Origin of the sequence: Acidisoma sp. L85 (genome assembly GCF_009765865.1) — a bacterium.
In the GTDB taxonomy this organism is placed as follows: domain Bacteria; phylum Pseudomonadota; class Alphaproteobacteria; order Acetobacterales; family Acetobacteraceae; genus Acidisoma.
This window is the reverse complement of sequence record NZ_LMUQ01000052.1, coordinates 18095-75471: the sequence shown is the minus strand read 5'-3', so window position 1 is coordinate 75471 and position 57377 is coordinate 18095. Positions and strand designations below refer to the sequence as shown.

At 65.3% G+C, this 57377-nt stretch carries 47 protein-coding genes; 32 read left to right on the top strand and 15 right to left on the bottom strand.

The genetic code is table 11. The features are described 5' to 3' along the window. Nucleotides 1-162 precede the first annotated feature (162 nt). Genes GSQ83_RS16180 through cobJ form a run of 3 tightly spaced genes read left to right on the top strand, consistent with a single transcriptional unit; the run spans nucleotide 163 to nucleotide 2281 of the window. Entirely contained in the window at nucleotides 163-792 is a 630-nt protein-coding gene (locus GSQ83_RS16180) for a precorrin-8X methylmutase (protein WP_158803913.1), read from the top strand. Beyond that, nucleotides 789-1514, top strand: a complete 726-nt coding sequence (locus tag GSQ83_RS16175; RefSeq protein WP_174246671.1) for a precorrin-2 C(20)-methyltransferase — start codon at nucleotides 789-791, stop codon at nucleotides 1512-1514. The genes GSQ83_RS16180 and GSQ83_RS16175 overlap by 4 nt, the downstream gene beginning before the upstream one ends. Next, entirely contained in the window at nucleotides 1511-2281 is a 771-nt protein-coding gene (gene cobJ, locus GSQ83_RS16170; protein WP_158803912.1) for a precorrin-3B C(17)-methyltransferase, read from the top strand. Before GSQ83_RS16175 ends, cobJ begins: the two co-directional genes overlap by 4 nt. Here cobJ and GSQ83_RS16165 read toward each other — a convergent pair. Beyond that, the gene (locus GSQ83_RS16165; RefSeq protein ID WP_216850235.1) at nucleotides 2251-3024 is read right to left on the bottom strand and encodes a cobalt-precorrin-6A reductase; all 774 of its coding nucleotides are present in this window, start codon (nucleotides 3022-3024) and stop codon (nucleotides 2251-2253) included. The two genes, cobJ and GSQ83_RS16165, sit on opposite strands and share 31 nt — an antisense overlap. Here GSQ83_RS16165 and cbiE point away from each other — a divergent pair. Genes cbiE through cobM form a run of 3 tightly spaced genes read left to right on the top strand, consistent with a single transcriptional unit; the run spans nucleotide 3009 to nucleotide 5343 of the window. Next, on the top strand, nucleotides 3009-4214 hold the full coding sequence (gene cbiE, locus GSQ83_RS16160) for a precorrin-6y C5,15-methyltransferase (decarboxylating) subunit CbiE (RefSeq protein ID WP_254065729.1): 1206 nt from the start codon (nucleotides 3009-3011) through the stop codon (nucleotides 4212-4214). The genes GSQ83_RS16165 and cbiE overlap by 16 nt on opposite strands. Beyond that, nucleotides 4211-4588 (top strand): cobalamin biosynthesis protein, encoded by a 378-nt coding sequence (locus tag GSQ83_RS16155; RefSeq protein WP_158803909.1) that lies wholly within the window; start codon nucleotides 4211-4213, stop codon nucleotides 4586-4588. The genes cbiE and GSQ83_RS16155 overlap by 4 nt, the downstream gene beginning before the upstream one ends. Further along, a complete protein-coding gene (cobM, locus tag GSQ83_RS16150; RefSeq protein WP_158803908.1) occupies nucleotides 4585-5343 on the top strand; it encodes a precorrin-4 C(11)-methyltransferase in 759 nt (252 codons plus the stop codon). The genes GSQ83_RS16155 and cobM overlap by 4 nt, the downstream gene beginning before the upstream one ends. On the opposite strand, the gene GSQ83_RS16145 is transcribed toward cobM, so the two are convergent. Then, on the bottom strand, nucleotides 5313-6386 hold the full coding sequence (locus GSQ83_RS16145) for a cobalt-precorrin-5B (C(1))-methyltransferase (protein WP_158803907.1): 1074 nt from the start codon (nucleotides 6384-6386) through the stop codon (nucleotides 5313-5315). The genes cobM and GSQ83_RS16145 overlap by 31 nt on opposite strands. A gap of 41 nt (nucleotides 6387-6427) precedes the next feature. Between GSQ83_RS16145 and cobA the strand changes: the two genes are divergently transcribed. From cobA to GSQ83_RS16110, 7 genes are all read left to right on the top strand, one after another. Next, nucleotides 6428-7255 (top strand): uroporphyrinogen-III C-methyltransferase, encoded by an 828-nt coding sequence (gene cobA, locus GSQ83_RS16140; RefSeq protein ID WP_158803906.1) that lies wholly within the window; start codon nucleotides 6428-6430, stop codon nucleotides 7253-7255. Continuing rightward, a complete protein-coding gene (locus tag GSQ83_RS16135; protein ID WP_158803905.1) occupies nucleotides 7240-8553 on the top strand; it encodes a cobyrinate a,c-diamide synthase in 1314 nt (437 codons plus the stop codon). The genes cobA and GSQ83_RS16135 overlap by 16 nt, the downstream gene beginning before the upstream one ends. After that, nucleotides 8550-9563, top strand: a complete 1014-nt coding sequence (cobT, locus tag GSQ83_RS16130; protein WP_158803904.1) for a nicotinate-nucleotide--dimethylbenzimidazole phosphoribosyltransferase — start codon at nucleotides 8550-8552, stop codon at nucleotides 9561-9563. Before GSQ83_RS16135 ends, cobT begins: the two co-directional genes overlap by 4 nt. A 3-nt stretch (nucleotides 9564-9566) precedes the next feature. Next, nucleotides 9567-10355 (top strand): adenosylcobinamide-GDP ribazoletransferase, encoded by a 789-nt coding sequence (gene cobS / locus GSQ83_RS16125; protein WP_158803903.1) that lies wholly within the window; start codon nucleotides 9567-9569, stop codon nucleotides 10353-10355. A gap of 262 nt (nucleotides 10356-10617) precedes the next feature. Next, the gene (locus GSQ83_RS16120) at nucleotides 10618-11607 is read left to right on the top strand and encodes an ABC transporter permease (RefSeq protein ID WP_158803902.1); all 990 of its coding nucleotides are present in this window, start codon (nucleotides 10618-10620) and stop codon (nucleotides 11605-11607) included. 41 nt (nucleotides 11608-11648) lie between these two features. Next, a complete protein-coding gene (locus tag GSQ83_RS16115; protein ID WP_158803901.1) occupies nucleotides 11649-12608 on the top strand; it encodes a sugar-binding protein in 960 nt (319 codons plus the stop codon). A gap of 78 nt (nucleotides 12609-12686) precedes the next feature. Beyond that, the gene (locus GSQ83_RS16110) at nucleotides 12687-14246 is read left to right on the top strand and encodes a sugar ABC transporter ATP-binding protein (RefSeq protein ID WP_158803900.1); all 1560 of its coding nucleotides are present in this window, start codon (nucleotides 12687-12689) and stop codon (nucleotides 14244-14246) included. A gap of 211 nt (nucleotides 14247-14457) precedes the next feature. On the opposite strand, the gene GSQ83_RS16105 is transcribed toward GSQ83_RS16110, so the two are convergent. Further along, on the bottom strand, nucleotides 14458-15039 hold the full coding sequence (locus GSQ83_RS16105; RefSeq protein WP_158803899.1) for a histidine phosphatase family protein: 582 nt from the start codon (nucleotides 15037-15039) through the stop codon (nucleotides 14458-14460). Nucleotides 15040-15041: 2 nt separating this feature from the next. Then, nucleotides 15042-15941, bottom strand: coding sequence for a branched-chain amino acid aminotransferase (locus tag GSQ83_RS16100; protein ID WP_158803898.1), 900 nt, complete (start codon nucleotides 15939-15941; stop codon nucleotides 15042-15044). Between the two features lie 102 nt (nucleotides 15942-16043). Between GSQ83_RS16100 and GSQ83_RS16095 the strand changes: the two genes are divergently transcribed. The 7 genes from GSQ83_RS16095 to GSQ83_RS16065 all read left to right on the top strand — a co-directional run bounded on the left by GSQ83_RS16095 (nucleotide 16044) and on the right by GSQ83_RS16065 (nucleotide 22608). Further along, a complete protein-coding gene (locus tag GSQ83_RS16095; protein WP_158803897.1) occupies nucleotides 16044-16562 on the top strand; it encodes a MarR family winged helix-turn-helix transcriptional regulator in 519 nt (172 codons plus the stop codon). Further along, entirely contained in the window at nucleotides 16562-17284 is a 723-nt protein-coding gene (locus tag GSQ83_RS16090; RefSeq protein WP_158803896.1) for a response regulator transcription factor, read from the top strand. Before GSQ83_RS16095 ends, GSQ83_RS16090 begins: the two co-directional genes overlap by 1 nt. 64 nt (nucleotides 17285-17348) lie before the next feature. Continuing rightward, the gene (locus GSQ83_RS16085) at nucleotides 17349-18686 is read left to right on the top strand and encodes an ATP-binding protein (RefSeq protein WP_158803895.1); all 1338 of its coding nucleotides are present in this window, start codon (nucleotides 17349-17351) and stop codon (nucleotides 18684-18686) included. 134 nt (nucleotides 18687-18820) lie between these two features. Continuing rightward, entirely contained in the window at nucleotides 18821-19099 is a 279-nt protein-coding gene (locus tag GSQ83_RS16080; RefSeq protein WP_158803894.1) for an exodeoxyribonuclease VII small subunit, read from the top strand. A gap of 1 nt (nucleotide 19100) precedes the next feature. Further along, nucleotides 19101-20018 carry a polyprenyl synthetase family protein gene (locus GSQ83_RS16075; RefSeq protein ID WP_158803893.1) on the top strand — a complete coding sequence of 306 codons (918 nt, stop codon included), beginning with the start codon at nucleotides 19101-19103 and terminating at the stop codon, nucleotides 20016-20018. Between the two features lie 5 nt (nucleotides 20019-20023). Further along, a complete protein-coding gene (gene dxs, locus GSQ83_RS16070; RefSeq protein ID WP_158803892.1) occupies nucleotides 20024-21946 on the top strand; it encodes a 1-deoxy-D-xylulose-5-phosphate synthase in 1923 nt (640 codons plus the stop codon). Then, nucleotides 21946-22608 (top strand): flavin reductase family protein, encoded by a 663-nt coding sequence (locus tag GSQ83_RS16065; protein WP_158803891.1) that lies wholly within the window; start codon nucleotides 21946-21948, stop codon nucleotides 22606-22608. Before dxs ends, GSQ83_RS16065 begins: the two co-directional genes overlap by 1 nt. 219 nt (nucleotides 22609-22827) lie before the next feature. Here GSQ83_RS16065 and GSQ83_RS16060 read toward each other — a convergent pair whose 3' ends face one another. Continuing rightward, nucleotides 22828-24657 (bottom strand): hypothetical protein, encoded by a 1830-nt coding sequence (locus GSQ83_RS16060; RefSeq protein WP_158803890.1) that lies wholly within the window; start codon nucleotides 24655-24657, stop codon nucleotides 22828-22830. 135 nt (nucleotides 24658-24792) lie between these two features. On the opposite strand from GSQ83_RS16060, the gene GSQ83_RS16055 reads away from it, so the two are divergent. From GSQ83_RS16055 to GSQ83_RS16030, 6 genes are all read left to right on the top strand, one after another. Next, complete coding sequence (locus tag GSQ83_RS16055; protein ID WP_254065728.1) at nucleotides 24793-25224, top strand: YraN family protein; 432 nt, start codon at nucleotides 24793-24795, stop codon at nucleotides 25222-25224. 89 nt (nucleotides 25225-25313) lie between these two features. Beyond that, nucleotides 25314-26048, top strand: a complete 735-nt coding sequence (gene otsB / locus GSQ83_RS16050; RefSeq protein ID WP_158803889.1) for a trehalose-phosphatase — start codon at nucleotides 25314-25316, stop codon at nucleotides 26046-26048. A 99-nt stretch (nucleotides 26049-26147) separates the two neighbouring features. After that, a complete protein-coding gene (locus tag GSQ83_RS16045) occupies nucleotides 26148-27518 on the top strand; it encodes a trehalose-6-phosphate synthase (RefSeq protein ID WP_158803888.1) in 1371 nt (456 codons plus the stop codon). After that, on the top strand, nucleotides 27515-28009 hold the full coding sequence (locus GSQ83_RS16040; RefSeq protein ID WP_158803887.1) for a GNAT family N-acetyltransferase: 495 nt from the start codon (nucleotides 27515-27517) through the stop codon (nucleotides 28007-28009). The genes GSQ83_RS16045 and GSQ83_RS16040 overlap by 4 nt, the downstream gene beginning before the upstream one ends. 330 nt (nucleotides 28010-28339) lie before the next feature. Beyond that, complete coding sequence (locus GSQ83_RS16035) at nucleotides 28340-28489, top strand: DUF1127 domain-containing protein (protein WP_158803886.1); 150 nt, start codon at nucleotides 28340-28342, stop codon at nucleotides 28487-28489. Nucleotides 28490-28794: 305 nt separating this feature from the next. Then, the gene (locus GSQ83_RS16030) at nucleotides 28795-30558 is read left to right on the top strand and encodes a monovalent cation:proton antiporter-2 (CPA2) family protein (RefSeq protein ID WP_158803885.1); all 1764 of its coding nucleotides are present in this window, start codon (nucleotides 28795-28797) and stop codon (nucleotides 30556-30558) included. 216 nt (nucleotides 30559-30774) lie between these two features. Here the strand turns inward: GSQ83_RS16030 and GSQ83_RS16025 are convergent, their stop codons facing one another. Next, nucleotides 30775-31173: a tetratricopeptide repeat protein gene (locus tag GSQ83_RS16025; protein ID WP_158803884.1), complete on the bottom strand. Its 399-nt coding sequence runs from the start codon at nucleotides 31171-31173 to the stop codon at nucleotides 30775-30777. Between the two features lie 362 nt (nucleotides 31174-31535). On the opposite strand from GSQ83_RS16025, the gene GSQ83_RS16020 reads away from it, so the two are divergent. Continuing rightward, the gene (locus tag GSQ83_RS16020) at nucleotides 31536-31961 is read left to right on the top strand and encodes a DoxX family protein (RefSeq protein WP_158803883.1); all 426 of its coding nucleotides are present in this window, start codon (nucleotides 31536-31538) and stop codon (nucleotides 31959-31961) included. 260 nt (nucleotides 31962-32221) lie between these two features. Here GSQ83_RS16020 and GSQ83_RS16015 read toward each other — a convergent pair whose 3' ends face one another. Beyond that, nucleotides 32222-32857, bottom strand: a complete 636-nt coding sequence (locus GSQ83_RS16015) for a TetR/AcrR family transcriptional regulator (protein WP_158803882.1) — start codon at nucleotides 32855-32857, stop codon at nucleotides 32222-32224. A 171-nt stretch (nucleotides 32858-33028) separates the two neighbouring features. Here GSQ83_RS16015 and GSQ83_RS16010 point away from each other — a divergent pair, with 171 nt between their 5' ends. After that, nucleotides 33029-34654 carry an efflux transporter outer membrane subunit gene (locus GSQ83_RS16010; RefSeq protein ID WP_371418030.1) on the top strand — a complete coding sequence of 542 codons (1626 nt, stop codon included), beginning with the start codon at nucleotides 33029-33031 and terminating at the stop codon, nucleotides 34652-34654. Nucleotides 34655-35195: 541 nt separating this feature from the next. Here the strand turns inward: GSQ83_RS16010 and GSQ83_RS16005 are convergent. From GSQ83_RS16005 to GSQ83_RS15975, 7 genes are all read right to left on the bottom strand, one after another. Further along, nucleotides 35196-36452 carry a glycosyltransferase gene (locus tag GSQ83_RS16005; protein ID WP_158803880.1) on the bottom strand — a complete coding sequence of 419 codons (1257 nt, stop codon included), beginning with the start codon at nucleotides 36450-36452 and terminating at the stop codon, nucleotides 35196-35198. Nucleotides 36453-36479: 27 nt separating this feature from the next. Then, nucleotides 36480-37394 carry a hypothetical protein gene (locus GSQ83_RS16000; protein ID WP_158803879.1) on the bottom strand — a complete coding sequence of 305 codons (915 nt, stop codon included), beginning with the start codon at nucleotides 37392-37394 and terminating at the stop codon, nucleotides 36480-36482. Nucleotides 37395-37673: 279 nt separating this feature from the next. Then, on the bottom strand, nucleotides 37674-40679 hold the full coding sequence (locus tag GSQ83_RS15995) for a glycosyltransferase (protein ID WP_158803878.1): 3006 nt from the start codon (nucleotides 40677-40679) through the stop codon (nucleotides 37674-37676). Nucleotides 40680-40821: 142 nt separating this feature from the next. Next, nucleotides 40822-42636: a tetratricopeptide repeat protein gene (locus GSQ83_RS15990; protein ID WP_158803877.1), complete on the bottom strand. Its 1815-nt coding sequence runs from the start codon at nucleotides 42634-42636 to the stop codon at nucleotides 40822-40824. A 395-nt stretch (nucleotides 42637-43031) separates the two neighbouring features. After that, nucleotides 43032-44423: an HlyD family type I secretion periplasmic adaptor subunit gene (locus GSQ83_RS15985; protein WP_158803876.1), complete on the bottom strand. Its 1392-nt coding sequence runs from the start codon at nucleotides 44421-44423 to the stop codon at nucleotides 43032-43034. Further along, complete coding sequence (locus GSQ83_RS15980) at nucleotides 44386-46668, bottom strand: peptidase domain-containing ABC transporter (RefSeq protein ID WP_216850233.1); 2283 nt, start codon at nucleotides 46666-46668, stop codon at nucleotides 44386-44388. Before GSQ83_RS15980 ends, GSQ83_RS15985 begins: the two co-directional genes overlap by 38 nt. A 272-nt stretch (nucleotides 46669-46940) precedes the next feature. Continuing rightward, nucleotides 46941-47081 (bottom strand): hypothetical protein, encoded by a 141-nt coding sequence (locus tag GSQ83_RS15975; RefSeq protein WP_158803875.1) that lies wholly within the window; start codon nucleotides 47079-47081, stop codon nucleotides 46941-46943. 11 nt (nucleotides 47082-47092) lie between these two features. Here GSQ83_RS15975 and fusA point away from each other — a divergent pair, with 11 nt between their 5' ends. Together fusA and GSQ83_RS15965 are read left to right on the top strand one after the other, a co-directional pair. Beyond that, entirely contained in the window at nucleotides 47093-49189 is a 2097-nt protein-coding gene (fusA, locus tag GSQ83_RS15970; RefSeq protein WP_158803874.1) for an elongation factor G, read from the top strand. A gap of 123 nt (nucleotides 49190-49312) precedes the next feature. After that, entirely contained in the window at nucleotides 49313-50308 is a 996-nt protein-coding gene (locus GSQ83_RS15965) for a hypothetical protein (RefSeq protein WP_158803873.1), read from the top strand. A gap of 1 nt (nucleotide 50309) precedes the next feature. Here GSQ83_RS15965 and GSQ83_RS15960 read toward each other — a convergent pair whose 3' ends face one another. Then, nucleotides 50310-51245 carry a glycosyltransferase family 2 protein gene (locus GSQ83_RS15960; protein ID WP_158803872.1) on the bottom strand — a complete coding sequence of 312 codons (936 nt, stop codon included), beginning with the start codon at nucleotides 51243-51245 and terminating at the stop codon, nucleotides 50310-50312. A gap of 243 nt (nucleotides 51246-51488) precedes the next feature. Here GSQ83_RS15960 and GSQ83_RS15955 point away from each other — a divergent pair, with 243 nt between their 5' ends. Both GSQ83_RS15955 and treS read left to right on the top strand, forming a co-directional pair. Further along, nucleotides 51489-54707 carry an alpha-1,4-glucan--maltose-1-phosphate maltosyltransferase gene (locus GSQ83_RS15955; protein ID WP_158803871.1) on the top strand — a complete coding sequence of 1073 codons (3219 nt, stop codon included), beginning with the start codon at nucleotides 51489-51491 and terminating at the stop codon, nucleotides 54705-54707. Nucleotides 54708-54709: 2 nt separating this feature from the next. After that, the coding region (gene treS, locus GSQ83_RS15950) for a maltose alpha-D-glucosyltransferase (RefSeq protein WP_158803870.1) at nucleotides 54710-57377 on the top strand (2668 nt) is incomplete at its 3' end.

The following is a 57377-nucleotide window of genomic DNA, read 5'->3' as shown; positions in this document are numbered from 1 at the left end:
CTCCGGCTGCCCCAGGGGCTGCGCTCCCCCCGGCCCCGCCCCGCTGATGCTGGTCGGGCGCGCGGGCCGCCTCGATTTCCTTACGGACGGGCGCGCCGCGGACCCTCCGGCGTTGCGGGGCCTCAGTCTGATTGAAACACCAGCGGTGCTAGAGACCGCCGCATGACAAGATACGACTACATCCGCGAGGGCGCCGCGATTTACGAGCGGTCCTTCGCCATCATCCGGGCCGAGGCCGATCTCTCGCGTTTCACGCCCGAAGAGTCGCGCATCGCGGTTCGCATGATCCATGGTTGCGGCATGGTGGAGGTGGCTGAGGCCATCCGTTTCGGCGGCGGTTTCGCGAAGGCCGCCCGCGCGGCGCTGCTGGCCGGCGCGCCGATCCTCTGCGATTCCAAGATGGTCGCGAATGGCATCACCCGCGCGCGCCTGCCGGCCATGAACGAGATCCTCTGCACCCTGGATGCGTGCGAGGTGCCAGCAATCGCCGCCCGGATCGGCAATACCCGCTCGGCGGCGGCGCTGGAGCTTTGGGGCGAGCGGCTGGGTGGCGCCTTGGTCGCCATCGGCAATGCGCCGACGGCCTTGTTTCACCTGCTCGAATTGATCGATGCCGGGGCGCCTCCACCGGCGGCGGTGATCGGCCTGCCGGTAGGGTTCGTGGGCGCCGCCGAATCCAAGGCGGCGCTCGCGGCCTATGCCAAGCTTCCCTACGTCATCGTCGAGGGTCGGCGGGGTGGCAGCGCCATGGCGGTCTCGGCCGTCAATGCGGTGGCGAGCGAGCGAGAGTGAGCGGCACGCTCTTCACCCTCGGCATGGGACCCGGCGACCCGGAGCTGGTCACGCGCAAGGCGGCGCGCATCCTGGGGGCGGCGCCGGTCGTCGCCTATTTCGCCAAGGCCGGCCGCATCGGCCATGCGCGGGGCATCGCCGAGGGGATGATCGCGCCCCGGGCCGAGGAATTGCGTTTCGACTATCCGATGACGACCGAGATCTCGCCGCATGACGGGCGCTATGTCGATGCCATGGCCGCCTGCTACGCCGCCGCTGCCGAGACTTTGGCCGAGCGGCTGGCGACAGGGCTAGATGTCGCGCTGCTCTGCGAGGGCGATCCGTTCTTCTATGGCTCCTCGATGTATCTCTTCGACCGGCTGCGCGACCGTTTCGCGACCGAAATCGTGCCGGGGGTGTTGGGCATGAGCGGCTGCTGGGCCGAAGCGCGGCTGCCGATGACCCATGGCGACGATGTGCTGGCGGTGTTGCCCGGCACCATGACGGCCGAGGCGCTGGCCGGGCATCTCGCGGGGGCCGACGCGGCGGTGATCATGAAGCTTGGGCGCAACCTGCCCAAGGTGCGCGCGGCGCTGGAAACGGCGGGGCGGGCGAATCGCGCGGTCTATGTCGAGCGCGGCACCATGACCGGCTCGCGGATCCAGTTGCTGACGGAGAAATTGGACGACACGGCGCCGTATTTCTCGCTCATCCTGGTTCCCGGCCGCCAGAGGCCGCGGTGAGCTGCGCATCCGGCGCCCTTTATGTCATCGGCCTCGGGCCGGGCGATGACGCGCTGCTGACCGGCGAAGCGCGGGCCGCGCTGGACGCCTGCACCGACCTTTTCGGCTATTCCGCCTATGTGGACCGTGTGCCGCCGCGCGCCGGCCAGGTCCGCCATGGCTCGGACAATCGGGAGGAGCTTGCCCGCGCCCGTGCCGCCTTGGCGCTTGCCGCATCGGGCGGCCGGGTTGGCATCGTTTCGGGCGGCGACCCTGGCGTCTTCGCGATGGCGAGCGCGGTCTTCGAGGCGATCGAGGCGGGCGAACCGGTTTGGCGGAATCTGGAGGTGACGGTGGTGCCCGGCGTCTCCGCCATGTTCGCGGCGGCGGCGCGGCTGGGGGCGCCGCTGGGTCATGACTTCGCTGTCGTCTCGCTCTCGGACAATCTCAAGCCTTGGCCGCTGATATTGCGGCGGCTGGAGGCGGCGGCGAAAGCCGGCTTCGTGCTCGCGCTCTACAACCCGGTCTCCCGCGCGCGGCCGTGGCAGCTCGGCGCCTCGCTGGATTGCCTGCGCGCGGTGCTGCCGCCCGAGACGCCGGTGGTCTTCGCCACCGCCGTCAGCAGGCCGGACGAACGGCTGGAGATCGTCGCGCTGGCGCAAGCTGATTCGGCGGGCGCTGATATGCGCACCCTGGTGCTGGTGGGTTCGGCGGAGACGCGCCGTCTCGCGCGGGGCAAGGGGATGCGCGACTGGGTTTATACCCCGCGCGGGTCGGCCGCCGCGTGATGCGCCAGCAGCCAAGCCAGCGCGGCCGGGGCATCGGCGACGGTCTCGCCCGACGGCATGGGCGGGCGGTCCACGATGATGACGGGCAATCCGAGGGCTCGCGCCGCGCGCAGTTTGGCGTCATCTCCGCCGGAGTTCTTGGTGACTACGAGCTCGATCGCATGCCCGGCCATCAGCGCCCGCTCGGCCGCCTCGGAAAATGGCCCGCGTGCTGCGATGGCGGTGGCTCTGGGCGGCACCAGGGCCGGGTCAGGCGGATCGACGGAACGCAGCAGGTAAGAGTGTTGTGGCGCCGCTCGGAATGGCAGCAGGTCCTGCCGCCCGATCGTCAGGAAGACGCGGCGCGGATCGGCACCAAGTGTCTCGGCCGCCTCTGCCACAGTGTCGACGCGGCGCCAGTCGTCGCCCGGGATCGCCGTCCAGCCGGGGCGCCGCAACACCAACCGCGGAATGCCGGTAGCGCCAGCCGCCGCTTCGGCATTGGCAGAGATGCGGACAGCGAAGGGATGCGTCGCATCGACCAGCGCCGCCAAGCGCTCCGCCCGCAGATAGGCGGCGAGACCGGCCGCTCCCCCGAACCCGCCGAGGCGATGGGGGATCGGTGGCGGGACGGGTGCCAGGGTGCGGCCCGCGAAGGACAGGATGGGCGCGAAGCGCGCATCGCCCGCGAGCAGGCGGGCGAGGGCGGATGCTTCGGTCGTCCCGCCGAGAATGAGGGTTCGTAGTGGTGGCGGTTCTACCATGGCTGACCCTTGTCGGCATCGGCGAGGATGGTGTCGAGGGGCTCTCCGCCACCGCGCGCGCGGCGATCGGCGCGGCGGCGCTGGTGATGGGCGGGGGGCGGCACCTCGCATTGGCGAAAGCATTGATCCGGGGCGAGGCGCGTGCCTGGCCTAATCCGCTGGCCGAGGGCATTCCCGCGATCCTGGCGCGGCGCGGGCAGCCGGTGGTGGCGCTCGCCTCGGGCGATCCCTTTTGCTTTGGCGTGGGGAGTTTGCTGGCGGCGGAGGTGCCGATGGCGGAGATCCTGTGCCTGCCCGCGCCATCCGCCTTCACGCTTGCCAGTGCCCGGCTGGGCTGGGCGATGCAGAACACCGCGACCATTTCCTTATGCGGGCGCCCGGTGGCGGCGCTGCGTCCGCTGCTGCAACCCGGCGCCCGTATCCTCGCGCTGTCGGCGGATGGCACGACGCCGGGAATCGTGGCGGCGCATCTGCGCGCCTGGGGGTTCGGGGCGACACAGCTTACGGTGCTCGAAGCGATGGGCGGCCCGCTCGAGGGTCGGCGCGGCTTCGGAGCGGAGGAGACGGCGCCCGACGGGCTCGCTCCGCTCAATGTCATCGCATTGGAAGTCGCCGGCGGGCCAAGCCTGCCGCTGTCGCCTGGCCTCGAGGAGGATTGGTTCGAGACCGATGGACAGATCACCAAGCGCGAGGTGCGGGCGATAACACTCGCGGCGCTGGCCCCGCGACGTGGCGAGCGGTTGTGGGATATCGGCGCGGGCTCCGGTTCCATCGGCATTGAATGGATGCTGCGCCACCCCGCGATGCGCGCCATCGCCGTCGAGGCGCGGGCGGATCGCGCGGCGCGGATCAAGCGCAATGCCGGGACGTTGGGTGTGCCGGGACTGGTGGTGCGCGAGGGCACCGCGCCGGCTGCGCTGGAGAGGCTGCCGCCGCCGGATGCCGTCTTCATCGGCGGCGGCGCGGGCGATGCGGCTTTGCGCGTGGCGTGCTGGGATGTGCTGCCATCGGGCGGGCGGCTCGTGATCAACGCGGTCACGCTGGAAACCGAGCAGGCGGTCGCCGCCTGTCATGCGGCTTGGGGAGGGTGCCTTACCCGCATCGGCATCGAGCGTCTGGAGCCGATCGGCAGTCTGCAAGGCTTCGCCCCGGCGCGCGTCGTGACCCAGTATCGCGTGGTGAAGCCGTGATCGTCGTCGGCATCGGTTGCCGTCGGGAGGTAAGCGCCGCCGCCATCGTCGCGCTGGCGCAAGACGCTGCGGAACGGATCGCGGCAAGGTTAGATGTGCTGGCCGCTCCCGAGTTCCGCGGCAGGGAAGCCGGTATTGCCGAGGCCGCCACGACCTTGGGCCTGCCCATCCGCTGGATCGACCATGCGGCACTCAAGGGCGAGCAAGGCCGCTGCCTCACCCGCTCAGTCCGCGCGGAAGCCGAGGTCGGTCTCGCCTCGGTCGCCGAGGCCGCGGCGCTGGCGGCGGCGGGGCCGGATAGCCGGCTGATCCTGCCGCGCATCGCGCGTGATGGCGTGACGCTTGCGCTGGCCGAGGGGCCAGGCGCCGCATGACGGTCCATTTCATCGGCGCCGGTCCTGGCGCCGCCGATCTGCTGACGCTGCGGGGCGCGGCGCTGATCGCCGCATGCCCGGTGTGCCTCTATGCCGGTTCGATCATCCCGGCCGAGATGCTGGCGCATTGCCCGCCGGGCGCGCGCATCGTCGATACGGCATCGCTCGACCTCGATGCGATCGAGGCCGAATGCGTCGCTGCCGATGCCGCCGGGCAGGATGTGGCGCGGCTGCAATCCGGCGATCTTTCCCTGTACAGCGCGGTGGCAGAGCAGACCCGCAGGCTCGACCGGCGCGGCATCGCCTGGACCATGACGCCCGGCGTTCCCGCTTTCGCCGCCGCCGCCGCCGTGCTGGGGCGAGAGCTGACGGTGCCGGGGCTCGCGCAGAGCGTGGTGCTGACGCGGGTCGGCGGGCGTGCCTCCGCCATGCCGCCCGGCGAGGATCTGGCGGCCTTCGCGGCGACGGGCGCGACACTCGCGATCCATTTGGCGATCCACGCGCTCGACGCCGTGGTGGCGGCGTTGCTGCCGCATTACGGGGTCGATTGTCCCGCCGCCATCGTGGCCCGTGCCACCTGGCCGGAGGAGCGGGTCATCCGGGGAAAGCTTGGCCGGCTGGTGATGCTGCACGCGGCGGACCCGATCCCGCGCACGGCGCTCATCCTGGTCGGCGTGGCGCTGGATGCGGAAGGGTTTCGCGAAAGCGCCCTCTACGACGCCGGCTATGTCCGCCGCTTTAGGGGGTCGCCGTGAGAGGCGACCAGGTTGCCCTGGCGGTCGAACATCAGCACCTCAAGCACGATCGGCGCACCCGCCAGAACCTCCGCCGCCACGGCATGGGCGCGGGCGGCGATGCCTTGGGCCAGCGGGATCTCGGGCGCGACCTCGAAGGCGAGCGCGGTCGTATTCGCCGCCGCCACCGCCGCCGCCACCTCGGCGGTGGCGCCGAGTTCGGTCGCGAACGCGGCCAGCGCCAGGGAGTCCACGCCGCCGCGTTTGGAATGCAGGTCGAGCCGTCCCTGCGCGAGCTTGGTCATCTTGGCGAGGCCGCCGGCGAGGGTCAGCCGCTCCACCGGATGCCGCCGCAGGTATTTCAGCGTGCCGCCCACGAAGTCGCCCATGTCGATGAGGGCGAGGTCCGGCAACGCGTGATGCGCCTGGACCGCAAGCTCCGAGGTTCGGCCGGTGGCCGCCGCGACATGGGTGAGGCCGGTGGCGCGTGCCACGTCGATGCCGCGCTGAATGCTGTCGATCCAGGCGGCGCAGGAATACGGGATGACGATGCCCGTGGTGCCGAGGATCGAGAGCCCGCCGCGAATCCCCAGCCGCCCGTTCAGCGTGCGCTCGGCCAGAATCTCGCCGCCCGGGATGGCGATCTCCACCACCCAGTCGGCTCCGAACTCGGCCAGGGTGGTGCGGATCATTTGCCGGGGCACCGGGTTGATCGCGGGTTCGCCCGGCGGAACCGGCAGGCCCGGCAGGGTTACGGTGCCGACGCCCTCGCCCGCGTGGAAGAGGATTCCGGTGCCGGGTGCGCCGGGGGACAGCGTGACGCGGATCAGGGCGCCATGGGTCACGTCCGGATCGTCGCCGGCATCCTTGACGATGCCGACTATGGCGGTGCCCGCCGTCAGCCGCGCCTCAGCCAAGGCGAAGGCGGCGGTGCCGCCGCGTGGCAGGCTTATGGTAACGGGATCGGGGAACTGGCCGGTCAGCAGCCCTTCGGCGGCCGCGCGTGTGGCGGCGGTGGCGCAGGCGCCGGTGGTCCAGCCGCGACGGAGAGGGGGCGCATCCACAGCCCCGTAGTTAGAGACGCCGGCGACGGCGGGAAAGGACGATGACGGTCTCGGATGCCCTGCGCCGGCTGATGGGCGAGGTTCCCGAGTTTCGGCCCGGCCATGTCTGGCTCGCCGGCGCCGGTCCCGGCGATGTCGGCCACCTCACGCTGCACGCGATCGCCGGGCTCGCCCAGGCCGATGTCGTGCTGCATGACGCGCTGGTGAGCGACCGCGTGTTGGCTCTGGCGCGGCCAGATGCCGCCCGGATTCATGCCGGAAAGCGCTGCGGCCGTCCTTCCTCCGAGCAAACGAGCATCATCGAGGCTCTTGTGGCACTGGCGCAGGCCGATAAGCGCGTGCTGCGCCTGAAGGGCGGCGATCCCTTCGTGTTCGGGCGCGGCGGCGAGGAGGTTCTTGCGCTGGCCGAGGCCGGGATTCCGTTTCGGGTCATTCCGGGCATGACGGCGGGCGTCGCGGGGCTCGCCGCCGCGCTGATCCCGGCCACGATGCGCGGCATCAACCAGGCGGTGATCCTCGCCACCGGTCACGGCGCCGAGTCGCAGCACGCAAGCCTCAACTGGGAGGCGATGGCGGCGCTGGGCCAGCCCATCATCCTGTATATGGGCGCGCGCCGCATCGGCACCATCGCCCGTCGCCTCATGGCGGGCGGCATGGCGGCCGAGATGCCCGCCGCCATCATCCGCAATGCCACGGCGCCGACGCAGGAGGTCACCGTCACCGATCTCGGCCATGTCGCGGCGGCGGTGGGACCGGGTGACGAGGAAGCGCCGACCCTCATCGTGATCGGCGGCATCGTCTCTATGCGCGGGCGGATCGCCGATCTCGTCGCGGGCATCGCCGGGGAGCTGCCTTGGCCGCCGGGCTGATCCTGGCGGCGCCACGCTCGGGTTCCGGCAAGACGACGGTGACGCTGGCGCTGGCGACGGCATTCCGGCGCCATGGGCTCGCGGTCGCGGTGGCGAAATCCGGGCCGGATTACATCGACCCCGCCTTCCATGCGGCGGCGACCGGCCGCCCGGCGCTCAACCTCGATAGCTGGGCCATGCCGCCCGAGTTGCTGGACGCGCTGTTGGGCGAGGCGGCGGCGGGCGCCGATCTCGTCCTCATCGAGGCTTCGATGGGACTCTTCGATGGCGCGGGTCCCAAGGGCGCCGCCGGTCGCGCGGCGGATCTGGCGGCACGTTGGGGATTGCCGGTGGTGCTGGTGCTGGACGTCTCCGGCCAGTCCCAGACGGCGGCGGCGAATGCGCGGGGGTTTATGGGTTTTGAGGCGGGTGTCGATATCGCGGGCGTCATCCTCAACCGCCTCGGCAGCCCGAAGCATGAGGCGGGCATCCGGCCCGCGATGGCCGAGATTGGTCTGCCGGTTCTGGGCGCGCTGTTGCGCGACCCCTCGCTGGCTTTGCCGGAGCGCCATCTCGGGCTGGTGCAGGCGGGCGAATTCGCGGATCTCGACACCCGGCTCGCCCATCTTGGGGAGCTGGCGGAACGGCGGCTCGATCTCGACGCTATCCAGGCGCTGGCGGTGCCCATTGCGGCGGAGGTGGCGACCTTGCCCGCGCTCCCGTTCGGCCAGCGCATAGCGGTGGCGCGGGATGCAGCCTTCACTTTCCTCTATCCGCATCTGCTTGAAGGCTGGCGCAGGATGGGCGCCGAGATCCTGTTCTTCTCGCCGCTGGCCGACGAGCCTCCGCCTGCTTTCGCCGATTCCTGCTGGCTGCCCGGCGGCTATCCCGAATTGCACGCCCCGGCACTCGCCGCCGCCACGCGGTTCAAGACAGGGCTTGCGGCTTTCGCGGCCACCCGCCCCGTTCATGGAGAGTGCGGAGGCATGATGGTGCTCGGCCGCAGCCTTACCGATGCGAACGGCGAGGCGCATGCGATGGCGGGGCTGCTCGACCACGCCACCAGCTTCGCGCGGCGCAAGCTGCATCTCGGCTATCGCCGCGCGGTGTTGGAGGCGGTGGGGCCGCTGGGTGCCGCAGGGGCGGCGCTGCGGGGTCATGAGTTTCATTATGCAACGGTCTCGGAGCCCGGCACGGACGCGCCCTTCGCCAGGCTGAGCGACGCCGCCGGAACCGATCTCGGTCAGGCGGGCGGCAGGCGAGGCCGCGTTTCCGGCAGTTTCTTCCATCTCATCGCGCGCGAGGATGCTACGCCATGACCACCATTCTTCCCGACCGCCTCGCGGATCTCCTCAAGGGATTGCCGCAGGGCGACGAAGCCTCGGCCCGTGCGGTCGCCGCCCGGCAGGCGCGGCTGACGAAACCCGCCGGGAGCCTGGGCATGCTGGAGGAAGGCGTGGCCTGGCTCGCCCGCTGGCAGGGCCGCGCGGTGCCGCGCCTCGATCAGATGGAGGTCGTGATCTTCGCGGGCAATCACGGCGTCGTCGCCCAGGGCGTGTCGCCGTTTCCGGCGGCGGTCACGGCGCAAATGGTGGCGAATTTCGAGGCGGGCGGGGCCGCGATCAACCAGATTTCGGGCCAGGCGGGGGCGGCGCTGGCGGTTCATCCGCTGTCGCTTGACAAGCCGACCGCCGATTTCACCCTCGCCCCAGCGATGACCGAGGCCGAATTTCGCGACGCCCTCGCGGCGGGCTTCGCGGCGGTGACGCCGGGGCTCGATCTGCTGTGCCTGGGCGAAATGGGCATCGGCAATACGACGGTGGCGGCAGCTCTGTCGGCGGCGCTTTTCGGCGGCGGTGGCGCCGATTGGGCTGGACGCGGCACGGGCCTCGACCCGGCAGGCGTGAGCCGCAAAGCGATGGTGGTGGATAGGGCGCTGGCGCTGCATGCAGCCGCGCTGGGTGATCCCTGGGAGGTCGCGCGCCGTCTCGGCGGGCGCGAGACGGCGGCGATACTGGGTGCCGTGATCGCCGCCCGCCGCCGTGGCGTGCCGGTGCTGCTGGACGGTTTCGTCTGCTCCGCCGCGGCCGCGCCTTTGGCAAGGCTGCTGCCGGGGGGCTTGGATCACACCCTGATCGGCCATGTCTCGGCCGAGGCCGGCCACCGGCGGTTGCTGCGCGAACTGGGCCGACCGCATCTCCTCGATCTCGACATGCGGCTTGGCGAGGGGTCCGGAGCAGCGCTGGCCGTGACGATCCTCCGTGCGGCGCTCGCCTGCCATACGGGGATGGCGACTTTCGATCAGGCAGGGGTGACTGACCGGGACTGAGCGATGGCGGATATCCGGAGCCAGATCGACAGCCGCGTAGCGGAGCTGGTCGCCGCCTTCGGGCTGCTGACGCGACTGCCATTGCCGCGCGGTGTCGAAGGGGCGCCGTCCGGCCGCGCCGTTTGGGCCTGGCCGGTGGTGGGTGCTGTCGTTGGGACGATCGGCGCCGCGATGTTCCTGGTCGCCGCGCGGCTGGGGCTCGCACCTTGGCTCGCGGCGCTATTGGCGCTCGCCGCGACCACGCTCGTGACCGGCGGATTGCATGAGGACGGGCTGGCCGATTTCGCAGACGCCATGGGCGGCGCCACGCCTGAGCGGCGACTCGCCATCATGAAGGACAGCCGCATCGGCAGCTTCGGCGCGCTCGCGCTGATTTTCTCCGTTGCATTGCGAGGGGGCACTCTAGCCACCATCGCCATGGCGAATACGCCGGGCCTTGTGGCGGGTGCGCTGATTCTCTCCGGGGTGATCGGGCGAGCCGGGATGCTGGTGCCTTTCCTGCTCCTTCGCCCGGTGCGGCCGGGTGGTCTTGGCGCCAGTCTGGAGCGGCCGGAGCCGATTCGTATCGGCATCGCCGCCGCGATCGCCGTCGCTTTCGCGCTGCTGCTGCGGCCAGTCGCCATGGTCGAGCCGATGCTTGTCGCGGCGATCATCGCGGCGGGGCTCGTCACCTCGATTGCCTGGCGGCGCCTGGGCGGTCATACCGGGGACGTGCTGGGAGCTGTGGAACAGGTCGCGGAATGCACCACACTACTTGCACTTTCGGCAAGTTTCGGCGGTTTAACCCTTTGAATCGCTGAGAACGTTCCAATCCTCAGACATAACCGCGTTCCGCACTTGCCGCGATCTGTCGCGGCGATATACCGTCCGCCTCGGCAAGACGTGCTTCCGTGAAACGGCGAATGACTTCCGGCTAAGCCATGGCAACGACCGTGGTGCGAAAAGGCCGGTCCTGAACCGGCGCAACAAGAGTCGGGAGGACGGACGTGGGCCAACAGCCTCGTTGCAAGCATCGCGACGCCGCAGTCGCACCTGCCTCGGCAGGGCCACGCCAATGAGCGGCGCCACGGAAGATCAGGGCCGCCGGTCCTTCGTCAGCCGCGCGCTGCGTTCCCGCGAAACCGGCATTATCCTCGCGCTGATCATCATGGTCATCGGCTTGTCGGTGTTCGCGCCGGATTTCGCGACACCCGACAACTTCCTCAATGACTCACGCAACTTCTCCTTCGTCGGCATCGTCGTGCTGGGGCAGGCGATGGTCATGATCACCGGCGGCATCGATCTGTCGGTGGGCAGCGTCTGGGGTCTGTCCGCTGTCTCCTCCGCCGCCCTGATGAATGCCGGTATGGGCACCATTCCCGCCTGTGTTCTCGCGCTGCTGATCGCCGCCGCTTTTGGCCTCTTCAACGGGCTTTGTGTCACCAAGCTGCGCATGCCGCCCTTCGTGCCGACGCTCGCCACCATGAGCATCGCGCGCGCCCTTGCACTGGTGATTACCCGCGGCCATTCGATCGACGGCTTCCGGCCCGATGACAGCCCATTCTTTAACCTGGGCGGCGGCGCTATCTTTGGCCTGCCGAACCCCTTCATCATCTTCGTGGTGCTCTCGGTCATCGCGAGCCTTGTGCTCAGCCGCAGCGTCTATGGCCGCCAGCTTTATGCGGTCGGCGGCAATGAGCGGGCGGCGCGGCTGACTGGCTTGGAAGTCGATCGCCTCAAGATCAGCGTCTATGTGATTTCGGCGGTGCTCGCCGGTGTCGCCGGCATCATCGAGGTGAGCTACCTGTCCTCCGCCATCTCCAATCAGGGGCTCGGCAAAGAGCTCAGCGTGATCGCCGCCGCGGTGATCGGCGGCACCAACCTGACCGGCGGCGAGGGCACAATCCTCGGCGTCTTTATCGGTGCCGTGATCCTGGAAGTGCTGCGCAACGGGCTCGTGCTGCTTGGCACCGATGCTTATTGGCAGGGCGTCTTTGTCGGTTCCGTCATCGTGCTCGCGGTGTTCATCGACCAGGTCCGCAAGGGATTCTGGCGAACGCGGTAACGTGCCTATCCAAAAACCAAGTCCTATCGGGGAAGAACCTAATGAAGAACCTATTGTTGAGTGCCGCCGCCGTGATGACCGTGGGGCTGGGTCTGGCAGGCGCCGCCGGCCATGCGCAGGCCGCCGAGAAGAAGGTTTTCGCCCTAGTGCCCAAGGCGCTCGGCGTGCCCTTCTATGCCGATGCCGAGACGGGCTGCGAAGCCGAGGCCGCGAAGATCGGCGCTACTTGCCTGTTCACCGGCCCGGCGCAGCTCGATGACGCGGCGCAGATCAGCATCATACGTGACCTTATCACGCGCCATGTCGCCGGCATCTCGGTCGCGCCGAACAATCCGGACTCGATCAAGAACGTGATCGCCGCCGCGCTCAAGAAGGGCATTCCGGTCATCACCTTCGACTCGGATTCCCCGACCTCGAAGCGCATCGCTTTCGTCGGCACGAATAACGAGAGCGCGGGTGCCACGGCGGGCGAGGAATTCGCCAAGGCGCTGCCGAATGGCGGCACTTATGCCGTGCTGACCGGCGGCCTTTCGGCGCAGAACCTCAATGACCGCATCGCCGGGTTCAAGTCCAAGCTTGGGCCGAACTTCAAGGAAGTCACGGGTTCGCCTTATGCCTGCGACGATGATTCGAACAAGGGCGTGCAGGTGATCCAGGACATCCTGGCGAAGAACCCCAAGCTTGACGGCATCTTCTATTCCGGCGGCTGGCCGATGTTCGCGCCCGCGGCCTATGCGAAGGCGCTGAAGAACCGCGCCGCCGATCTGAAGGCGGGCAAGTTCGTCGTGGTGTCCTTCGATACGCTGACGCCGCAGCTCAAGCTGCTCAAGGAAGGCCTCGCGACCGTGCTGGTCGGCCAGCGGCCCTATGCCATGGGCACTGGGTCGATCGATGAGCTGAACACGCTCTCGAATGGCGGCACCGTGCCGAAGATCACCGACACCGGCACCGATGTCGTGACCTCGGCCAATGTCGACAGCTTCCTGGCAAAAGCGAAGTGATTCGCTGACGTCTTCGCCACGCCGGCGGTTTCGGGCCGGCGTGGCGAAGGGCCTTCCACTGCCGAAAGGCCGCCGAGCATGACCGTTCTCCTCTCCGTCCAATCGATCTCCAAGGGATTTCCCGGCGTGCAGGCGCTGCGCGACGTGACCTTCGAGGTCGAGACTGGGACGGTCCATGCCATCATGGGCGAGAACGGCGCCGGTAAATCGACGCTGATGCAGGTCATCGCCGGCGCGCTGAAACCGGATTCTGGACGCCTCATTTTCGATGGCGAGCCGCTCACCTTGTCCGGCACGCGGGATGCGGCGGCCAAGGGCATCTCCATCGTCTTTCAGGAGCTTATGCTCGCAGGCAATCTGAGTGTTGCCGAGAACGTCTTCCTCGGTGTCGAGCCGCGCGCGGCGGGTGTGCTGGTGGCGCGCGCTGAGATGCGGACGCGCACCAAGGCGGCGCTGGCTCGCATGGGCATCGCGATCGACCCCGACCAGCGGCTCGGCGAACTCACCATCGCCCAGCAGCAACTCATCGAGATTTGCAAATCCCTCGTCCATGACCCGCGGCTTTTGATTTTGGACGAGCCGACATCCAGCCTGTCGGAAGCCGATGCGCTGGTGCTGTTCCGTGTCGTGCACGACCTCAAGGCGAACGGCGTTACGATCCTCTATATCTCGCATCGCATGCGGGAGGTTTTCGAGAATTGCGATACCGTCACGGTGCTGCGTGACGGCCGCCATGTGCGCACGGTGCGACTGGCCGAGACGGATCAGGATGAGGTGGTGCGGCTGATGGTCGGCCGCGATCTTGCCGGCGTGCAGCGCGTGCGGCCGACGGGCGCGGAGCGGCCCATCGTTCTCTCGGTGCGCGATCTTGGTGACGACAAGCGCTACAACGGCATTTCCTTCGATTTGCGCGAGGGCGAGATTGTTGGGTTGGCGGGCCTGATCGGCGCCGGTCGGTCGGAGCTGGCGCTCGGCATTTTCGGTGCGCCGCCGCCGCGCCATGGCAGCATCACGCTGGACGGCAAAGCCATCACCATCGGCAAGCCGGGTGACGCGATGCGCATGGGGATCGGCATGGTGCCGGAGGACCGCAAGCAACAGGGACTCGTTCTGGGCCTCGGTGTCGGCACCAACCTGACGTTATCCGCAATGGGACTCGGCCATATTTCTAGCCTGGGTTTTGTGCGGCCGGGCGATGAAAGCCGCATGATCCGCGGCTATGTCGATCGTTTCCGCATCAAGACACCGTCGGTCGAGCAATTGGTGGGTCTGTTGTCGGGTGGCAACCAGCAGAAGGTGGTGCTGGCGAAGTGGCTGGCCACCAAGCCGCGCGTGCTGATCGTGGACGAGCCGACACGCGGCGTGGATGTCGGCACCAAGGCGGAAATCTACACGCTGATGCGCGAGTTGGCGCATGACGGGCTGGCCTTGCTGGTGATCTCCAGCGATCTGCCCGAGGTGCTGACAATCTCCGACCGCATCCTGGTGATGCGCGGCGGCGTGCTGGCGGGCGAGATTCCCTTCGACGAGGCGAGCGAGGAACGCATCATGGCACTCGCGGCACTCGAGCATGCGGAGCCGGGTGATCCCGGGGCGAAGCCGCCGATGACCTACGGAGAGGCGGAGGCGCGGAGCTGAGGGGGCTGCACGCGGCTGAACGGCGAAGTCTTAGGCGTCATATCTTTAGTTGGCACCGCAATCCAAACACTCGTCACGGCACGCGAAGGCGTGCGGGGCACCCCGTGCCATCCACGGCTTATTTTCGTCACGCAAGCAAGGCGTGGATGCTCGGCCTTCGCCGAGCAAGACGTGGTCAAGTGGGCAAGGTTCAAACCAAAGACATTCCGCCCTACACAACGACTTTAAGCGGTCCGCCGTGGCTCACCACGACTTGGTTTCCCGCACAGCTTTCGATGATTCCCCAAACTTCCGTCACACGCTCCACCAACGCAACACCACTTTCCCCACCCGGCGGCGCGAAACCCACGACATCCGCAGCCCAGGCGTCGAGTTCGTTGCGCGGCACCTCATCCCACCGCATTCCCTCCCACTCGCCGAAACTCATCTCCATCAACCGCGCGTCTACCCGCACCGCCGCACCACCCCAAGCGAGAGCCAAAGCCTCCGCGACTAACCGGCAACGAGACAGCGGGCTGGTCCAGATCGTGGCGCCGCGCATTGGTTCTAGCCGGGCCACGAGGTCGGGGATGTCCATGTCGGGATTGGCGAGGGGCAGATCCAACCGTCCGTAGCAGAGACCGTTGCCGCCAAGCAGCGGCGGGTGCCGGACCAAGGCGATGCGGCGACCGCCGACCATGCGGGTGACAATGCCGCCCATTGGCATCGTCGGACGGGCGAGAATCGCCGGATCGAAGCCCATAGCTGAAAAGGGCGCGGCACCTATGGCACCGCGCCCTTCATCCTCAGCCAAACTTACGCCGCGCGTGCGGCGACTTCGTCTGGGTGTAGCTGCACCAGCGCCTCGTAATCGCGCAGCAGCCGTTCGGTGATCGGACCCGGCGTGAAGTGATGCGTGTCGATCTGGCGCACCGGGGTGACCTCGGCCGCCGTGCCCGCGAGGAAGACCTCGGTCGCGCTGGGGATTTCGAAGGGCTCGATCGCGCGCTCCACCACCTTGATCTGGTGCTTGCGCGCCAGGCCCATCACCGTCCGGCGGGTGATGCCGTCGAGGAAGCAGTCGGGCGTCGGGGTATGCAGCGCGCCGTCCATGACGAAGAAGATATTGGCGCCCGTCGCTTCGGCCACGCGGCCGCGCCAGTCGACCATCAATGCATCGTCGAAACCCGCATCCTCGGCCTGATGCTTGGACATGGTGCCGATCATATAGAGGCCGGCGGCCTTCGAGGCGGTCGGCGCGGTCTCGGGATGCGGGCGCTTCCAGGTCGCATTGCCCAGGCGCACGCCCTTCATGCGGTCATTGCCGAACAGGTTCGGCCAGGCCCAGACCGCCACCGCGAGGTTGATCGTGGTGAGCTTGGCGGAAACCGCGAGCTGCTCCGAGCCGCGCCAGGCGATCGGCCGCACATAGGCGTCCGTCAGGTGGTTGGCGACGAGCGTCTGTTGGCAGGCGGCGTCGATTTCCTCTAGCGTATAGGGGATCTCGTAGCCGAGAATTTCGGCGGAACGCTTCAGCCGCTCGCTATGTTCGCGGAGCTTGAAGATATTGCCGCCATAGGCGCGCTCACCTTCGAAGACGGCACTGCCGTAATGCAGGCCGTGGGTGAGGACATGCAACTTGCCTTCTCGCCACGGGCGCAGCGCGCCGTTCCACCAGATCATGCCGTCTCGGTCGTCGAAAGGAACTAGCGCCATAACCCTGTTCTTCCGCAATATTGTTGCTTGGGATGGACAAAACCTAATGGCGAATCGCTTGTTAAGTCAACGAAGCTGTCGTAAAATGACCGTATGCCAGCCATGCCCCAGCCCGCTCATCCTGCCGCAGGTGCCGGCCTGCTGTTCCTGCGGGAGGAGGAACTTCGCCTCGCCCAGGATCTTCTCTTCTTCGCCTACCGGGACTTTACTCGCGCGGCGGATGAGGTGCTGGAAGGCTCCGAACTCGGCCGCGCCCATCACCGCGCCTTGCATTTCATCGGCCGCACGCCGGGTATCACGGTCAGCGACCTCCTCGCCATCCTCGGCATTACCAAGCAGAGCCTTTCGCGTGTTCTAACGACGCTGGTCGAGGAAGGCTATGTCGTTCAGGCACCGGGGCGGGTGGATCGCCGCCAGCGCTTGCTCAGCCTCACCGCCGAGGGCCAGGCGCTGGAGCGCCGGTTGTTCGAGCGTCAGAGGGACGTGCTGATGCGCGCCTATCGCGAAGCCGGCGGCCCGGCGGTGGAAGGCTTCCGCCGCGTATTGCGCGCACTGACCGGGGAATCCGGACCAGCCTTGGTCGAAACCCCGGCGCGGGAGCCGCGCGCGCGGAGCGCGTGATGGTCGCGGCCGAGGAAGCGACGCTTCCCGTCCATCTCCTTGTCGTCGATGACGATGCGCGGCTGAGGCGGCTCCTGGTGCGGTATCTTTCCGATCACGGGTTTCGCGTAACCGCCGCCGCCGATGCGGCTGAGGCGCGCGATCACCTGCGCTCGCTGCGCCCGGATCTGATGATCCTCGACGTCACGATGCCGGGTGAATCGGGTCTCGCTCTGGTGGATGATCTGCGGCGGCGGGGCGATGCCGAGCTACCGGTGCTGCTGCTGACGGCGCGCGGCGCGCCCGAGGATCGTATCGCCGGCTTCGAATCGGGCGCCGACGACTATCTAGGCAAGCCCTTCGATCCGTACGAGCTGGTATTGCGCGCCCGAGCGCTTTTGCGGCGGGCCGGTGGGCTGGGCGCCGTTGCCGGAACCGACGCCGCAGCGGTGCGGCTCGGCGACAAGGAGTTCGATCCCAAGCGGGGCGAGCTGCGGGGTCCGCAGGGTCCCATTCGGCTGACCGGCGGCGAGGTGGCGTTGCTGACAGCGCTCGCCGCCAAGCCGAACGAGATCCTGTCGCGGGAGGAAATCGCCGCCGCGCTGGAAATGGATGAGCCGGGGGAACGGGCGATCGACGTGCAGGTGACCCGCCTTCGCCGCAAGATCGAGGTCGACACCCGCGAGCCCCGCTTCCTGCACACGGTACGCGGCCGCGGCTATGTGCTGAAGCCGGGCGTCTAGGATGATGGCTTCGGCACGCCCGCCATCCTCCGCGAAGGCCGCGCCCTCTTCAGCTCGACCAGCCATGAAAACCCCCGAGCATGTGCTGCGGAAATTTCTGCCGCGCAGCCTCTTCGGCCGCAGCCTGCTCATCATCGTGCTGCCGGTGCTGTTGCTCGAGGCCGTCACGCTGCAGCTTTTCTACGGCGGCCATCTCGGCCTGATCTCCCGCCGCTTCGCCTTCAGCATCGCGAGCGAGATCGCCTTCAGCCTGGACATGATCGCCCATGCCCAGGACACGCGCGCTCAGCAGCGCATCATCGCCGAGGCGCAGCATCAGCTCGATCTTCGGATGAGCTTCGAGCCCGGCAAGAAGCTCGTCATGCGGCACCAGATCAATATCCTGGGGCCGATGGATGACGACCTGGCGGCAGCGCTGCACCAGCATGTCAGCCGCCCCTTCGACATGGATTGGACCTCGGACCCGCAATCGGTTCTGGTGCGGATCGGCCTGCCGGTCGGTGTGGTGAACGTCACGGTTCCGCGCAAACGGCTGGATGCCGGGTCGATCTATGTCTTCGTGCTGTGGATCTTCGGCACCTCGATCCTGCTCCTGCTGATCGCCGGGCTCTTCATGCGCAATCAGGTGCGCGGCATCCGCCGCCTTGCCCGCGCGGCCGAGACCTTCGGCATGGGGCGGGACCGGGGGCCGATCCGGCCAGAAGGCGCGCGGGAGGTGCGGCAGGCCGCCGCCGCCTTCAACCGCATGCAGGACCGCATTCTCCGCTTCCTCTCGCAGCGCACCGACATGCTGGCCGGGGTCAGCCACGACCTGCGCACGCCGCTCACCCGTCTGCGGCTTGCTCTGGCAATGCTGCCCAAAACCGAGGAACTGGCGCCGGAAGTCGCGGATATGACGGCGGATGTGGAGGAGATGGAACGGATGATCGCAGGCTACCTCGCCTTCGCCCGTGGCGAGGGGGAGGAGCGGGCGGAACCCGCCAATCTCTCGGCGATGCTGGAGGAGGTAGTGGCGGCCGCACGGCGGGCCGATGGACGCGTGACCTTCCACGGCACGCCCGACCTCACCCTGCCGCTACGGGCCGATGCCATGCGCCGCGCCGTCAATAATCTGGTGGATAACGCGAGGCGGCACGCGCGTCACGTGGTGGTGGGTGTCGCCCAGCATGGTGCCAGGGCGGCACAGATAACGGTCGATGATGACGGGCCGGGGATCCCACCGGAGCGCCGCGAAAGCGTCTTTCGCCCATTCGAGAGCGGCGCGTCCCCGGGCAGCCCCGGTGGCGGCACGGGCCTTGGCCTCGCGATTGCGCGGGACATCGTACGGGCACATGGCGGGGAAATTTTGCTCGGAGACAGCCCTCTGGGGGGTCTTCGCGCCACGATCCGGTTGCCGCTTTGAAAGCTTACGGCTAGCAGACCCGTGATAGGGCGAGTCTCGTCTAACTCTTCCAGGGGTTGGCGAGAATCTGTCAAAAGGATTACGACAATGTTCATGTTTCTCTTAATGCCGGACTCGCGGCGGGAAGGCCGCTGATGTCCGCCTCCGCCGCACCCCCAGCCGTGACCGGGGCCGCCCCTGGCGTGTTGGCCGATGTTGCCGCCTTGTCCTTCGAGGAGGCCCTGGCCGAACTCGAGCGTATCGTGCGCGGACTCGAGAGCGGCCAGCAGAAATTGGAGGAGGCGATCATCGCGTTCGAGCGTGGTAGCGCGCTCCGCCGTCACTGCGAATCGAAGCTCGCCGATGCGGAGCTGCGCATCCAGGCGATCGTCGAACGGGCCGACGGCACCCTCACCACGCGGCCAGTGGCCTGAGATGAGCACAACTCACGTCGCCAATGACGAAGGGTCCCGTCTGCAGCAGGTCCTCGGCGGCCGGGCGGAGGAGGTCGAGCGTGCACTCGACGTGCTGCTGCCGTTGCCGGACGGGCAGGAGCAGCGGCTCATCGAGGCTATGCGCTATGCCGTGCTCGGCGGCGGCAAGCGGCTGCGGGCCTTCCTGGTGATGGAGGTGGCGAGCCTGTTCTCCGTCTCGCAGGCCTGCGCGACCCGCGTTGCCGCTTCGGTCGAGATGCTGCACGCCTATTCCCTCGTGCATGACGACCTGCCGGCGATGGATGACGACGACCTGCGGCGGGGCCGGCCGAGCTGCCACAAGGCTTTCGACGAGGCGACCGCAATTCTGGCGGGCGACGCGCTGCTGACGCGGGCTTTCGAGCTTCTGGCCGATGAGGACACCCATTCCGACCCCTCGGCTCGGATCGAGCTGGTGGCGGCTTTGGGCGCCGCGGCAGGTAGCCGAGGCATGGTTGGTGGCCAGATGATCGACATGCTTTCCGAGGGCCGCGCGCTGACGGCCCCCGAGGTCACGCGTTTGCAGGCGCTCAAGACTGGGCGGCTGATACAATACAGCGCCGAGGCTGGCGCTATCCTTGGGCGGGCGCAGCAGATGCAGCGCCACCAGATCACCGCTTATGGGCGCGATCTCGGGGCCGCCTTTCAGATCGCCGATGACATCCTGGACGCCGAAGGCGACGAGGCGGTCATCGGCAAGACGGCCGGCAAGGATGCTGCCGTCGGCAAGGCTACCATGGTCTCCATCATGGGGATCGAGCAGGCCCGCACTCATGCCGAGATGCTGGCCAAACAAGCGGCCGGCCATCTGGCCGGCTTCGGCGACCGCGCTATCCATCTGATCGCCTTGGCTGATTTCGTGGTCTCGAGACGGAGTTGACGCCCATGCCCCCGCATACACCGCTGCTGGATCGCGTTTCAGTTCCTTCCGACATGCGAAACTTCTCAGGTGAGCAACTCGCTCAGTTGGCGGAGGAATTACGCGCCGAAACTGTCGATACCGTCTCCGTGACCGGGGGCCATCTCGGCGCCGCTTTGGGCGTGATCGAGCTGACCGTCGCGATCCACGCGGTCTTCGACACGCCGAGCGACCGGCTGATCTGGGATGTCGGCCATCAGGCCTATCCGCATAAGATCCTGACGGGCCGGCGTGATCGTATCCGCACCCTGCGCCAGCCGGGTGGCCTCTCGGGCTTCACCCGCCGCAGCGAGAGCGAATACGACCCCTTCGGCGCTGCCCATTCCTCGACTTCGATTTCCGCCGGCCTCGGCATGGCGGTGGCCCGCGATCTCAAGGGCGAGAATCGCGAGCAGCAGGTCATCTGCGTGATCGGCGACGGCGCGATGAGCGCGGGCATGGCCTACGAGGCGATGAACAATGCCGGCTCGATGAAGAGTCGGCTTGTCGTCATCCTCAACGACAATGACATGTCGATCGCCCCGCCGGTCGGCGCGATGAGCGCCTATCTGTCGCGGCTGATCTCCTCGCAATCCTTCCTCAACCTGCGCGACCTCGCGGCCCGCATGGCCAAGCGCTTCCCGCGCTCGATCGAGCGGACGGCGAAGCGGGCCGAGGAATATGCCCGCGGCATCCTGACCGGCGGAACGCTGTTCGAGGAGATGGGTTTCTACTACGTCGGTCCGATCGACGGGCATAACCTCGATCACCTCCTGCCGGTGCTGCGCAACCTGCGCGATGCTGATGAGGGCGGCCCGGTGCTGCTCCATGTCGTGACGCAGAAGGGCAAGGGCTATGCGCCTGCCGAGGCCTCGGCCGACAAATACCACGGCGTCACCCGCTTCAATGTCATCACCGGGGAACTCGCCAAGGCGCCGCCGGGACCGCCGAGCTATACCAAGGTCTTCGCCAACGCGTTGATCGCCGAGGCCGAGGCGGATTCCACGATCGTCGCGGTGACCGCCGCCATGCCGAGCGGCACCGGGCTCGACAGCTTCGGCAAAAAGTTTCCGGACCGGACCTTCGACGTCGGTATCGCCGAGCAGCATGCCGTGACCTTCGCCGCTGGTATGGCGACCGAGGGGATGAAGCCCTTCGTCGCGATCTACTCGACCTTCCTGCAGCGCGCCTATGACCAGGTAGTGCATGACGTCGCGATCCAGTCGCTGCCCGTCCGCTTTGCCATGGATCGCGCCGGTATGGTCGGCGCCGATGGCCATACGCACGCCGGCGTTTACGACCTGTGTTTCCTTGGCTGCCTGCCGCGCTTCGTTATCATGGCGCCGTCGGATGAAGTCGAGCTGATGCACATGGTCGCGACCTCGGCTTTGATCGACGACCGGCCGAGCGGAATCCGCTATCCGCGCGGCGAGGGCCTGGGGCTCACGCTGCCCAAGCGCGGGACGCCTTTGGAGATCGGTCGCGGCCGCATCATCCGCGAGGGTTCCAAGATCGCCATCCTGGCACTTGGCCCGCGCCTGCATGACGCGCTGAAGGCGGCCGAGGAATTGGCGGCGCGGGGTCTCAGCACCACGGTCGCCGATGCGCGTTTCGCCAAGCCGCTCGACACCGCGCTGGTCGCCCAGCTTGCCCGCCACCACGAGGTTCTCATCACCATCGAGGACAATGTGGCCGGCGGCTTTGGGTCGGCAGTGTTGTATCTGTTGGCGACCACAGGGCTGCTCGACAGCGGCATCAAGGTGCGGCCGATGTGCATCCCCGACAAGCTGATCGACCACAACACCCCTGCCGGCCAGCTCGCCGAGGCTGGGCTCACGCCCAAGGATATCGTGGCGACGGCGCTCTCTGCGCTGGGGGTCTCCGCTGCAAGTGCCGCCGTGAGGGCTTGATGGCCGAGGCTCTCCCAGTTCAGGTACAGGACCGCGCGCGAGAATTCCGCAACGCGCTCGGTGCTTTCGCGACCGGTGTCACCGTCATCACGACGCGTGATGTCGGCGGCGCGGATGTCGGCATGACGGCGAACAGCTTCAACTCCGTCTCGCTCGATCCGCCGATGATCCTGTGGAGCATTGGCAAGAACTCGACCAACCTCGACTCCTTCATGCAGGCTGAGCGTTTCGCCGTGCATGTGCTGGCGATGGATCAGGAGAAACTGTCGGGCAAATTCGCGCGCCAAGGCACCGACAAATTCGCGGGCGTGGCGATCGAGCGCGGGATTTCCGAAGTGCCGCTGCTGGTGGGCGCAGCCGCGCGCTTCCAGTGCCGCACCGCCTTTCGCCACGAAGCAGGCGACCACTACATCATCGTCGGCGAGGTCGAGGAATTCGACCATGACGGCCACGCGCCGCTCGCCTTCCATAGCGGCGGTTACGGCATGTTCGTCCGGAACGAGCCCGCTGTCGGCGGGGCGGTTCCCGAGGATGCGTCCCTGGGCGAGCTTTTAGCCCGCGTTCAGCGCAAGGCGGAGGCGGAGATACTGGCGGGTCTTACGGACCACGAGGCCAACCTTTTGCGGCGGTTGCTACGCCGGGCAGCGGAAGCGAGCCTTTAGGGCGAATACGCAAGGGCCCGAACGCGCGGGCCAATCTCAAGGCCAAATCTCGAACATCTCTCCACCCGCTACCGTCATGCTCGGCGAAGGCCGAGCGTCCACGCCTTGCTTGCGTGATACAGGCAAGGCGTGGATGGCACGTCTTCGCGTGCCATGACGAGATGGCGCGTGGGCCGTAAACGGAGGCGCCCGAGGAAACCAACCGCTACCAAAGCGTCTCTAATCCCCCGCGATATGCAGGTGCAGCGCCCGTTGGGCGATGAGCGAATCCGGGCCGTCCAGTTTGGACAGCACGACCGGTCCGGCTGGGTCCGCCGTGATCGTCAGGGTCTTCGGCTGGTCGATGAAGGCGGCGATCTGCTCCGCCGCGTCCTTCTGCTCCGATAGGAATGTCCCGGCGAGAACCGAGGCGGCCAGATTGGCCTCGTCCTTCACCTCGGGCACCGTCTTGCTCTGCTGCTTCGCCACCATGGTGAGGACGCGCTGGATCAGCGTGTCATTGGTGAAACGGATCATCATCTTGGTGGTCGCGATCTGTTCGATCTGCGCGAAAGCCTCCTCGACTGAGGTGGTGCCGATCGGCAGATTCGTGAAATGGCCGGTGACCTCAAGGGTTGCGAGACCCCGGGCCGCAACGCGGCCCTGCTCGATAGTGGCCTCCCGCTTGGCGAGGTCGGTTACCCAGACTTCATCTGCATCCAGCACGAGCGGATCGATGCCGAGCGCCACGAGCGGGTTGTCCGGGCCCGGCGCGATGCCCGCGGGTAGGCTGAGACCGCGCATCGTCATCTGCACCCTGAGCGGGGTGCCATTGTCCACCGTCTCCTCAAGAGAGGTGAGGGAGGAGGTCACGCCGGGCGCGGTGGTGGTGGCGAGACCCGCCAGTTCGAGCCCGGCGACCCTCACGGCGCCCGAACCCGCGCGCATCATGAGGTCGAAATTCGAGATATCCGGGGATTCCTTGAGCAGGGCGGCGGCATTGATGCCGCGCAGGGCGAAACGGTCGATCGTCACAGTCCGGTTGAGGGTTCCTTTAACGGAGAGACCCTCGAAGCCGATGCGGTCCAACACCGCGTCGCCGTAGCCGGAGAGCGCGAAGCGCTGCAGGTTGAACGCCATCTCCTGCTTTGGCGCCGTCAGGGATATGCCGTGCAGCGTAAGACCCTTGAGCGCGATGGCCTGAGCGTCGTCCATCGCCGCCTTCATGGTCTTGGCCTCGGCCGAGCCGGGCGCCGCCGCGAAGGGCCGGCCGGAGAGGCCATCGAGGCCAATATCGGCAATACTCGCTGATCCCTTCTCCATATCAGCGATCGAGACGCCCTTGATCGCCAGGTGGCCGATGAGCGGGCGGCGCTCCGGCCAGCTTGGCGCACCTGCGGCATACCGCTGCGCGTCAAAGACTCGGTCGAGCCCATCGAGGTCGAGCTGATCCACCGCGATCGAGGCCACGCGATCGCCGCGGGCATCCGCGAAGGCGGTCAGCGAGCCGGCGCGAAGATGGCCAGCGCGGTAATCCGCGACCGCCAGTTTTACGATGCTGCTGCCGGTGTCGTCGTGGATGCCGCTGGCGGTGATGCGCCTTGCGGCGAGGAGCGTGCCGCCCTCCGGCAGGCTGGGCCAGGTCGCGAGGCCGAGGGGAGGGGAGACGCCGGCGCCCAGGGCCGAGACATCCTCGGCGGTCAGGGTGTCGATGGTGAGGTGGTGACCATTTTGGGTCGTCGTGATGTCGGCGATGTTGGCGGAGCCGACCCTGAAGGGATCGTCGGTCGTGCCAGCGCCCGAGGCTTCCAGCAGGGTTACGCGGCCGGCGGAGAATACCGTCTGGCCTTCCCGCGTGATGACGAGGCCGACGAGGTGGAGGCGCTGGTTGAACAGGTTGTAGTGCAGCTGGTCGTAGTGACCAGTTTCGCCCTGCGGCAGATTGGCAATGGTGGCGTCCACCCGCTGCTTCGCCGTCCGTTGCGCCCAAAGCTGAGCCGCTCCCGCTGCCGCGGCGACGAGAATCACCAGCGTCGCGGCCGCGAGGCCCAGCTTGCGTCTTGTCTTCATTTGCGAATCTACCCCCTGTCGCCCTCGTCTTCTCCGTTGCCCCCGCACCCAGCGCAAGGGGTGGCAGCATGCCGTTGCCTCGGCACCCGAAGCTACGTCTTGCTTTACGTTGTAATATCGTAATGAATATGAGCCATGAGCACCACGCGGATTCGGAAAGCCACTCGCATGGCGGCGACCCCCTCGCCGGTGCTCGGGCCGCGTGTGGCGCGTGGCCGCACCGCGCAACGGAATGGCGTGGCCGCCGAAAATCTCGTCGTGGAGACGCTGTTCGCCGCTGGCTGGGTCATTCTCGGCCGCCGGCTGCGGACGGAAGCGGGTGAAATCGACATCGCGGCCGAGAAGGACGGGATACTCAGCATTATCGAGGTCAAGTCGCGGATGGCGCTTGATGTCGCCGCCTACGCTCTGGGGCCATCGCAGCGCGCGAGGCTGATTGGTGCCGCCGAAATCCTGCTCGGCGCCCATCCGGGCTGGGGCCGCGCCGGCGTCCGTTTCGATCTGTGGCTGGTCGGTGCGGGCGGCGCCTTGCGACAGGTGGCCGATGCCTTTCGCGCAGGCGATTGAGGTGTCGCCGGTGCCTCCGCGCCTCTCTCACCCTGGCGCTCCCTCGCCACTGCTCTATTTAAGGGTGGGTTTCTAGCTGCGGACGAAGAATGACACCGACCGATCTGGCGCCCGATACCGCTTTATTCCTCGATCTGGATGGCACTCTCATCGACATCGCGCCCCGGCACGATCTCGTGGTGATACCGCCTGAATTGCCGGGGCTGGTGGATCGCCTGCGGGTTCTCTGCGGTGGCGCGCTCGCCGTGGTAAGCGGGCGGCCCGCGCGGGACATCGAGGCGTTTCTCCCCCTGCCGGGACTGGTCTACGCGGCCGAGCATGGCGCCCGCATCCGCCTGCCGGATGGAACGCTTGAAGAGGCCGCCGGGCGGCTGCCGAAGCGCGAGGCCTGGCTCGCCTCCCTGCGGGCCGAGCTGCCGCGCTGGCCGGGTGCTCATATCGAGGAAAAGAGTGTCGGCTTCGTGGTGCATTACCGCCAGGCGCCCGAGGCGGGACCGGAGGTCCTGGCAAGCCTGACCCGGCTGGTCGCGAGTTCCCCGGGCGAGGTCGAGATCCTCACGGCGCTCATGGCCTATGAGGTGCGGCCGGCGGGCGTCGGCAAAGGGCCGGCGGTGCAGCGGCTGATGCGCATCGCGCCTTTCGCCGGCCGCGTTCCGGTTTTCATCGGTGATGATGTGACCGACGAGGAAGGAATGGCGGCGGCCGCCGAGCTCGGCGGCTATGGGTTGCATGTGGCGCGGGACTTTGACGGCGGTCCCGCCCAGGTGCGGCAATGGCTGGGCGAGATGACGGCGGCGCTGGCCCGTGGCATGACGCGTGGCTGATTGCGACAACGTGCCGATCGGCTACGCCCCGCGGACCTGTCTCCGGGTCGGGCTAATCCGCTGCGTGACGGGCTCGTCGCGAAGCAGGAAGGAAATGCTATGGCTCGCCTCGTAATCGTTTCAAACCGCGTTCAGATCCCGCACGAGAAAAATCCTCGCGCGGGTGGTTTGGCGGTGGCGCTGGGCAGCGGCCTCGTCCCCGGCACCATGTGGTTCGGCTGGAGCGGCAAGCGCGGCCATGTTGAGGAGGGCGCCAAGCCCGCGCTCCATGAGGCTCAGGGCGTTACTTACGCGACGATCGACCTCACCGAGCGCGAGTACGATGATTTTTACGTCGGATTCTCGAACGGCGCGCTATGGCCTCTGCTGCATTTCCGCATGGGATTGTTCGAGTTCAAGCGCGAGGAGGAGGAGGGTTATGCGGCGGTCAACAACCGCTTCGCCGAGTCGCTCCTGCCGCTGCTGAAGGATGACGATCTGGTTTGGGTGCATGACTATCACCTGTTTCCGCTCGGCGCCGCGTTGCGGGCGCATGGCGCGGGACATCGCATCGGATTCTTCCTGCATATTCCTTTCGTGCCGCCGGCCATGCTCGCCATCATGCCGCGCGCGCGGGAGTTCATTGCCGGCATCTGCGCCTATGACGTGGTCGGATTTCACACCGAGGACCACAAGAAGGCTTTCCTCGAATGCGTCCATGTCTTCCTCGGCGTTAGCGCTGATAAGGACGGCAATTTTGTCTTCGAGGGGCGGCGCGTGCAGGTGGTCGTGGATCCCATCGGGATCGACGCTGAGGAATTCGCGGCAGCCGCCGCGCGATCGGTGCGCGGCACCAAAGTGAAGCGGATGCGCGAGAGTCTGTTCGAGCGCAAGCTGGTGATCGGTGCCGACCGCCTGGATTATTCCAAGGGCTTGCCTCAACGTTTTCGGGCCTTCGCGCGACTGCTCGATCGTTTCCCCGCCCATCGCCGCCACGTCCTGATGATGCAGGTCGCCGCGACTTCGCGCGAGGATGTCGACCAATATAAGCAACTCCGCCGCGACCTTGACCGGCTTGTGGGCGACATCAACGGCCGCTTCTCGGAGTTCGACTGGACCCCTATCCGCTACATGACCCGCGCGATGAACCGCACCACCTTGGCGGGGTTTTACCGGATGGCGCAGATCGGGCTGGTGACGCCGCTGCGCGACGGCATGAATCTGGTCGCCAAGGAGTTCGTCGCGGCGCAGTCGAGCGCCGATCCCGGCGTGCTGATCCTGTCGCAATTCGCCGGCGCGGCGCATGAGCTGGGCGAGGCCCTGCTGGTCAATCCCTTCGATGCCGATGGCGTCGCGGAAGCCATCGATCAGGCGCTCAACATGGAACTTGGCGAGCGCAAGGAGCGATGGCATGCTTTGCGCGACAAAGTATGGGCTGGAACTCCGGAGCGCTTCACCGAGACCTTCCTGGCGGCCCTCCGCCCCGCGTGACGACTGGTCCGGCTGTCCGCATCGTCACCTTGGCGGAACGGCCTGATCTGGCGACGGTGGTCGCGGCTTGGCAGACCCTCGCATTCCCGGACGAGGAGACTGCGGCCGCGGCGCTGGCGCGTGTCTCCTCCCAGGTAGCAGCCGTAGGGCCTGAGCAGGTCTTCGTGCTGCTGGTGGGTAAGGAGCCCGCAGGCACGGCGAGCCTCGTGCACAAGGATTTGCCCGCGCGTCCGGACCTGACCCCATGGCTCGCGAGCGTTTATGTGGCGCCCCCTCATCGCGGCCGTGGCTACGCGGCCTCGCTGGTGGCGGCGGTCGAGGCAGCGGCCAGAACAGCCGCCATCCCAACCCTCTGGCTCTTCACCGCATCAGAGAAGCGCCTCTACGCGCGACTCGGCTGGATCGAAGCGGGGCGGGAAGTCGATGCGGGGGTATGCGTCACCCTGATGCGCCGAGATCTCGGCAATGCGGAGCCGCTTCGGAGCGCGTAGCCCGGCGCGTGCGGCCTCGACGCGCGCGGTCCCGGTCCTGGAGGGCCGGGTGGTGATGGGTTTGCCCAGCCCCCGAAGCTGATGCTTCCGAACCAGATCACATCGCTCGGTCACTCGCAGGAAGCAGAGCAGGCTCGCGACATCGTTATAGCGACTTGAGTTCGCTTTAAAGTAGACAAGCGGCCTCCGGAGGGTTATGCTGCATTGCAACATCAACCGGAGTACCCTGATATGCAGACCTTTGAAAGCTTAGTCCGCGTAGCGCCTAAATCGCCCATCGCGGTCGATTTTCTTGGCTTCGCCTCTATGAGCCGTAGCGTTAGAGCCGCCATGACGAACATTGTCACGCGCCGCGAGGAGTTGCGCGAGTTCCGGCAGCAGGCTCGCGAACTGGCCAGTTTCACGGACCGTGAGCTCGCCGAACTGGGCTTCAGCCGTGGCGACCTGCCTTCGATCGCCGCCGGCACCTATCGCCGGTAAATTCCACGCCCGATCGATCTTGGAGTTCATCCGCTTCGATGGGTTTCCAAAACCTCTCAGGAGATCATGATGACGAATAACAAGAGCACCACACTTAGTTCTGTCGCGCGCCAAGCACGCCGGGGCGGACTGCGCTTTTGGCGGCTGCTCGCTGAGCCGATTGCCGAGTTCTTCCGCCTGCCTGCCCATAGAGGCTGAAGCTTTGACGACTGACGGCTGCTATTGTTGCGCCTTACAAGGCTGAGCGCTCGGCCGGTATAGGCATCGCGCTTTAGCAGCCCGCCTCGTGGGCATGAGGAGGCGAGATGCTCGGAACGCTGGTGGCACTTTTGGCGGCGACGGCCATCGCGGTTCCCATCACCCGCAAGCTCGGTCTCGGCAGTATTCTTGGCTACCTGATCGCCGGAATCATCATCGGCCCGGCTGGACTCCAGCTCGTGACCAATGTGGGCCAGATCGGCACCGTCGCCGAACTCGGCGTGGTTATGCTGCTGTTCCTGATCGGCCTCGAACTACGACCGCATCGGCTCTGGATCCTCCGCAAGGCCGTTCTCGGTCTCGGGCTGGGTCAGATGATTCCGACCACCTTGCTGCTGGCGGGTTTGGTCCATTGGGCCGGGGTGCCTTGGACAGGCGCCATTGTGCTTGCGGCAGGATTGGCTTTGTCCTCGACCGCCATCGTCCTGCCGATGCTGGGGGAGCGGAAGCTGCTCTCCTCCACTGCCGGGCGCGACAGCTTCGCGGTTCTGTTGTTCCAGGACATGGTTTTCATTCCTCTGGTCGCGCTGGTTCCGTTGCTAGCCGGCGGCAATGTCCCTGCCCATGTCTCGTGGCTGGAAGTAGGCCGCGCGGTTGCGGTCATCGCCATCATCCTGGTCGGCGGCAGTTTCCTCGTCCGTCCGGTCTTCCGGTTCATGGGCGGCGCCAAGACACCCGAGGTTTTTACCGCGACAGCACTGTTGCTCGTCGCCGGAACGGCGGCCTTGGCGAATTGGGCCGGGCTTTCGATGTCGCTGGGCGCGTTTATGGCCGGCGTATTGCTGTCGGACTCCGAATACCGGCACGAACTTCAGGCCAATATCGAACCCTTCGAGGGCCTGCTGCTCGGCTTCTTTTTCATCTCGGTCGGCATGTCCGCCAATCTTCATCTGGCGATCGAGCATCCCGGGATGGTCGCCGCCGCCCTGGCCGTGATGGTGGCGGTCAAGATCGCGGTCACCTTCCTGCTCGGGCTTGTGAAACGTGGCAGCCTTAAGAGTTCCCTGCGTTTCAGCCTGGCTCTGCCCGAGGGGAGCGAATTCAGCTTCGTGCTGTTCGGCGCGGCTGTGGCCGCCGGATCGCTGTCACGCGATCAGGCTGATCTGGCAACGCTCGTTGTCGCGCTTTCGATGGTAGTCACGCCGATTCTTTTCGCGGCTTCGGAGCGGCTGGCGATGCCACGCTTCGATCGGCGCCCAGAGCCAGTCTATGACCGGATCGACGCATCCTCAGCGCCGGTGATCATCTGCGGATTTGGCCGCGTCGGGCAGGTAGTCGGCCGGGTGCTCCGCATGCAAAACATCGCCTTCACCGCGCTAGACAAGGATGCGGCGCAGGTTAGTGTCGTGCGGCGATTCGGCACCAAAGTCTATTTTGGCGATCCCACGCGCGAGGAAGTCTTACGCGCCGCGGGTGCGGAGACGGCCAGCGTATTGGTAGTCGCCCTCGATGATATGGAGGAAACGCTGCGTGTCGTCGAAATCGCCAAGCGCCATTTTGATCACTTGGCGATTTTCGCCCGCGCCCGCAATCGACGCCACGCCTATCGATTGATGGAGATGGGCATTGCCGGCATCATCCGCGAAACGTTTTTCTCCAGCCTGCGCCTCAGCGAGATGGTTCTGGAGGCGCTCGATATTCCGCCGCAAGCCGCCCAGCGCGCGGTGGAGTTCTTCCGCGAACACGACGAGCGCAGCATGTTCGAGACGCAGGCTATTGCTGGCGACGAAAAGCAACTGATCCAGAGCACACAGCAGGCAGCGCAAGAGCTGTCGGAACTTTTTGAAGCGGATCGCGAGGCACGAGCCTGAACGATCGACTGACAGGCAGGGCGATCGCTAGGAGCGTGAGTTTCCGACATCCAGACCGGGATGTCTTGGGTAGAAACCTAGTCATTCCGCCACGTCATGCTCGGCGAAGGCCGGGCATCCGCGTCTTTGCTTGCTTCACTAAGGCAAGACGTGGATGGCACGCCTTCGCGTGCCATGACGGATCTCTGGGGCGCCGTTCTATTAGATCATCACGCCCTAATTCTGAGGAATGGACGGATCGAGCTGGCGCGCCTTCGCCAGATCCGCATCGGCATCGGCCGTTTCGCCGAGAGCGCGATATGTTAGGCTTCGGTTATAATAAGTCTGCGCGTGGGTCGGATCGATCCGTATCGCCTCGTCGAAATTCTTGATCGCGTGGTCGTACTTTCCCTTTTTCAGGTAGTATTTCCCCTCGCAGTCAAGGGCCATGCGTTGGCTGAGAGTGGGTTGATCCGCCCCCGAATAGGGGCAGCCAGATGCGAGCTGATTGGCGGGAGGCGCCGCGCAACTGCTGAGGCCGGCCATTGTGGCCAGCGCAATTAACAGCATCCACTTGTCGCGCATTCCTCGGTTTCCCCGCAATTTATGTTGGCCGTCCAGAAGCGAATCGCTCAAGTACCAGTCGTCGCACGAAAAGCCGGGCTAGGCGAGGGACAAATTCCTTGCAGGAACTTCACTCGAAACCTGTCTCTGGAGTGCAGGAAGATCAGAAGCCGGCCGTTTCGCCCGGACAGACAGACCGACAGGCCGGCTTTACGGGCGAACGAGAAAGACTGGCAGCCGTTGGCATTGGAGGCTAGATTTGCCGCCCAACAACTGGCGAGTCGGGCCAGGCGGATTCGCTTGAATGGCCGATAGAAAGATACAGACGATCATTCTCGTCGACGTTGGTGCTCCCAGCTTCGCGCGGAGGAATGTCGTCATGCATACCAACGCGTTCGGCGCGAAGGATTTCAAATGATGAGGGTATCAACGTGATGAATGATTTTGGCGCGAGTAAAGTTCGAAACGAAGTTCTTCTCGTGGGGCGGATTCTTTTGATGGCACTCTTTCTCATCTTCGGATGGGGAAAGTTGATGAATTTCAGCGGAACCGAGGGCTATTTCGCGCATATCGGCACGCCGATGCCCGTTCTCGCCACGGCAATTGCGGTCATCATGGAGGTCTTCGTCGCGTTAGCGATCATCATCGGCTTTCTGACGCGACCCTTGGCGCTTCTAATGGCGCTCTACACACTCGGCACAGCACTCATCGGTCACCACTACTGGTCGGTGACGGGACCGGAGCATATCGAGAGCATGATCAATTTCTACAAAAACGTCAGCATCATAGGCGGCCTTTTCGTGCTGTATGTCAGCGGCGCCGGTAGATACTCCGTCGATGCGGCTCTCAGACTAGCCTGAGGCGGCGGACGACCTTTTGAAGTTCGGTGGCTCGGGCGAGGATGTCTTCGATTCGAACCGTGCTTACTCCACCACGTCATGCTCGGCGAAGGCGGGCGCCCGCGGCCGAGCATCCACGCCTTTGCTTGCGAGACGAAGAAGGCGTGGATGGCACGCCTTCGCGCGCCATGACGGAGCTTTAGACCACAGTTCAGTATTAGATCATCACGCCCAGCGCTCGAAGATTGCAGGCCCTCAAAGACTGCCGCGTGTCCGGCGGATCAGCGCCCCGGTGGGGCGTAGGATTTCAGGAACAGGCTAATGGCGCCTTCGACGACACGGTCGACCTCCGCCGGGTCGGCCGTCTCGATCAGCCTCAGCCGCGCGCGCATGACGATCTTGGTCTGACACAGCGCGAAGAACTGCTCGGCGGCAAAGGCCGGATCCGGCACCACCAGCCGCCCGCGCGCATCCTCCTGCGCCAGCCATTGCGATAGGTAGCTCAGGGCGCGCTGCGGCCCGGCCTCGAAGAAGGCACGGGCGAGTTCGGGGAATTTGCCGGCCTCGGACACCACCATGCGGTGGATCGCCTGCCGGAAGGGCGACAGCAGCATCTCCATGATTACCATGCCGAGCCGGCGGAGGATCTCATCCGGCGCCTCGATCTCGGATGGGGTCTCGAAGATGGGCTTTACCCGCTCGTCGCAGCCATCGGCGACGAAGCTGCTGAACAGGGCCGCCTTCCCTGGGAAGTAATTATACAGCGTCCCCTTGGAGACTCCGACCTCCCGCGCGATCTGGGCCATGCTGGCACCTTCATAGCCATCCCGCGCGAAAATCCGGCCCGCGCCATCCAGGATCGCCCGCCGCCGCTCAGGCGAGAGGCTGTCGGAAATGCTGTCGTCTAACCCGCTCATTGTGATCCATCCGCGCCCGGCGCCGTTTGACAATGACGGGGACGTTCCTATCATACAAGACGATAACCGAACGGTTCGGTCATCGGTCCTAACCCTGGCTCCAGGATGCGTCTCCAGGCCGCGCCGCAGGGAAGCACTGCGCTGCCCTAAGGGTGCGCGGCGAGGTATTGAATGTCGCGTGACGGAGCTGGGGAGCAAATGCTGGTGGTGGCTACAGCGGGCAAAGGGCACAGAGGCTCCTTCCGTCGGGCAATTGCTCGGACAGGTATTTCGTTAGTTGCTTTGACGGCTGCCAGTTGCACGGTTGGGCCAGACTACCATCGTCCCGTATCGCCCCTTAACCCTCTCGGCTGGTTCTCAAATCGGCCACCGCTCACTGCTGCCAGTCAACCTGTCGCGAAGCCCGCCGACATCGCCTGGTGGGAGAGTTTTCGCGATCCGGAGCTCAATTCGCTGGAGCAGCGGGCAGCCTCACAGAATCTTGACGTGCAGACCGCGACCATCCGGGTGGCGGAGGCGCGCTACAGCGTGGGCGTTACCGCGGCGGGGTTCTTCCCCACGGCCTCCGGCAGCGCGGTGGGCGCCTATGTCAAGCCGAGCGATAACGGGCTTTCCCTCGGTGGCGGCGCGCCGTCCGCCAGCTCGACGGGCCAATCCTCCGGCAGCAGCGACATCAACCCGCTCTCGATCTACCAGTACGGCTTCGACGCCATGTGGTCGGTCGATCTCTGGGGCAAGGTGCGACGCCAGGTTGAGGCTGGAAACGCCCAGCTCGAAGCGACCGAGGAGGAGCGACGTGGCGTTCTCATCCAGACCATCGCCGAGGTGGCGCGCGACTATATCCAGCTCCGCAACGCCCAGGCGCAGCTCATCATCGCGCAGAACAACGTGAAGACGGCGCAGAATCTTCTCAGCCTCACGCAGCAGCGCGCAACCGCCGGCCTGACCAACGAACTCGACGTGGCGCGGGAGCAGGCACAGCTCGACACGACTCTGGCGACGCTGCCGCTGGCGGAGCAGCAGGTGGCCGCGCAGATCAATGCCTTGAGCCTATTGCTCGGCGAAGGTCCGAACGCATTGCGGTCGGAATTGCAGCAGACCGAGGTCGTGCCGCCGACGCCACCGAAGATTCCCATCGGTCTGCCATCCGAGCTGTTGCGGCGGCGGCCCGATATCGTTGCGGCGGAGGCCAATCTTCATGCGGCGACGGCCAATATCGGCGTCGCGGTCGCGGCCTTCTTCCCGAGTTTCAATCTTCTGGGCTCGTTCGGCTTCCAGGCTGACAATACCGAGAATCTCTTCAACCTCGCGGCGCGGACCTACATCCTGGGCGGCGCTGTATCCGTGCCGATCTTCGAGGGCGGCAAGCTTGTCGATACCCTGCATCTGCGCCGCCAGCAGCAGCGCGAGATGATGATCGCCTATGACAAGACAGTGCTGCAGGCTTTCTCCGATGTCGACAATGCGCTGACCGCCTATGACAAGGAGCAGCAGCGGCGGCGCGTGTTGCGCAAGGCGGTTCAGGCCAATGAGCAGGCGCTCGGCCTGGCGCAGCAGCGCTACACCGAGGGCATCGCGACTTACCTCGATGTGCTCAATGCGCAGCAGGCCGTGTTGACGACTCAGCGCGATTACCAGGACAGCACGGCAAAGGTCGCGACTAACTTGGTCGCGTTGTATCTCGCGCTAGGCGGCGGCTGGGAAGATGTCTTCCCAACCCCGGGCATCGAGGCTCCGCCGAATGCGTCCGTCGGTCAAACGTTGAAGACGGCGATTACACGAGGCAATGCGAGCTGAGGCGCGGTAGCCGCTGACAGGAGGTTTCATGACTCCTCGTCGCAGCGAGCGGCGCCGTAGTCGTCACAGCGCCGCTCAATATGCGGTTACTCCGATACTTGCCTGACGTTTTGAGGTTTAAGGGCTATCGGCAACGTCTTTCCAGCTTTGATCCAGGCATCGCGCAGTTTCTGCATTGCGGTGATATCAAGCCAAAACATGAGCTCCAGCCCGGCGCTCTTCGGACGAAATCGATGTGGGCGAATTTCTGCTAGCTGACAATCCTGATGCCGAAGTCTGCGTCTCGCTATTTGGTTGCAGGCGTGGACCGTACCAGACAACACTTTCCAAACGGTTTCGCTGGCAACAAATTTGCGGTGAGGTCGATTAGCTACCACCCACATCGGCGCAGAAACTGGCGGTACGGCGCGCGTCTCTTAATGCTCGCAAAGCGTGCTTGTTGGGAGCTGAGTACCAAGTGCTAACAAATACGTCTCGAGCAGACATGTAGTCTTGCCCCTCTGAGGATGACGTCCGCAGCCTTGGCCGGCGCCGGTTTTCACTAGTTCTTCTTCTCTCTCGCGCTCCGCGCCAAGGTCTTGCCAGTCAGTCGTTCGATGAGATCGCCGTAGTGGCGAAGGTAATCGCGCAGATCGAGTTCGCGCTCGGCAAAGGCGCGCGCGCGAAGCCGCAAGTCGCGGTTGAGTTTGCGGTCCTGCAATAGGCGCAAAACCGAAGCGGCCAATGCCTCCGGGTCGTGGAACGGGGTGAGGAGACCCGTCTCCTCATGCGTGATGAATTCATGCACCGGCGTGGTGTCGCTCGCGACGATGGCGCAGCCGATTGCCATCGCCTCGCGAAGGGACCAAGAGGCGACGAAGGGATAGGTCAAATACACATGCGCGTCCGAGCGGCGAAGTAGCTCGACATGCGTTTCGAACTGCACTTGGCCCAGGAAATGAATGCGAGACAGATCGAGCTTGCCCGCGAGTTCAGCTTCCATATGCACGCGCCAAGTGGTGCCGTCGGCGGGCGGTGCGCCATAGCCCGTGCGATCAATGCCGACGATCGACACATGCAGTTCCGGATTGGCGTCCAGCAGATGCGGGAGGGAGCGCATGAAGCTATGGAAGCCGCGATAGGGCTCCAGGTTGCGAGCGATGAAGGTGACGAGCGGCGCGCGGGGCGCAAGCTTGTAGCCATCCGGCATTGTAAAGATTCGAGCCGCACGCTGAGTGGGACTGCAAGTTTGGAGATCGACGCCTTCCGGCAGCAATTCTATGCGACTCCTTGCCCAGTCCGGGTAGGTATTCCGCTGCCATACCGTCGGCGTCTGCCCGATGCAGTTCTTGAGATCGAGCGCAAGCAGGTTGACGGCATTTTTCGCGCGCACGCCGGGGAAGCTCTGCTCCGGCATGACGAATTCCGGATCAAAGCCGACATCCTGGCCGGCGACATTGTAGTAGAATTCAAAATAGCCAAGCAGCGGCGTCGAGGGGAAGACGTCGCGCAGGTTCAGCAACTCGCCCCAGCCATGATGACCGATGATGATATCGGGGGTAAAGCCGAGAGCCTTGATCTGGCGCGCCGCGGTGGCGGCTGCCTCCCCGCGCCGCAGCGCAAGCTCGAACTCCCGCGCATGCGGATGCACGACCGCTTCCGAGATGCGCGGCGAGACATAAGAGACCTTGCGAACCTCCGGCATATGGTTCGCATTGGGCTCGCTCAGGAAGATGACCTCGTGGCCCGCCTCCGTCAGGGATCTCACGAGGTGGAAGAACTGCCCCGGGAAATTCTGGTGGACGATGAGAAATCGCAAGTCGGCCTCGTCAGACGGTGCGTGATCTCAGCGGCGGCGTGGGGGTACCTTCTTCGCGGCCTCGGCGGCGGTTGAAGCGGGCGTTGGTGCCGGGGCTGGCTTAACCACTGCGGGCTTAGGGACAACCTGCGGCTTGGCGGCCTTCGCCGGGTCAGCCGACACGGGCACGGCCTGGACCGAGGCGGTGCCGCTCGCTTTTGCAACGAGCGAGATGCGTAAAGCCTCGAGTGGCGCGAGGGCTGCGGTTTCGCAACTCTCGTCCGAATCCAACGGACCCACTGCCGAGCCGTCCACGAAGGTCGCCTCGTAGCTCAGGGCATAGCGCTCGGCGGCCTTAGGGCTGAGCTTGATCTTCACGCCGAGGATCGGGAGGGCCATGCCACGGCTGCCGCAGAACTGCCCAGCCTCTGACCACGGCGACAGCCAGCCGCGGCCGAGCACGGCCTGATAGGTGATGTCAGCGGGCGTTAGCCCCTCAGGTGGCGTAATACTGAAGCCTTCGATCCATTTGCGGCCGCCTTGGTCACCGAGCCACTCTCCGAAGGGCCGGCCGACATCGCCCGCCCGTTGCATATGCGCGACGACGTCGTGATGCCCGCTCAGCACCATGACGGGAGCCGGCGCGGCGCCAGCCACGGGTCCGGCCTGCGGCGCCTCCTTGGTCGGAACCGAATCGGTGAGGCGCAGAACACGCAGCTTTGGTGGATTTTCAGGTCCTGTCGCACTTTGGTAGATCGTGACCAAAATCTGGGCCGGTCCGTTCTGAACCCGGATCAAAGCGGAATCACCCGCCCCATCCAGCCATCCGTCACTGCGAAAGCCGGTAATCGCGACACGCCGATCCGCCGGGTCAACCGCCGAGATGCGCACACCGGCGAGCACGCCCTGCGGCGGTGGCGTCGAGCCATTCACCAGGCAAAAAAGCCCTGTGTCGAGCGTCATCAAGTGCGCGGACGCCTTAATCTCCTGGATCCGGTCTTCCGCGGTCCGGGAGGGAACTTGCCTTTCGGCCTGGGACATTTCGATGCCTCATAAAAATGGTAATTCCGCGACAGCGCATCGCGATGGCGATGCTCCGCCTTACGGACAATGCCGCAGACTGCAAAGTGACGCATTGATCTACACTGCGGCCCGCGCCTTGCCCACAAGCGCCGCATGCAATTCTCCAAGCTTTCCCAATCTTCAGCGCGCCAATCCGCATCCCTTTTCAGCGCAAGCCTGTCAGCCGGGGTGACCCGCGAGTGCTAGCAGGGAGTTGTTAATGCCAGCCGAAGGCAGTGCCAGCGGCAGCACCCATCCGCGTCCTGTGGCCCGCACACGCTCCGCCTGGGTGCCGATATCGAACACCGCGACCCGCAGCCCCGCCGCCCAGGCATCGCTGAGCGCGAAGCACCAGGTTTCCGGCCAGACCGAGGGTATGAAGCCGATATCCGGCGCTTGAGCCGCGATTTCCGCGGCCGCCCGGTCCTGTGGAAAGCGGTAGGTGACGAAGGCGCGGCCCGTGTCGATGAGGCGCGAATCGTCATGGGTATAGCCGACGACGATGAATTCCAGCGGCAGGTCGCGTCGCGCGGCGTCCCGGGCGCAGCCAAGCAGGACATCATAGCCCTTCTCGGTGCCGAGCGCGCCCACCACCGCGACACGCCGCCGTCGGCCCCCGGGCGGGCTATGCGGCGGCGGACGCTGAGCCGGGATCGCTGCATCGTCCTGCCAAGGGCGGACCTGCGCGTGAAGCTCGGGAATGTAGCGCCGCAGCCGCGTCGCGACATCGGCTGATGGCAGGATGATCGCGCGGGCGGTCGCCATATCCTCGCGCGTGCGTCGCCTGAGCGCGCCGACGCCAATCGGCTCCCGTAGCCGGCTCCCGAGATCCGCGACGCAAATTTCGCACTGCGCCTCATCCGGCTCGCCGCAATAGCGCCGCGACTCGCTGACCAGCGCGACACGCGGGCAGACCGAGGCATAGTCATGCACATGAATATCGAGCGGAACACCGAGGCGTTCCGCCAAGGACAGGATTGCATGATCGTGGCCGAGCTGATGATGCAGTTCGACGTGCCGCACATGATCACCGCGCAGCAAATCCACGAGTGCGTCTAGTTCTTCGGGTAGCTGGAACCGAAGATTGGGAAAGTCGCGGCGCCAGACATTCGCTCGCGCATCCGGCAGTTCGATGATGCAGCCGCCGCTGTCATTCGGCCGCAGGATAATCGGTCGCAGCCCTTCGGCGGTCAAAGCAGCGGCACGGGCGCCGATCTGGCGCTCCACTCCGCCGCCCTCGTCATGAGTGATCAGGATGACCGAGGCGCTGCGCCGTTCCGCTTCCCAGCGGGCACGGTCAAGGCGATGGCGGGCGGGCGCCAGCGGGTCGGCATCGAGATGCGCAGTGATTAGGTCGCGATAGCCGGGGTGCAGCGCGTCGAGGATGCCAAGGTTGCGCCTGAGCAGGTGTTCACGCGCGGCACCGAAGGACAGGCCACCGATATGGGCGACAAAAATCCCAGGCGCCACGACGTGCCGCCAGCCGAGATGGCGGGAACGGAGGCAAAAGTCGTTCTCCTCGCCATAGCCCTGTGCGAAGAGATCCTCGCGGAACCCGCCGGCCTCTTCGAGGCAGTCGCGGCGGATATACATGCAGAAGCCGACGCTGGTCGGGATCTCGACGACCGCCTCGCCGTTCGCGCGCGCCGCAAGGCGATCGATACGGTCGAGCATGCGCCGGTCCGGCGGCGGCTGGTGCTCGTCACGTCGCGGATAGCTCAGGATCGTGGCGTCGTTCGAGAGCGGCGCGACCGAGCCGATATCGGGCGCCGAATGGGCTGCACGTCGCAGCCTTTCGAGCCAGCCGGGCGGCACCAGCGCATCGCTATTGACCAGCACGACATCCCGCCGCCCAGCGGCGCGCATACCGTCATTCGCGCTGGTCGGGAAGCCGGCGTTGCGGGCGTGGCGGATGAGGCGGATGCGCCGCTGTCGCGCCAGTTCATCCAGCGCCCGCACGAGCGGCGGCTCGGGCGAGGCATCGTCCACGACGATGACGGGCGTGCCCGCAGGTACTGTGCCGAGGACGCGCTCGAGGCTGCGCAGGGTTTCCGCCCCGCCGCCATAGACTGGCATGACGACTGCCGGACCGAGTTGGCGAGGCCGCGTTCCGGTGGGCGGCGGACGTTCGGGGACCCAGGTCGCGGCGGAGATCGGGAGCAGAGCAGGTGGTGCGGTCCGCCGCGCTGGGGGCAGAGCGAGGGGCGTCCGATGGGCAAGCAGCCGCGCCCCGGCGTCCGCTGCTTCGGCCCAGAGGCTGGGCGCAAGGGGACTACCAGTGAGATCGCGACCGAAGACGTCCCTCACATGCAGCAGGCCGGGCCGCGACGGCAGCGCCTCGGCGGGCAGGTGAAAGGCGAGCGGTCGGGTGAGGCCGTCCAGATTGGGGAATTGCGCCATGCCCTCGGGCGTGATGCCGATCGGCGCGAAACGACGCGTCGCGCTTTCGATGCGGAGGGCGGGCGCCAGGTTGGGATCGGCAGGGAGCCAGGCCCAGCCTAGCAACCCGCCATCCCTGGCCTCCACGAAGCCCTCGCTGCGGCGGCGGCGCATGAGGTCGATCGGGCTTCCGAGCAGGGCACCGTCTTCCGTCTCGACCGACAGGCTGAAGGCGCCAGCCGCGGCGGCGGGCAGGAGGTAGCCGGTCTCCGTCTTCGCCAGCCGGGCCGGCCGGCCATCGAGGGCGAAACGCGGTGTTCCCTCCGCGACGGCGACGACATTGCCGCTGCCATCGGCGCCGCACCAGCCTGGCCGGCCGGTCGCCCGGGCGAGCCCCGTAACCGTATCGCCGAAACCCGCATCCTCTGGCGGGGCGAAGCGCATGAGCAGGGCGGCAACTGCTTCGGCTGCTGCTTTCGGCGTTCCAGCCATCCGTGTCGCCGCGATCAATCCGCCATGGGCGGGCAAGGTATCCGATCTTCGGATGAGATCGCGGAAGACCTCGATGGCGCGGGGGTCGTGCTGCCGCACGAGGACGAGGCCGAATAGGAAGCTGACCTGGGTATCGTCAGGCCCCAGCCGATAAGCGCGATCCGCCCACCGCCGAGCACTGGGCAAATCCCCCGCCATGAGCGCGGCTTGGCCCTTGGTCCAGGCATCGAGCGCGAGGTCGATCGGTTGCGGCCGGCTCTTCTCGCCATCGGCCATGAGCCAATGCAGGCTATGCGCGCCGTGGACGCCGCTCATCGGGTGGATCGCCGGGCCTGCGTGTGGAGCATGGCCCTTCCTAGCGCCGCAAAGGATGGAGCGCGATTGCCCTTGAGCGCGAGAAAATCAAGGTTTCGGTCCTAGGATCGCGCAGCGCGAACATGAACGTCATCGCCATGTTCTAATTGTGAATAAGCTGCGGACCCTTGACCGTTTCGGCGGCAGCATTGCTTTCAGGGGGCGGCACAGCCGCTGCGGCCGCGGCTGCTTTATCCGCATTGATCAGTGCGAGTTCAGCGGCGGCCTCCCTGACGCCATTCTGTGCGGCGCGGGTGAACCACAGCTCGGCCTGAACGGGATCGGCGGGGCCAGCCAGGCCACGTCGAAGGTAGCGCCCGAGCATGAGCTGCGCTTGCGGATGGCTCCTTTCCGCGGCATCGCGGAACCAGCGGAGGGCAAGGCGGCGATCCGTCGGCAGGTCATGACCGCCGCCGTAAAGCGCGCCTAGGCCGAACATCGCGCCGCCATGCCCATTGGCGGCCGCCTTCTCGAAGAGTTTCGCCGCCTCGAAGTGATCGCGTGCGCCACCACGCCCATTCACCAGCATCTCGCCCAGCGCGACCTGCGCCTCCGTCATGCCGAATTCCGCGGCCTTGCCGAACCAGATGCGCGCCCCGGCCGGGTCCGCCGGAACCCCGGTGCCGTCCGCCAGCATGCGGCCGTAGTGGTATTGCGCATTGACGACGCCATCTGCCGCCCGGCGCATCCAGAAGGCCGCTCGCTCGGGATCCTGCTCGATGCCGAAGCCCCGCGAAAGGCAGACGCTGAAATTAAAGGCGGCCATGAGGTCGCCGCTTTCCGCCGCCTGCTCGAACCAGGAGCGCATGCGGTCGGTATCCGCCTCGCGCACATTGCCCTCGAGCACGAGATTGGCGAGGTCGACTTGCGAGCGCTGGTTGCCCGCGGCAGCAGCGCGTTCGAACCAGACCGCCGCTTCCTCGGCGTTGCGGCCAACCCCTGCGCCGGTGAGGTAGAGCATCCCAAGGGCCCGGGCCGCCGTCGCATGGCCGCCTTCAGCCGCGCGTTGGAACCAGATCGCCGCCTCGGCGTAATTCGGGGGCAGGTCGCCGCCGCGCGCGTAGATGTCGCCGATGAGGGTTGCCGCTTCGATATCGCCCGCAAGGGCTGCGCGGCGCAGCCATGATTCGCCGCCGACCGGATCGGCCTTGCCGCCACGACCCTCGATAAGGGCGAGGCCAAGACGCGCCATGGCCGCGCGAACTCCGGCCTCGGCGGCCATCTTGTAGAGGATGACGGCTGTCGCCGGGTCCTTTGGCAGGCCCACGCCATGCTCGAGCAGGACGCCGCGAAGATACTGCGCCATCGGCAGCTTTAAGTCGGCTGCGGCGGCGATCTGGCCGACGCCCCGGGATTGCAGCTCCGGGTCGGTTCCGGCACGGCGCAGCAGTGAGAGCCCAAGTCCGAGCATGCCCTGGGCGCTGCCGGACTCTGCGGCGCGGCCGTACCAGCTCTCCGCCTGTTCGAGATTTTGGATCGAGTCCGGCCCGACACTCATTATATAGCCGAGCAGCGCCTGGCCGTCGGCGGAGCCGGCTTCGGCTGCGCGCCGCGCCCAGCGTTCCGCCGTAATGAAATCCGGCTGGCTCGCGCGATCATCGGCGAAGATGCCCGCGCCGCTGGTGATCGGGCCATCCTCGGTCTGGCCATTGACGAGCAAGGTCGCTAGGGCGGATTGCGCCTCGGCATGGCCTTCGGTCGCGGCGAGTTCGAGCCACCGCCGGCCCTCGGTGCGGCTCGGCGGCACGCCTTTGCCCTGAAGGTAGCAAAGTCCGACGCGATATTCGGCGGCCGGCAGCCGGGTCTGCGCGGCGCGGGCGACGAGCCGAAAACCTCCTTCCCGATCACCTGATTCGATCAGCGCCTCGCCCTTGGCGAGGAGGCGGGCCGCGCTGCTGCCTTTGAGCCAACCCAACACTTAGTTCAGTCCTTCCAATCCGCCGGTCCTGGAGCACCGCTGCGCTCCGTCTGATTTTAGGTCGATCGCCTCGCCACGTCACGATGTGCCCGCCAGTGCGGAGCGGAACCTCATCCACGCCGCTCTCCGGCGGAGCCGGTTTGTGGTTGGCGCTATCCCTGCGAGGGATCGGCCGCCACGGACGCCAGCCGAGGCGACCCCCCACCATTCGCGCGCCCGAAGAGACGGGCGTGTCCGACGCGCCACCGAGTCCGCAAATCGGTCGATGAGATGATCGACACCACCTCCACCTCCGCCGAACCGCTCGAATTTCGCCTCGCAAGCCGGCTTTCCGAGGGTTCGCACGATGGTAGCGAGAGGAGAGCGCCCAACCTCTCGCCAAGCATCGCGCAGGATTAATTGGGTTCGCGCATTCCGGTGCTAAAGGCGGGCAGGATGCGTCTCATCATATATTCCATGATGGTCCGCCGACCGACCTTCACATCCGCGTCGATCGGCATGCCAGGTTCGAGCGTGAAGTTCTGCGGCGTGTCATGCAGCTCCTTGGCATCGAAATCCACGCGGGCCTGGTAGAAGAGGGTCTGTGGCGCGGTGCCGCTGACGCTCGGCACATCACCGCTCTGGACGTCCTGCTGATTGAAGGAATCGGCGCTGACCGATGCGATATGGCCTTTGATCGACCCATACATGAGGAAGGGCAGGCTCTGCAGCTTGATCGTGACGGGATCCCCGACGCCGACATAGCCCGACTGGGTACCGTCGATATCGATCTCCGCCTGGAGTGGTGCATTGAGCGGCACGAGCGAGAGGAACTGCTGGCCGCTTTGCAGCACCGAACCCGGCGATACCCGCGCCATGGTCAGCACCATGGCATCTTGATCGGCGCGCAGATCGACGAGTTGATGGACCTTGGTATCCTTCGTCAGTGATTGCTGCGCGGTCGCAAGGGAGTTCGACGCCTGCTGCAGTTGTTGCGACAGATTCGAGAACCACTGCTGGATGAAGGCACCCCGCTGCGCGACGGTGGAAGCGATATTCCCAAGCGCCTGCTTGGCGGCGGACTGCGCGTCCGCGAGGCTGCCCGCCATGTTCAGCCGGTTATCCGCCGCGGCGAGCGAATCGAGCCGGCTGCCCACCTGCATCTGCTGCAGCCGGTTGCGCATGTTTTCGACATTCGCCGCGAGTTCGAGGCGCTTGCCGTATTGATTGATATCCGCCTGGGCGTGTTCGTATGTCGCCTGGAGGCCGGCGATCTGCTGGTCGAAGTTCTTGACCCCGTAGAGGTACTGGGCCTGCAGCTGGTTATAGGTCTCGAGCTGCAGCTCCGACTGCGCATTTGCTGAGCTCGGCACATAGGGTTTGTTGCCGATCTGCGCCTGTAGCCGCTCGATCTGAGCGGTGTAGCTATCCACCTGCTCCTGGTCCGCATGGCTATCGGCCATGGCAAAAGTCGGATCAAGCTCGGCGAGGAGCTGCCCCTTATGCACGATCTGACCACGACGCACGTAGATGTTGCGGACGATCGACGTCTGCAAAGGCTGCATCATCTGCGTCGGCACCGTCGAGACCAGCTTACCCTGCGCGGTGACGACCTTGTCGATCTTCACGACGGTCGCCGCGACCAGGCAGCCTATCACCGCCGTGCCGACCAACGCAGAAATGTATCGCGCCGAGCGCGGGATAGGCGTGGCGATCAGGGCTGCCGTAGGGGACTGGAATTCCAGAACCGCCAGGGCGTTGCCCTGAGGATCAGTCCCCTTGGGCGAGGACAGGAGTTGGCGAGCCATGACGGGTATTCCCCTGATTTTCGACCATGTGGCGGTTCTGCTGTAGCCACAGCATGCGATAGACGGCGCAGCGCTCGACGAGCTCCGCATGGGTACCGCAGTCCAATACCGTGCCCTGATCCATCACGACGATGGCGTCGCAATCGACCAGCGAGGCAAGGCGATGGGAGACGATCACCATGGTCCGCCCGGCGCCGATACGGCGGAGATTGGCATTGACCAGAGCCTCGCTCTCCGGATCGAGGGCGCTTGTCGCCTCGTCCAGGATCATGAGTCGCGGATCGGTGATAAGCGCGCGGGCAATCGCCAGACGCTGCCGCTGCCCGCCGGAGAGATTTGGCGAACCTTCCTGGATGAAGGTGTCGTAGCCCTGCGGCATCCGCTCGATGAATTCCTCGGCGCCGGCGAGGCGCGAGGCACGCACGACATCCTCCATCGTGAGGCCGGGACGTCCGCTGATGATGTTGTCGCGGATCGAGCCACGGAATAGGAAGTTCTCCTGCAGCACGACGCCGAAGTTGCGGCGGAGGTGGCGCAGGTTGATCGAGCGGAGTTCTACACCGTCGATCTTGAGGAAGCCTGAATAGTCGCGGCTGATTCCCTGGAGCAAACGGGTAATGGTAGATTTGCCCGAGCCGCTGCGCCCGACGAGGCCGAGCATCGTGCCGGGAGGAACCGAGAAATTGACGTCATCCAGGGCCGGACGGCGCGAGCCGTGATAAGTGAAGGAAAGGCTGTCGAACTCGATCGCGCCAGCGAATGTTGGCCTCAATCCGCGGTCGATCCCCTTGATTTCCGGGGGATTGTTCAAGACGAGCTGCGCCTCGCCCATTGTCGCGCGCACTTCCTCGAATTCTTGGATGAGCTTGGCGAAACTGACGAGCGGTGAGGCGACCCGCATCGACAGCATCGAGAAGGCCATGAGCGAGCCGATGGCCGTAGCATCGCCAGAGGTGAGGGCCAGATAGGCGCCCAAGAGCATGGCGCCATATTGCGTGTAGCGCTGCAGCGGCAGGGTCAGTGTCGAGGGCCACAGCGCCAGCCGGCCGGCCTGCAATCGCAAATCACCAGCATGGGCGACGTCCTGGTCCCATTGCGCGTAGCGGGTAGATTCAAGAGCCAGCGATTTCACTGTGCGAATGCCGTGAATGCTCTCGATCAGAATGGAGTATTTCTGCGATTCGGCGCTCGATACCTTGCCGGCGAGGATACGGAGGGGGCGCAGGAAGCAGGCGATGACCGCCATGATCAAACCCGCCGCCACCAACACCGTCCAAGCGAGCGTCGCCTCCATATAGAACATGATCGGCAACAGGACGAGCAGCATGGTCATGTCGATGAAGGTCGTCAGCAGCTTGCCGGTAATGAAGTCGCGGATGCGATAGACCGAGCCAAGCGCGTGACTGATGAGACCGGATTGGGTCCGCTCGAAATAATCCAGCGGCAGGGATAGCAGGCGGCGGAAGATATAGAGCTGAATCTTGGCATCGATTCGCGTCGAGGCGACCTGCAAGAGACTGCCGCGGGCATGCTCCAACACCGCGTCGAGCAAGACAGCGATGACCAGAATGATCGACACCAGCAGGAGCGTGCTCATGCTGTGATACTCGACCACGCGCTGCACAGAGGTGAAGACGATCAGGATCGGGACGATCATCAGGAAGGTGATGATCAGCGATGTGAAAGCGACCGTCCGCAGAATCGAGCGCTCGACCATCACAAGCTTGGCGAGGAAGCCGAAACTGAGTGGCGCCTCCTGCTCGCTATCGCCGCGCGCGGGGCGGATGAGCACGGCTTCCCCATCCCAGACCTGGGAGAGGCGTAACTCGTCGACCGGCACGGACACGCCGCCACCGCCGAGCGACGGCTCCTTGACGAAGATCACATTGCGGGCGGGGTCGACCTCGACCATCAGGACCGCGCCCGAATCCTTCATGAGGAGCATGACGGGTCCGGCCGATTCGAGGCGCATCAGCTGCTGCCATTTCATGCGGACGGCCTTGGCCCAGAGCCCGCATTCGCGCAGCCACTCCACCAAAGCGGCGGGGGAGGGATTGGGCTCGGCGGGGTCGATCCGGAAGGTTGTCGGATCAAGATCCACGCCGTGATAGCGCGCAATCGCCAGCGCGCCGACCAGCCAGCTGTGCATGCCGGGGTCCTTGCCGATCGACGCTTCGTCGATGTGGCCGGTTGTGCCACCATCTCCGCGGTCGGGCCTCAATTCCATCTCGTTCTGACCATCCACGGGTCGATCACCTTATTCTGTGATGAGCGGCCCCCGACCACCTGGCGGGAACCTGGACATCCGCAGCCAATGCGGCGCGGAAGCGCCGGTGCCGGTTCTAGACTAGCCTGTACGGATGCCCCCACGACACTAGTTTCTTGTGCGGACCCAACCGAAATGCTTGTCGTATTAGGCTTTTATGATGCCTTCGCGGCCAAACTATAGCGGTAAAACATTACGATCCGTTAATTGCAGGCCAGCAACATTTCGGTCAGGCAAGTTACCCTTTCGGGTCACAGCCTCGCCCGCGCCGGGCCGCGCACGCTTGCTAAAATGGCCGTCTTGGCGCAAAAGCTCTCGACGACAACACCGGCAATGGGCTGGAACGTGACCAGGCGCGCGGGGATGATGCCCTTGCCGCGCTTTTCTTGCATGGAGGCTGACCGTGACCAGCACTACGCCGCTATCCCATCTGCGGAACATCGGCATCACCGCCCATATCGACGCCGGCAAGACCACCACGACCGAGCGGATTCTCTATTACACGGGCGTCTCCCACAAGATCGGTGAGGTGCATGATGGGAACACCACGACTGATTATATGGACCAGGAGCGGGAGCGGGGCATCACAATCACCTCCGCCGCGGTGACCTGCGAGTGGAAAGGTCATCGAATCAACATCATCGATACCCCCGGCCATATCGACTTCAATATCGAGGTTAACCGTTCCCTGCGAGTGCTGGACGGCGCCATCTTCATCATCGAGGGCGTGGCCGGCGTGCAGCCGCAGTCCGAGACCAACTGGCGTCTCGCGGACCGCTACAACGTCCCCCGCATCATTTTCATTAACAAGCTGGACCGCACGGGCGCCGACTTTTTCCGCGCCTTCGCGACGCTGAAGGAGAAGCTCGACATCATCGCGCTGCCTCTACAGCTCCCGATCGGGATCGAGGACGGCTTCCTGGGCGTGGTCGATCTGGTCGAGATGAAGGCCATCATCTGGGAGGGCGGGGAACTCGGCGCCGCATTCCATGACGAGCCGATCCCGGAGGACCTCGTCGAGCAGGCGGCGGAGTATCGCCAGCTTCTGCTCGATACCGCGCTGTCGGTCGATACCGTCGCGATGGAGGAGTATTTCGACAAGGGTGACGTCTCAGTCGAGACGCTGAAGCGCTGCATCAAGGCTGGCGCGATCAGCGGCGCCTTCCGCCCCGTGCTCTGCGGCACCGCCTTCAAGAACAAGGGCGTGCAGCCGCTGCTGGACGCCGTGCTAGACTATCTGCCGTCGCCGATCGACGTGCCCGGCATCAAGGTCGCGGCCGAGGAAGGCGAGGAGGATACCCCCGAGGCGCTGGCCAAGCGCCGCGTGATTCCGGCCAATCCCAAGGCGCCCTTCGCCGGCCTCGCCTTCAAGATCATCAACGACAAATACGGCACCCTGACCTTCGTGCGGGTCTATGCTGGCACGCTGAAATCCGGCGACATGGTGCAGAACACCACGAAGGACCATCGCGAGCGCATCGGCCGTATGTTCCAGATGCATGCCGACAAGCGCGCGGAGATCAAGGAAGTGGAGGCTGGCGACATCGCCGCCTTCGTCGGCCTCAAGGACACCACGACGGGCGATACCCTCGCCTCGAATGACGACCCGGTGATCTTGGAGCGCATGGCCTTCCCGGTGCCCGTCATCGACATCTCGGTGGAGCCCAAGACCAAGGAAGGCATCGAGAAGATGACCCTGGGTCTGCAGAAGCTCGCCAGTGAGGATCCGTCACTTCGCCTGAAGACCGACCAGGAGACGGGTCAGACCATCCTCTCCGGCATGGGCGAGCTGCATCTCGAGATCATCATCGATCGTCTACGCCGCGAGCATGGCGTGGATGCGAATATCGGCGCGCCGCAGGTGGCCTATCGCGAGACAATCTCCAAGCCGCATACGCATACCTATACTCATAAGAAGCAGTCCGGCGGCTCCGGCCAATACGCCGAGGTCAAGATCATCTTCGAGCCGCAGGAGCGCAACGCGGGCGTCGCCTTCGAAAACAAGGTGGTCGGCGGCTCGGTTCCGAGGGAATACATCCCGGCGGTCGAGAAGGGCATCAAGGTCCAGTGCGAGACCGGCGTGCTGGCCGGCTTCCCCACTGTCGACTTCAAATACACACTCGTCGACGGCAAGTATCATGACGTGGACAGCTCGGCGCTGGCCTTCGAAATCGCCGCGAAAGCCTGTTTCCGCGAAGGCATGAAACAGGCCGGCCCGATCATCCTGGAGCCGATCATGGATGTGGAGGTCACGACCCCCAACGATCATGTCGGCGATGTGGTGGGCGATCTCAATCGCCGCCGTGGCATGATCCAGAACCAGGAGAGCTCTGGCTCGACGGTCATCGTGCGGGCGCATGTGCCGCTGAAGGAGATGTTCGGCTATATCTCCCACCTCCGCAGCATGACCAAGGGCCGCGCGTCCTTCACCATGCAGTTCCACCATTACGATCCTGTTCCTCGCAATGTCGCGGAAGAGATCATGGCGAAGAGCGCCTGAGACCGGGCGGACCGAACCGAGAAGGGCCGGCGGGAGCAATTCCGCCGGCCCTTTTCGTTCCTGGGAATCGGCCACGAAACATTCGCTCTTGGCAACGAAATCGAGGCACGCCAGGATGCGGCGATGGGATTGGATCATCATCGCTGGAAGGCTTTGGCGGTGGCGTCGGTCACGACAGCCGCGACTTTGTTGGGCGTCTCGGTCGCTTCAGCCACGTCCCGGTCGATGTTCAAGCCGCCCTTCGATTTCTCTATTCGCGACTCGCGCCAACCGCCCGCGCCTGGCGGACCTCGTCCTTACACCGCAACCGGATTAAACGCCGCCTGGAGCGTGATCGCGTGGAATATCCCTGGCGGCGACCTGCCCTCGTTCCAGCGGTCGAAGAAAGGAGCCGACACGATTTTCGTCTCGCATGCCGCGGAGGCCAGCGTCACGGTCGAGCAACAGCCGGATGGTCAGGCGAGGTACAGTCTCTCGCAGGATGGCGCCGCACTCCCCTGCAACACATCTGAGGGGAGACCGCGCGAATCGGACCTCTTCGCTCATCCAAATGAGGCGCAGAATAAATTTGAGACGAACGCCCATCTGGCAAAGACCGGCTCGGTAAAAATCAACAATCTAGCGAGTCTGATAAGTGTCGCCACCCTGAGCTACAGCGCGCGGCTAAGCGTGCCCCACCGCGAATGTCCGGTCGCTCAGGGAGCGGCGGTGATCGCGCTTATCTTACGAGATCCCGTGGATCGCCAGACGCTGTTCTATCAAGTTGAACTGAGCCAGGCTTGCGGCCTCCAGCCCGATCCCCGCGCTGCGCGATGTGAGCATCTCGCTAAAGTGCCGCGTCCCAATTTCTTCGCACGCACGGCACCCTTCGGCATCGACGATCCGTTGCCGCTGCATGGGCAGCCGTTTCTCTCCAATGGAGAGACCAAGAAACTTAGCATTGATCTGCTTCCACGCATGAAAGCCGCCATTGCGGCCGGACCAGAAGGGATGAGCCGCGACCCATCTCATTGGACAGTCACCGGCTATTATAACGGCCAGATCATTTTTGGCGGGCTACGCATGGAAACAACTTGGGCGAATGTCTCACTCATCGCTGTCGACAAAAAGCAGGACTAGATTAGCCGACACGCAGCGCATTCGCTGGCGTCATGAGCTCCGGCGGGACTGAGACGCTCGGGCGCTCCATCAGGCTGCCGAGGGCTCGCTTGACCCTTTCGAAATGAATTTCGAAGGAAGGCAAGAATCTATCTACACGCCGGTCGATCACCTGGTTCTGGTCCAGCATATCGAATCGGCTTTTGTCGCCGTTGCGAACGCTGTCAGCGCGCGTAGGATCCTTGTTCACGTTACCAAGCTTCATGCGCTGCTTGAACTCGTCAAAGGTCTTGGTTTGGTAGTGGTTGATCTGTACGCCGTTGTAGACGACGCGATCTACTATCCCGCGCCTCGTGTGCGTGTAGGACTGAAAATCTGACAGCGTGGCCGCACCGAAATGCAGATCGGCGTCGTGGCAGAAGACCTCCTTGATCGCCTTCACGCGCGCGACGGATTTCACCCGGCACTGATAGGTCCAGCTTTCCGGGCCGCTGCGTGAAAAGGTCTTGAGGACGTTCTCGTAATTGGGATCGCTTCGGCCCGACGAACCGAAATTGCGCCAATTCATCGCAACCATACTGATATGCGCCGGGATGGCGGCGACGAATGATTTCACGCCATCGAATCCCCATGGCACGAGGAACTCATCGACATCGATGAACGTCACCCACTCGAAATCGGAAAGCCGGGCGAGGGAATCATTGTAGGCCGAGCATTGCGGCGAAGCCCGGCCCGCCCCCGGCCAAACGATCCGCTCGATCGGGAAGCTTTGTGCCAATCGCTCCACCAGGGCGGGTGTCGAGTCGGTGCTGTCATTGTCATAAATAAATATGCGGTCGATGCCGATCGCGAGATGATAGGCTACCCATTCGGGCAGGTAACGCGCCTCATCCTTTGCGATCACGACCAAAGCGCAGCGCGTCATCGTCAGCCCCTCTGTTACAAGTCTGGGCGGCAACAATCCTCCGCGCGAACTTCATAAAAACGCGCGACCTGTTCATTAGCGCAACGAAACCTTGCCGTTAAGAGCCTTGTTCCCGTTCGGCTCGGCATTCGCTGACATCGCTCGATAATCCATGAGCCGGCCATCGGAAGGCGCAATGTCTTCGATTCTATCGCCTTGCCGCGCGCGATACCCGACTCATATCTCGGCGCGAAGCACAGAGCAGGCGCCGGACGATTGCAGACGGGAAGAAGAGCCATGGACCAACGCGTGACCGCCGAAGCCACAGCCTCGCGCAGCCAGGCGGTGGGACCGCCACGCGTCTATTACTTCAACCCACTCCTGGCAGGGCCACTTGCGGACTGGGCGGCATGGCTGGACCGCGCCCGGGACCTCGGCTTTAGCCATGTGCTCAGCGCGCCCCTTTTCGCGGGCCCCTCACTTTTCTTGCCCACCGACTTCGCCCGACCTCATCCCGCGCTGCAATCGAGCGGCGATGCCGCCGGCGCGCTGGCAGCTTTCGCCCAGGCATGCAGGTCGCGCGACCTCGTGCCGCTACTCGACTTACTACCTACAAGGCTCGCGGCGCAGGGCGTCGCGGAGGCGCATAACGACATTTTCTATGCCCCGCCATCCGGCAGTGGACTTGATCCGAGGGCGCTTGGCCCGGAGAGCGATGCGGCCGTGCTACGTGGAGAAGCTGACGCCGAAGCCGTCGGCGCCTTTTGGTACGCCCAGGCACAATCCTGGCGGCGCGCCGGAATCGCCGGCTTTCGCATTGCGCTGAAAGGTCTGCCCACGCATCAGGCTCGGGCACTGATCGCGGCACTCCGCAAGGACAAGGACGCTCTGTTGCTCGGCTGGACCCCAGGCCTGAGCCGGGAGGAGCGCGCGGGGCTGATCGGCACCGGCATCGATTTCGTCTTCGCCTCTCTGCCTTGGTGGGACTTCGCGGCCGATTGGTTCTGGAACGAACTCGAGGAACTGCATCGGATCGCTCCCGTCATCGCGCCGGTGGAGGCGCCGTACGAGCCGCGCTTCGCGGCCTTGGTCAGCGACCTTGCGCTGCTGCCCTGGGCGCAACGCCGCTCGCTGCGCTTCGCCTCGGCGGTGGCCGATGGCTGGATGATGCCGATGGGCTTCGAATGGGGCGCGACCCAAGAGATGGACGCGCGCCGCGATCTGCCCGAATCACCCGCAGCCGATCCGGCCTTGTTGGCGGAGATCCGCACCGCCAATGACGTGCGCGGCTCGGGCATCCCCCGGCTGATCAGCGGCCCCGACGCCGCGCCTTTCGCTTTCCTGCGCAGCGCCAAAGACCCGCGCTACGCCGAGACGGCCATTCTCACCCTGGTCAATGCGGAACTTGACCGCGCGCGGCCGGTGGCATTGCGCCCGTTGCTGGCGACCATAGGCGGCCGCTTCGCGGCGCCAGGCGTCGCTTTGGAGACACAGTTCACGCTTGATCCCGGTGAAGTGCGGACCTTGGCGCTGACCGCGACGCCGGGCGCTAAGCGGGTTCGCCCGCAGCTGATTCAGTCGGCGCTCGAAGCCGCGAATTCGCCGCGTATCGGGATCGAGCAGATCGCACCCGCGGTGGATGACGGCCGTTTCGCCGCCAAGCGCGTCGCGGGCGACATCGTCACGGTTGAGGCCGATATTATCTGCGACGGTCATGATCAGCTCGGCGTTGCTCTTCTATGGCGAGCCGAAGAGGAAGCGGACTGGCATGAGACACGCATGCACCTCGTGGTCAACGATCGCTGGGAGGGCACGTTCCCGCTCGATCATGTCGGCCGCTACGTCTTTGCCGTAGAGGCTTGGCGGGACGCTTTCGCGACCTTCCGCGACGAGATCACCAAGAAACACGCCGCCGGAATCGATGTGCAAGTGGAGTTGCTCGAGGGCGTCCATCTCGTGCGGGCCGCGGGTCCGCCGCTTGCCGCGCTCGATGCCAAACTTGCGACGAGCGATACCGCGGAACAGATTCGCCTTCTGCTCTCGACCGAGACGGCAGCTTTGATGGCGCAGACCGACAAGCGCCCACGCGCGGTGCGTAGCGCGCCTTATCCCATCGATGCGGATCGGCTGGAGGCGCGTTTCGCCAGCTGGTACGAGATCTTCCCTCGCTCGATGAGTGACGATGCTGAACGCCATGGCACGTTCACCGACGTCATTCGCCATCTGCCGCGCATCCGCGACATGGGCTTCGATGTACTGTATTTCCCGCCCATCCACCCGATCGGCCGCAGCAATCGCAAGGGCCCGAACAACACCCTGACACCGGCGGAAGGCGATCCCGGCAGCCCTTATGCGATCGGCAGCGAAGCCGGCGGGCATGACGCGGTGCATCCCGAACTCGGAACGCTGGATGACTTCCTGCGGATGCGCGAGGCGGCGGAGGCCCATGGGCTGGAGGTCGCGCTGGATTTCGCGATCCAATGTTCGCCCGATCACCCTTGGCTGAAACAGCACAAGCGCTGGTTCGCCTGGCGTCCGGACGGCTCCATCCGCTATGCGGAAAACCCGCCGAAGAAGTATCAGGACATCGTCAATGTCGACTTCTACGCCGAAGGCGCGATTCCTGAGCTATGGGTCGGCCTCGCCGAAGTCGTCATGTTCTGGGCGAAGCAGGGGGTGCGGATTTTCCGTGTCGATAACCCGCACACCAAGTCTTTCGCCTTCTGGGAGTGGATGATCGCCGAGGTGCGTGCGGCCTATCCGGGCACTCAATTCCTCGCCGAGGCCTTCACGCGGCCAAAGATCATGAACCGTCTGGGCAAGCTCGGCTTCACCCAGTCCTATACCTACTTCACCTGGCGCAACGGTAAGCGCGAGCTGGAGGAGTATCTAACGGCCCTCAGCGCGCCGCCGATGAGCGACTTCTTCCGCCCGAACTTCTTCGTCAATACGCCCGACATCAACCCGGTCTTCCTGCAGACCCATGGCCGTCCTGGCCATCTGACACGGGCAGTACTGGCGGCGACGCTTTCGAGCCTCTGGGGTGTCTATTCCGGCTTCGAGCTGTGCGACGCGACGCCGTTGCCCGGCCGCGAGGAATATCTAGATTCGGAGAAGTATCAGGTCCGGGCTTGGGATTGGCAGCGTCCGGGGAACATCGTGGCGGAGATCACCCAGCTCAACCGCATCCGGCGGCAGAACCCAGCGCTGCAATCGCAGCTCGGCCTGACCTTCCTACCGGCTGATAACGACCAGGTTTTGTTCTACGAGAAGGCCACGCCCGACCGTTCGAACGTGGTCATCGTAGCGGTCAATCTCGACCCCCGGGATGGTCAGGGCACTGGCGCGAACATCGAATTGCCGCTTTATAAGTGGGGGCTGCCGGATCAGGGCAGGCTTTCCGTGGTCGACCTCATGCGTGGCGATCGTTTCACTTGGACCGGGAAATGGCAGCGTGTCGGGCTTGACGCTGCCATGCCCTTCGCCGCCTGGCGTGTGCGGCCGGAGACAGTTTGATCATGGACGTGAATCCGACAACACCGCTGATCGAGGATCCGCTCTGGTACAAAGACGCGGTGATCTATCAGCTGCATATCAAGTCGTTCTTCGACGCCAATAATGACGGCGTGGGCGATTTTCCGGGCCTGCTGCAAAAGCTCGACTATATCGCCGAGCTTGGCGTCACCGCCATCTGGCTGCTGCCCTTCTACCCATCGCCGCGTAAGGATGACGGCTACGACATCGCTGATTATCGCAGCGTGCACCCGGAATACGGCGAGCTAGAGGATGTGAAGCGGTTCATCGCTGCGGCGCATGAGCGCGGCTTGCGGGTCATCACCGAACTCGTCATCAACCACACCAGCGACCAGCACCCCTGGTTCCAGGCCGCGCGCGAGGCACCGCGGGGCTCGCCTGAGCGCGACTTCTATGTGTGGTCCGACACCGATACAAAATATGCCGGCACACGTATCATCTTCGTTGATACCGAGAAGAGCAACTGGACCTGGGACGAGAAGGCCCAGGCCTATTACTGGCACCGCTTCTATTCCAACCAGCCCGACCTCAACTTCGACAATCCGGCGGTGCTGGAGGAAGTGCTGTCGATCATGCGCTTCTGGCTGGATCTCGGCATCGACGGACTAAGGCTCGACGCCGTGCCCTATCTCGTCGAGCGCGAGGGGACCAACAACGAAAACCTCGCGGAAACGCATGAGATTCTGAAAACCATCCGCGCCGCGATGGACGCGCATGCGCCGGGCAGCATGATGCTGGCCGAGGCCAATCAATGGCCGGAGGACGCGCAAGTCTATTTCGGCGATGGCGACGAATGCCATATGTCGTTCCATTTCCCGCTGATGCCGCGCATGTACATGGCGATCGCGCGCGAAGACCGTTTCCCAATCACCGACATCATGCGGCAGACGCCGGACATTCCCGCGAATTGCCAGTGGGCGATCTTCCTGCGCAACCACGACGAGCTGACGCTCGAAATGGTCACCGATAGCGAGCGCGACTATCTGTGGGAAACCTATGCGCGCGACCGCCGCGCGCGCATCAACCTCGGCATCCGTCGTCGCCTCGCGCCACTGCTGGAGCGCGACCGCAGGCGCATCGAACTTATGAACGGGTTGCTGCTGTCGATGCCTGGCACGCCGGTCATCTATTACGGCGACGAGATCGGCATGGGTGACAATATCCATCTCGGCGACCGCGATGGCGTACGCACGCCGATGCAATGGTCCTACGATCGGAACGGTGGTTTTTCACGCGTTGATCCGGCATCTCTTGTGTTGCCGGCGATCATGGATCCGCTCTACGGCTTCCAGGCGCTGAATGTCGAGGCGCAGGAATTCGACCAGCATTCGCTGCTCAACTGGATGCGCCGGATGCTCGCGGTGCGAAAGAATTTCGGCGCTTTCGGGCGAGGCACGCTGCGTTTCCTTTATCCCGGCAACCGTAAGATTTTCGCTTACCTGCGGGAAATCGACGGCGAGACGCCGCAGTCCATCCTCTGCGTCTGCAATCTCGCGCGCAATGCTCAGGCCGTGGAACTCGATCTCTCCGCTTACGAGGGGCGCGTGCCGGTCGATATCGTCGGCGGTTCGGTTTTCCCGCCGGTCGGCCAGCTGAGCTACCTGCTCACGCTGCCGCCTTACGGCTTCTTCTGGTTCTTGCTGGCCCAGGAAGCGGAGTTGCCGGCGTGGCATCGGCCAGCGCCTGAAGTTCTGCCCGACCTCGCCACCATCGTTATTCGCGGCGACATCGCCGAAGTGCTCGGTATGAACGGCAAGCGGGTTCTCGAAGGCGAAGCGCTGCCGGCCTATATCCCGAAGCGGCGCTGGTTTGCCTCAAAGGGTGAGCAGCTCGGCGCGCTGACAGTCGCAAATACTGTGAAGCTGCCCGGTGTGCCCGATGTCGTGCTGGCCGAGGTGCAGACGGCTATTGAGGGCCGTCTCGAAAGCTACGTGTTGCCTTTGGCGATCGCCTGGGAAAGCGGCACGAGCGGACCGCTCGCCCAACAACTCGCCTTGGCCCGTGTCAGGGCCGGGCGCCGCATGGGTGTACTCACCGATGGCTTCGCAGTCGATGCCTTTGCGCGTGGCGTCGTTCAGCAATTGAAGCTGGGCGACACACTTCCGCTGGCCGAGGGTGAGATCCGTTTCGTTCCAACCTCGCGCGCGGCGGAACTCGACCTTGCGGAGGATGCGGAGATCCGGCGCTTTTCCGCCGAGCAATCCAATAGCTCGCTCGTTATCGGCGATCTCGTTGTGCTGAAAATCCTGCGGCACGTCGCCGCCGGCGTTCACCCTGAGGGCGAGATGACGCGCTATCTGACCGAGCGTGGCTTTGCCAATATCCCCGCGCTATTCGGCGAGGTTGTGCGCATGGCGCCGGACGGCACGCCGCATACCCTCATGCTGGCGCAGAGCTTCGTGCGCAACCAGGGCGATGGTTGGACCTGGACGCAGGACTTCCTCAACCGCGCGGTCGAGGAGATCGCCGTCACCGGGCAGGATGACAGGGATCACGAGGATACCTTCCCGGCCTATACCGAATTCGCCACCGCTATCGGTACGCGGCTGGGACAGTTGCATGCGGTCCTGACAGAGCCGACCGACGAGCCCGACTTCGCCCCGAGCATCGCGGATGACGCGACGCTCGCCGGCTGGGCTGACAGTGCGGTCG

Excerpts from the sequence above, each read along its gene's own strand:
- GSQ83_RS16180 (WP_158803913.1), top strand. The coding sequence starts at position 163 with ATGACAAGATACGACTACATCCGCGAGGGCGCCGCGATTTACGAGCGG.
- GSQ83_RS16165 (WP_216850235.1), bottom strand. The coding sequence starts at position 3,024 with ATGGTAGAACCGCCACCACTACGAACCCTCATTCTCGGCGGGACGACC.
- cobM (WP_158803908.1), top strand. The coding sequence starts at position 4,585 with ATGACGGTCCATTTCATCGGCGCCGGTCCTGGCGCCGCCGATCTGCTG.
- cobA (WP_158803906.1), top strand. The coding sequence starts at position 6,428 with ATGACGGTCTCGGATGCCCTGCGCCGGCTGATGGGCGAGGTTCCCGAG.
- cobT (WP_158803904.1), top strand. The coding sequence starts at position 8,550 with ATGACCACCATTCTTCCCGACCGCCTCGCGGATCTCCTCAAGGGATTG.
- cobS (WP_158803903.1), top strand. The coding sequence starts at position 9,567 with ATGGCGGATATCCGGAGCCAGATCGACAGCCGCGTAGCGGAGCTGGTC.
- GSQ83_RS16120 (WP_158803902.1), top strand. The coding sequence starts at position 10,618 with ATGAGCGGCGCCACGGAAGATCAGGGCCGCCGGTCCTTCGTCAGCCGC.
- GSQ83_RS16115 (WP_158803901.1), top strand. The coding sequence starts at position 11,649 with ATGAAGAACCTATTGTTGAGTGCCGCCGCCGTGATGACCGTGGGGCTG.
- GSQ83_RS16110 (WP_158803900.1), top strand. The coding sequence starts at position 12,687 with ATGACCGTTCTCCTCTCCGTCCAATCGATCTCCAAGGGATTTCCCGGC.
- GSQ83_RS16100 (WP_158803898.1), bottom strand. The coding sequence starts at position 15,941 with ATGGCGCTAGTTCCTTTCGACGACCGAGACGGCATGATCTGGTGGAAC.
- GSQ83_RS16095 (WP_158803897.1), top strand. The coding sequence starts at position 16,044 with ATGCCCCAGCCCGCTCATCCTGCCGCAGGTGCCGGCCTGCTGTTCCTG.
- GSQ83_RS16090 (WP_158803896.1), top strand. The coding sequence starts at position 16,562 with ATGGTCGCGGCCGAGGAAGCGACGCTTCCCGTCCATCTCCTTGTCGTC.
- GSQ83_RS16085 (WP_158803895.1), top strand. The coding sequence starts at position 17,349 with ATGAAAACCCCCGAGCATGTGCTGCGGAAATTTCTGCCGCGCAGCCTC.
- GSQ83_RS16080 (WP_158803894.1), top strand. The coding sequence starts at position 18,821 with ATGTCCGCCTCCGCCGCACCCCCAGCCGTGACCGGGGCCGCCCCTGGC.
- GSQ83_RS16075 (WP_158803893.1), top strand. The coding sequence starts at position 19,101 with ATGAGCACAACTCACGTCGCCAATGACGAAGGGTCCCGTCTGCAGCAG.
- dxs (WP_158803892.1), top strand. The coding sequence starts at position 20,024 with ATGCCCCCGCATACACCGCTGCTGGATCGCGTTTCAGTTCCTTCCGAC.
- GSQ83_RS16065 (WP_158803891.1), top strand. The coding sequence starts at position 21,946 with ATGGCCGAGGCTCTCCCAGTTCAGGTACAGGACCGCGCGCGAGAATTC.
- GSQ83_RS16060 (WP_158803890.1), bottom strand. The coding sequence starts at position 24,657 with ATGAAGACAAGACGCAAGCTGGGCCTCGCGGCCGCGACGCTGGTGATT.
- GSQ83_RS16055 (WP_254065728.1), top strand. The coding sequence starts at position 24,793 with ATGAGCACCACGCGGATTCGGAAAGCCACTCGCATGGCGGCGACCCCC.
- otsB (WP_158803889.1), top strand. The coding sequence starts at position 25,314 with ATGACACCGACCGATCTGGCGCCCGATACCGCTTTATTCCTCGATCTG.
- GSQ83_RS16045 (WP_158803888.1), top strand. The coding sequence starts at position 26,148 with ATGGCTCGCCTCGTAATCGTTTCAAACCGCGTTCAGATCCCGCACGAG.
- GSQ83_RS16035 (WP_158803886.1), top strand. The coding sequence starts at position 28,340 with ATGACGAACATTGTCACGCGCCGCGAGGAGTTGCGCGAGTTCCGGCAG.
- GSQ83_RS16030 (WP_158803885.1), top strand. The coding sequence starts at position 28,795 with ATGCTCGGAACGCTGGTGGCACTTTTGGCGGCGACGGCCATCGCGGTT.
- GSQ83_RS16020 (WP_158803883.1), top strand. The coding sequence starts at position 31,536 with ATGAATGATTTTGGCGCGAGTAAAGTTCGAAACGAAGTTCTTCTCGTG.
- GSQ83_RS16015 (WP_158803882.1), bottom strand. The coding sequence starts at position 32,857 with ATGAGCGGGTTAGACGACAGCATTTCCGACAGCCTCTCGCCTGAGCGG.
- GSQ83_RS16010 (WP_371418030.1), top strand. The coding sequence starts at position 33,029 with ATGTCGCGTGACGGAGCTGGGGAGCAAATGCTGGTGGTGGCTACAGCG.
- GSQ83_RS16000 (WP_158803879.1), bottom strand. The coding sequence starts at position 37,394 with ATGACGCTCGACACAGGGCTTTTTTGCCTGGTGAATGGCTCGACGCCA.
- GSQ83_RS15995 (WP_158803878.1), bottom strand. The coding sequence starts at position 40,679 with ATGAGCGGCGTCCACGGCGCGCATAGCCTGCATTGGCTCATGGCCGAT.
- GSQ83_RS15985 (WP_158803876.1), bottom strand. The coding sequence starts at position 44,423 with ATGGCTCGCCAACTCCTGTCCTCGCCCAAGGGGACTGATCCTCAGGGC.
- GSQ83_RS15975 (WP_158803875.1), bottom strand. The coding sequence starts at position 47,081 with ATGCAAGAAAAGCGCGGCAAGGGCATCATCCCCGCGCGCCTGGTCACG.
- GSQ83_RS15965 (WP_158803873.1), top strand. The coding sequence starts at position 49,313 with ATGGGATTGGATCATCATCGCTGGAAGGCTTTGGCGGTGGCGTCGGTC.
- GSQ83_RS15955 (WP_158803871.1), top strand. The coding sequence starts at position 51,489 with ATGGACCAACGCGTGACCGCCGAAGCCACAGCCTCGCGCAGCCAGGCG.